Origin of the sequence: Acidovorax sp. SUPP1855 (genome assembly GCF_030158955.1) — a bacterium.
Taxonomy (GTDB): domain Bacteria; phylum Pseudomonadota; class Gammaproteobacteria; order Burkholderiales; family Burkholderiaceae_C; genus Paracidovorax.
In genome coordinates, this window is the sequence record NZ_BQXI01000018.1 from 57,130 (window position 1) to 106,297 (window position 49,168).

43 protein-coding genes and 1 pseudogene are annotated in these 49,168 nt (G+C 68.1%); 20 read left to right on the forward strand and 24 right to left on the reverse strand.

Going from position 1 to position 49,168, the window contains the following annotated elements; all coding sequences use genetic code 11:
• Window positions 1–41: 41 nt before the first annotated feature.
• From AVMA1855_RS16245 to AVMA1855_RS16275, 6 genes are all read right to left on the reverse strand, one after another.
• Window positions 42–875 (reverse strand): phosphodiesterase, encoded by an 834-nt coding sequence (locus AVMA1855_RS16245; protein ID WP_284426508.1) that lies wholly within the window; start codon window positions 873–875, stop codon window positions 42–44.
• Window positions 876–880: 5 nt separating this feature from the next.
• Window positions 881–1,945, reverse strand: coding sequence for an ABC transporter ATP-binding protein (locus AVMA1855_RS26640; protein WP_349817117.1), 1,065 nt, complete (start codon window positions 1,943–1,945; stop codon window positions 881–883).
• The gene (locus tag AVMA1855_RS16260; RefSeq protein ID WP_284426509.1) at window positions 1,935–2,732 is read right to left on the reverse strand and encodes an ABC transporter permease; all 798 of its coding nucleotides are present in this window, start codon (window positions 2,730–2,732) and stop codon (window positions 1,935–1,937) included. Before AVMA1855_RS16260 ends, AVMA1855_RS26640 begins: the two co-directional genes overlap by 11 nt.
• A 13-nt stretch (window positions 2,733–2,745) precedes the next feature.
• The gene (locus tag AVMA1855_RS16265) at window positions 2,746–3,564 is read right to left on the reverse strand and encodes an ABC transporter permease (RefSeq protein WP_284426510.1); all 819 of its coding nucleotides are present in this window, start codon (window positions 3,562–3,564) and stop codon (window positions 2,746–2,748) included.
• Window positions 3,565–3,568: 4 nt separating this feature from the next.
• The gene (locus tag AVMA1855_RS16270) at window positions 3,569–4,582 is read right to left on the reverse strand and encodes an ABC transporter substrate-binding protein (RefSeq protein ID WP_284426511.1); all 1,014 of its coding nucleotides are present in this window, start codon (window positions 4,580–4,582) and stop codon (window positions 3,569–3,571) included.
• A gap of 67 nt (window positions 4,583–4,649) precedes the next feature.
• Entirely contained in the window at window positions 4,650–5,642 is a 993-nt protein-coding gene (locus AVMA1855_RS16275) for a LacI family DNA-binding transcriptional regulator (protein ID WP_284426512.1), read from the reverse strand.
• A 479-nt stretch (window positions 5,643–6,121) separates the two neighbouring features.
• On the opposite strand from AVMA1855_RS16275, the gene AVMA1855_RS16280 reads away from it, so the two are divergent.
• The gene (locus tag AVMA1855_RS16280; protein WP_284426513.1) at window positions 6,122–7,066 is read left to right on the forward strand and encodes a hypothetical protein; all 945 of its coding nucleotides are present in this window, start codon (window positions 6,122–6,124) and stop codon (window positions 7,064–7,066) included.
• Between the two features lie 54 nt (window positions 7,067–7,120).
• Here AVMA1855_RS16280 and lspA read toward each other — a convergent pair whose 3' ends face one another.
• From lspA to AVMA1855_RS16295, 3 genes are all read right to left on the reverse strand, one after another.
• Window positions 7,121–7,630: a signal peptidase II gene (gene lspA / locus AVMA1855_RS16285; RefSeq protein WP_272564652.1), complete on the reverse strand. Its 510-nt coding sequence runs from the start codon at window positions 7,628–7,630 to the stop codon at window positions 7,121–7,123.
• Window positions 7,630–10,503, reverse strand: a complete 2,874-nt coding sequence (ileS, locus tag AVMA1855_RS16290; RefSeq protein WP_284426514.1) for an isoleucine--tRNA ligase — start codon at window positions 10,501–10,503, stop codon at window positions 7,630–7,632. Before ileS ends, lspA begins: the two co-directional genes overlap by 1 nt.
• Window positions 10,504–10,612: 109 nt before the next feature.
• Window positions 10,613–11,653 carry a bifunctional riboflavin kinase/FAD synthetase gene (locus tag AVMA1855_RS16295; RefSeq protein ID WP_284426515.1) on the reverse strand — a complete coding sequence of 347 codons (1,041 nt, stop codon included), beginning with the start codon at window positions 11,651–11,653 and terminating at the stop codon, window positions 10,613–10,615.
• Between the two features lie 166 nt (window positions 11,654–11,819).
• Here AVMA1855_RS16295 and AVMA1855_RS16300 point away from each other — a divergent pair, with 166 nt between their 5' ends.
• The 4 genes from AVMA1855_RS16300 to AVMA1855_RS16315 all read left to right on the forward strand — a co-directional run bounded on the left by AVMA1855_RS16300 (window position 11,820) and on the right by AVMA1855_RS16315 (window position 15,416).
• Window positions 11,820–12,377: an HNH endonuclease gene (locus tag AVMA1855_RS16300; RefSeq protein ID WP_284395223.1), complete on the forward strand. Its 558-nt coding sequence runs from the start codon at window positions 11,820–11,822 to the stop codon at window positions 12,375–12,377.
• 116 nt (window positions 12,378–12,493) lie between these two features.
• A complete protein-coding gene (locus AVMA1855_RS16305) occupies window positions 12,494–13,477 on the forward strand; it encodes a TRAP transporter substrate-binding protein (RefSeq protein ID WP_272564647.1) in 984 nt (327 codons plus the stop codon).
• A gap of 119 nt (window positions 13,478–13,596) precedes the next feature.
• On the forward strand, window positions 13,597–14,112 hold the full coding sequence (locus AVMA1855_RS16310) for a TRAP transporter small permease (RefSeq protein WP_284426516.1): 516 nt from the start codon (window positions 13,597–13,599) through the stop codon (window positions 14,110–14,112).
• Between the two features lie 20 nt (window positions 14,113–14,132).
• Window positions 14,133–15,416, forward strand: a complete 1,284-nt coding sequence (locus AVMA1855_RS16315; RefSeq protein WP_272564644.1) for a TRAP transporter large permease — start codon at window positions 14,133–14,135, stop codon at window positions 15,414–15,416.
• Window positions 15,417–15,493: 77 nt separating this feature from the next.
• Here AVMA1855_RS16315 and AVMA1855_RS16320 read toward each other — a convergent pair whose 3' ends face one another.
• Window positions 15,494–16,807 (reverse strand): tetratricopeptide repeat protein, encoded by a 1,314-nt coding sequence (locus AVMA1855_RS16320; protein WP_284426517.1) that lies wholly within the window; start codon window positions 16,805–16,807, stop codon window positions 15,494–15,496.
• 248 nt (window positions 16,808–17,055) lie between these two features.
• A complete protein-coding gene (locus tag AVMA1855_RS16325) occupies window positions 17,056–18,363 on the reverse strand; it encodes a glycoside hydrolase family 18 protein (RefSeq protein WP_284426518.1) in 1,308 nt (435 codons plus the stop codon).
• A gap of 178 nt (window positions 18,364–18,541) precedes the next feature.
• Between AVMA1855_RS16325 and AVMA1855_RS16330 the strand changes: the two genes are divergently transcribed.
• Window positions 18,542–19,669, forward strand: coding sequence for an esterase-like activity of phytase family protein (locus AVMA1855_RS16330; protein WP_284408381.1), 1,128 nt, complete (start codon window positions 18,542–18,544; stop codon window positions 19,667–19,669).
• 109 nt (window positions 19,670–19,778) lie between these two features.
• Here the strand turns inward: AVMA1855_RS16330 and AVMA1855_RS16335 are convergent, their stop codons facing one another.
• The 4 genes from AVMA1855_RS16335 to AVMA1855_RS16350 form a co-directional block, all read right to left on the reverse strand.
• Entirely contained in the window at window positions 19,779–21,383 is a 1,605-nt protein-coding gene (locus tag AVMA1855_RS16335; protein ID WP_284426519.1) for a hypothetical protein, read from the reverse strand.
• 202 nt (window positions 21,384–21,585) lie between these two features.
• The gene (locus AVMA1855_RS16340; RefSeq protein ID WP_284426520.1) at window positions 21,586–22,701 is read right to left on the reverse strand and encodes an acyl-CoA dehydrogenase family protein; all 1,116 of its coding nucleotides are present in this window, start codon (window positions 22,699–22,701) and stop codon (window positions 21,586–21,588) included.
• A gap of 48 nt (window positions 22,702–22,749) precedes the next feature.
• The gene (locus tag AVMA1855_RS16345; RefSeq protein WP_284426521.1) at window positions 22,750–23,955 is read right to left on the reverse strand and encodes an acyl-CoA dehydrogenase family protein; all 1,206 of its coding nucleotides are present in this window, start codon (window positions 23,953–23,955) and stop codon (window positions 22,750–22,752) included.
• 63 nt (window positions 23,956–24,018) lie between these two features.
• The gene (locus tag AVMA1855_RS16350) at window positions 24,019–24,732 is read right to left on the reverse strand and encodes a YceH family protein (RefSeq protein ID WP_284426522.1); all 714 of its coding nucleotides are present in this window, start codon (window positions 24,730–24,732) and stop codon (window positions 24,019–24,021) included.
• 21 nt (window positions 24,733–24,753) lie between these two features.
• Here AVMA1855_RS16350 and purN point away from each other — a divergent pair, with 21 nt between their 5' ends.
• Window positions 24,754–25,338 (forward strand): phosphoribosylglycinamide formyltransferase, encoded by a 585-nt coding sequence (gene purN / locus AVMA1855_RS16355; RefSeq protein WP_272564637.1) that lies wholly within the window; start codon window positions 24,754–24,756, stop codon window positions 25,336–25,338.
• A gap of 27 nt (window positions 25,339–25,365) precedes the next feature.
• On the opposite strand, the gene AVMA1855_RS16360 is transcribed toward purN, so the two are convergent.
• Entirely contained in the window at window positions 25,366–26,430 is a 1,065-nt protein-coding gene (locus AVMA1855_RS16360) for a sensor domain-containing diguanylate cyclase (RefSeq protein WP_284426523.1), read from the reverse strand.
• 314 nt (window positions 26,431–26,744) lie between these two features.
• Complete coding sequence (gene xopAW, locus AVMA1855_RS16365; protein ID WP_284426524.1) at window positions 26,745–27,815, reverse strand: EF-hand domain-containing protein; 1,071 nt, start codon at window positions 27,813–27,815, stop codon at window positions 26,745–26,747.
• 256 nt (window positions 27,816–28,071) lie between these two features.
• On the opposite strand from xopAW, the gene AVMA1855_RS16370 reads away from it, so the two are divergent.
• Both AVMA1855_RS16370 and AVMA1855_RS16375 read left to right on the forward strand, forming a co-directional pair.
• Complete coding sequence (locus AVMA1855_RS16370; RefSeq protein WP_284395201.1) at window positions 28,072–28,800, forward strand: response regulator; 729 nt, start codon at window positions 28,072–28,074, stop codon at window positions 28,798–28,800.
• Window positions 28,797–29,954, forward strand: coding sequence for an ATP-binding protein (locus AVMA1855_RS16375; protein ID WP_284426525.1), 1,158 nt, complete (start codon window positions 28,797–28,799; stop codon window positions 29,952–29,954). The genes AVMA1855_RS16370 and AVMA1855_RS16375 overlap by 4 nt, the downstream gene beginning before the upstream one ends.
• 106 nt (window positions 29,955–30,060) lie before the next feature.
• Here AVMA1855_RS16375 and AVMA1855_RS16380 read toward each other — a convergent pair whose 3' ends face one another.
• The gene (locus tag AVMA1855_RS16380) at window positions 30,061–30,738 is read right to left on the reverse strand and encodes a hypothetical protein (protein ID WP_284426526.1); all 678 of its coding nucleotides are present in this window, start codon (window positions 30,736–30,738) and stop codon (window positions 30,061–30,063) included.
• A 192-nt stretch (window positions 30,739–30,930) separates the two neighbouring features.
• Complete coding sequence (locus tag AVMA1855_RS16385; protein ID WP_284426527.1) at window positions 30,931–31,197, reverse strand: DUF1653 domain-containing protein; 267 nt, start codon at window positions 31,195–31,197, stop codon at window positions 30,931–30,933.
• Window positions 31,198–31,236: 39 nt separating this feature from the next.
• Here AVMA1855_RS16385 and AVMA1855_RS16390 point away from each other — a divergent pair, with 39 nt between their 5' ends.
• The 3 genes from AVMA1855_RS16390 to AVMA1855_RS16400 all read left to right on the forward strand — a co-directional run bounded on the left by AVMA1855_RS16390 (window position 31,237) and on the right by AVMA1855_RS16400 (window position 35,820).
• Entirely contained in the window at window positions 31,237–33,093 is a 1,857-nt protein-coding gene (locus tag AVMA1855_RS16390; RefSeq protein WP_284426528.1) for a M48 family metallopeptidase, read from the forward strand.
• 52 nt (window positions 33,094–33,145) lie between these two features.
• Complete coding sequence (locus AVMA1855_RS16395; protein WP_284405796.1) at window positions 33,146–34,468, forward strand: RsmB/NOP family class I SAM-dependent RNA methyltransferase; 1,323 nt, start codon at window positions 33,146–33,148, stop codon at window positions 34,466–34,468.
• A gap of 137 nt (window positions 34,469–34,605) precedes the next feature.
• Window positions 34,606–35,820 (forward strand): DesA family fatty acid desaturase, encoded by a 1,215-nt coding sequence (locus AVMA1855_RS16400; protein WP_284426529.1) that lies wholly within the window; start codon window positions 34,606–34,608, stop codon window positions 35,818–35,820.
• A gap of 64 nt (window positions 35,821–35,884) precedes the next feature.
• Here the strand turns inward: AVMA1855_RS16400 and AVMA1855_RS16405 are convergent, their stop codons facing one another.
• A complete protein-coding gene (locus tag AVMA1855_RS16405; RefSeq protein WP_284426530.1) occupies window positions 35,885–36,301 on the reverse strand; it encodes a hypothetical protein in 417 nt (138 codons plus the stop codon).
• A 221-nt stretch (window positions 36,302–36,522) separates the two neighbouring features.
• Between AVMA1855_RS16405 and AVMA1855_RS16410 the strand changes: the two are divergent.
• Window positions 36,523–38,027 (forward strand): annotated as a pseudogene (locus AVMA1855_RS16410) (aminotransferase-like domain-containing protein).
• Between the two features lie 123 nt (window positions 38,028–38,150).
• Here the strand turns inward: AVMA1855_RS16410 and rpmG are convergent.
• From rpmG to trxB, 3 genes are all read right to left on the reverse strand, one after another.
• Window positions 38,151–38,321: a 50S ribosomal protein L33 gene (rpmG, locus tag AVMA1855_RS16415; RefSeq protein ID WP_008904999.1), complete on the reverse strand. Its 171-nt coding sequence runs from the start codon at window positions 38,319–38,321 to the stop codon at window positions 38,151–38,153.
• Between the two features lie 11 nt (window positions 38,322–38,332).
• Window positions 38,333–38,566, reverse strand: coding sequence for a 50S ribosomal protein L28 (gene rpmB, locus AVMA1855_RS16420; RefSeq protein ID WP_087496789.1), 234 nt, complete (start codon window positions 38,564–38,566; stop codon window positions 38,333–38,335).
• 193 nt (window positions 38,567–38,759) lie between these two features.
• Complete coding sequence (gene trxB, locus AVMA1855_RS16425; RefSeq protein WP_272564625.1) at window positions 38,760–39,719, reverse strand: thioredoxin-disulfide reductase; 960 nt, start codon at window positions 39,717–39,719, stop codon at window positions 38,760–38,762.
• Window positions 39,720–39,944: 225 nt separating this feature from the next.
• Here trxB and AVMA1855_RS16430 point away from each other — a divergent pair, with 225 nt between their 5' ends.
• Together AVMA1855_RS16430 and lolA are read left to right on the forward strand one after the other, a co-directional pair.
• Window positions 39,945–42,287: a DNA translocase FtsK gene (locus AVMA1855_RS16430; RefSeq protein WP_284426531.1), complete on the forward strand. Its 2,343-nt coding sequence runs from the start codon at window positions 39,945–39,947 to the stop codon at window positions 42,285–42,287.
• Window positions 42,288–42,336: 49 nt separating this feature from the next.
• A complete protein-coding gene (gene lolA / locus AVMA1855_RS16435) occupies window positions 42,337–42,969 on the forward strand; it encodes an outer membrane lipoprotein periplasmic chaperone LolA (protein WP_272564623.1) in 633 nt (210 codons plus the stop codon).
• 110 nt (window positions 42,970–43,079) lie between these two features.
• Here the strand turns inward: lolA and AVMA1855_RS16440 are convergent, their stop codons facing one another.
• Window positions 43,080–43,436, reverse strand: a complete 357-nt coding sequence (locus tag AVMA1855_RS16440; RefSeq protein WP_272564622.1) for a DUF1304 domain-containing protein — start codon at window positions 43,434–43,436, stop codon at window positions 43,080–43,082.
• Between the two features lie 251 nt (window positions 43,437–43,687).
• Here AVMA1855_RS16440 and AVMA1855_RS16445 point away from each other — a divergent pair, with 251 nt between their 5' ends.
• From AVMA1855_RS16445 to AVMA1855_RS16465, 5 genes are all read left to right on the forward strand, one after another.
• Window positions 43,688–44,992: a replication-associated recombination protein A gene (locus AVMA1855_RS16445; RefSeq protein ID WP_284426532.1), complete on the forward strand. Its 1,305-nt coding sequence runs from the start codon at window positions 43,688–43,690 to the stop codon at window positions 44,990–44,992.
• 374 nt (window positions 44,993–45,366) lie between these two features.
• Window positions 45,367–46,296, forward strand: a complete 930-nt coding sequence (locus tag AVMA1855_RS16450; RefSeq protein ID WP_284426533.1) for a branched-chain amino acid ABC transporter permease — start codon at window positions 45,367–45,369, stop codon at window positions 46,294–46,296.
• Between the two features lie 13 nt (window positions 46,297–46,309).
• Window positions 46,310–47,389, forward strand: a complete 1,080-nt coding sequence (locus AVMA1855_RS16455; protein ID WP_272564620.1) for an ABC transporter permease subunit — start codon at window positions 46,310–46,312, stop codon at window positions 47,387–47,389.
• Between the two features lie 19 nt (window positions 47,390–47,408).
• Window positions 47,409–48,191 (forward strand): ABC transporter ATP-binding protein, encoded by a 783-nt coding sequence (locus AVMA1855_RS16460; RefSeq protein ID WP_272548690.1) that lies wholly within the window; start codon window positions 47,409–47,411, stop codon window positions 48,189–48,191.
• A 2-nt stretch (window positions 48,192–48,193) separates the two neighbouring features.
• On the forward strand, window positions 48,194–48,922 hold the full coding sequence (locus AVMA1855_RS16465; RefSeq protein ID WP_272564618.1) for an ABC transporter ATP-binding protein: 729 nt from the start codon (window positions 48,194–48,196) through the stop codon (window positions 48,920–48,922).
• Window positions 48,923–49,168 lie beyond the last annotated feature (246 nt).

The window sequence follows — 49,168 nt, forward strand, 5'->3', positions numbered from 1 at the left end:
CGGGCCCCATCGCGGCAAATGGGTTTGGATGGACGAGATCCTCAATCGATGAGTTGCCCCGCCTCATGGAACGGATACGGCCCGGGATATGTCCCGCTGGCCGCGATGTGGCTGACCAGCCGCCCGTCCTGCGGCAGCGCATGCACCGCAAAGCCCGGCGGCTCCAGCGTCCAGGCCGAGGCGGCGTCGGGCGCCAGGTCCAGGCACACCTGGTGCGCGGGCGATGGCACGGTCGCTGCCAGCGTGCCGCCGAAGCGCACCTGGATGGCGCGGTGCAGGTGGCCGCAGACCACCCGCTCCACGTTGGCGTGCCGCGCCACGATGTCCTCCAGCGCTTCGGCGCCTTCCAGCAGGCCGATGGCGTCCATGTGGCCGATGAGCGTGCGAAACGGCGGGTGGTGCATGGCGATCACCACGGGCCTGCCGCGGTGCGCTTCCAGTTGGCGCTCCAGCCAGGCGAGCCGTGCCTCGCACAGGCCGCCTTCGCTGGCGCCGGGCACCACGGTATCGAGCGCGATGAGCTGCAGCCCACCCACTGGCACGCTGTATTGCACGAAGCCTTCTTCGCCCAGGTAGGCGTGCTCGGGAAAGCTGGCGCGCAGTTGCTCGCGGTCGTCGTGGTTGCCGGGCAGCAGGTAGAGCGGCATGGCCCCGAGCGGCGCCAGCAGTTCGCGCAGGTGGTCGTATTCCGCCGGCCGGCCGAAGTCGGTCAGGTCGCCGGTGACCACGACGGCATCCGGGCGCTGCGGCATGCGCAGCACAGTGTCCACGGCCTGGCGCAGGTAGGGAGCGGTGTCCAGCCGGCCATAGGCCAGCCGGCCGGGCTCGCGGATGTGCAGGTCGGAGAGCTGCAGGAGCAGGGTGGTGGTGTTCATGCGGGTCATGCGCTGAGGCTTTCGGTGACGGACAGCAGGCGGTGCGTGGCGATCCGAAAGCCTACCCGCTCGCCCTCGCGCGCGGGATGGTCGCGGTGCACATCGGCCAGGAGGGGCGCATGCCCCGAAACGGCCAGCGTGAGCTGCACGCGGTCGCCCAGGAAACTGCGGCGCGTCACGGCGGCGCTGCCCCAGTCGGGCAGGGTCGGGCCCACCTCGACGTCCTCGGGGCGCACAAGCAGAGCGTCGGCCGAAGCCGAAAGGGCGTCGCAGACCTGCAGCGCCGTGAGGTGCGGCAGTCCCCGCGCTGCGCTGGGGTCCACGGCCGGCACGATGCGGTTCACCCGGCCCAGGAACGTGGCCACGAACGGGTGGCTGGGCGTGCGGTAGAGCGCCTCGCCGTCGCCCACTTGCACGATGCGGCCGGCATGCATCACGGCCAGGCGGTCGGCAATGGCCAGGGCTTCCTGCTGGTCGTGGGTGACGTGGATCGCCGTGATGTGCAGGCGGCGCAGCAGGTCGGCCAGTTCGTCGCGCAGCGATTCCTTGAGCTTGGCATCCAACGCGGTGAGCGGCTCGTCCAGCAGCAGCACGCGCGGGCGCGCGGCCACGGCGCGGGCCAGGGCCACCCGCTGGCGCTGGCCGCCCGAGAGTTCGGCCGGGCGTTTTTTCTCCAGGCCGCCCAGGCGCACCAGATCGACGAGTTCGCCCACGGTGCGGCGGCGCTCGCTTTCGGCCACGCCGCGGATCTTGAGGCCATAGCCGATGTTGGACTCCACCGTCATTTGCGGAAAGAGCGCGTAGTGCTGGAACACCATGCCCACGCCGCGCTGCTCGATCGGCATGTGGGTCACGTCGGTGTTTCCGAAAGCGATGCGGCTGCCCGCATCGGGGGCCTCCAGCCCGGCGATCAGGCGCAGCAGCGTGGTCTTGCCGCAGCCCGACGGTCCGAGCAGCGCCATCACCTCGCCGGGCTCCACGGTCAGGTCGGTGGGCTGCAGGCCGCGGGTGCCGTCGGCATAGGTTTTGGCGCACTGGACCACGTCCACGCGCGTGCGTTCAAGTTCCATGGTGTTTCTCGATGAAGGTGCCGATGGCCTGCAGGCCCCACAGCACGGGAAGAATGACGATCAGAAAGACCAGCGTGTAGGCCGAGCCGATCTCGATGCGCATCGATGCATAGCTGTCGGCCAGCCCCACGGGCAGCGTGCGGGTGAGCGGGGTGTGCAGCATCCAGGTGAGATTGAATTCGCCCACCGAGAGCGTGAACACCATCAGGCTGCCCGCCACGATGGCCGGCAGCACGGCCGGCACCAGCACGCCCAGAAAGCGCTGCGCGAAGCTGGCGCCCAGCGAGCGCGCGGCCTCTTCGAGCGAGCGCAATTCGTGCTTCTGGAATGCCGATCCCACGGTGCGCACCATGAAGGGCAGCGTGAACACCATGTGCCCCACCAGGATGAAGGCGAAGCTCTGGCGAAAGCCCGAAAGCTGCCCGTAGGCGAGGATGAGCGCCAGCGCGCTGGCCAGGCCCGGCACGGCGACGGGCAGGGTGAGCAGTTCTTCGAACAGCCGGGCCCAGCGGGAGCGGCTGCGCGCCAGGGCATAGGCGCAGGGCACGCCCAGCAACAGGTTGCCCAGCACGCACAGCAGCGCGAGCACCAGGGACCAGCCCACCGTGCCGCCGTAGTTCTCCCACACCTCGCCCAGCCAGCGCAGCGTGAGCCCGCTTTTCAGGCCCACGCTGTAGTTGTTGACCAGCCCGGCCACCACCGAGAGGGCGATGGGCGCGATCATGAACAGCGCGACCAGGGCGGTCAGCGCCATCAGCAGTGCCGGTGCCTGTCTTGCGTTTCGCATGGTTTCGGCTCCTTCAGAAAGCGGTGGTGCCGGACACGCGGCGCGACACCCACAGCGCCAGCCAGGTGATCAGCCCGAGCGTGATCGACAGGCTGGCGGCCAGCGCGAAGTTGGCATAGTTGGTGAACTCGTTGTAGATGGTGATGGGCAGCACCTCGAACTTGGCCGACAGCGTGAACGCCGTGCCGAACGCGCCCATGGCCGTGGCGAAGACGATCGCGCCGCAGGCCAGCGTCGTGGGCGCCAGTTCGGGCACCCACACATCGCGCGCCACGCGCCAGCGCGAGGCACCCAGGGAGCGGGCCGCTTCTTCCAACTGCGCATCCATGCTGCCGGCCGCCGCCGTGTAGGTGGCGATGGCCCGCGGCAGCGAGAAATACAGATACGCCAGGAACAGGCCGGTGAGCCCATAGGCGAACGTGGTGCGGCCGGCGCCCAGCGCCTCCGACAGGTCGGCCACCAGCCCCTGCCGCCCGCCCAGCAGGATCATGAAAAAGCCCACGATCACGCCGGGGAACGACAGCGGCAGCGTCAGCAGCGACAGCAGCAGCGCACGGCCATGAAAGCGCTGGCGCGCCAGCGTGATGCCTACCAGCGCACCCAGCATCAGCGTGGCCAGCGTGACGGCGAGCGACAGTCCCAGCGTCTGCAGCAGGCTCTGCAGATAGCGCGCATGGGTCAGCACCGCGAAGTAAGTGTCCCAGCCCTTGGCCGCCGGCAGGGCCAGCAGCAGGGCGACGGGCAGCAGCCAGAACGCCGCGAAGAACGCCACGGCAGGCGCGGCGCACGCTAGCAGCACCGGGCGCGACGGAGCGGAACCACCGTGGCCCATGGCGTTACTGCACTTCCTTCAGATAGCGATCGGAGAACGCCTTCTGCGCAGCCGCCATGCGGCCGTAGTCCACGGTCTTGGCGCGCGCGTAGTCGCTGGACGGCAGGAAGCGGGCCTGCACCTCCTTGGGCATGGCGTTGGCGCGCACCGGGCGCAGGTAGGCGTTGGCCCAGAGCGCCTGGCCTTCGTCGGACAGAACGAAGTCCAGCACCTTCCTGGCCTCTGCCGCATGCGGGGCATTGGCCACCAGGCTCATCACGTAAGGCACGACCACGGTGCCTTCCGCAGGGATGACGAACTGCACGTTGGCCTGGTCCTTGTACTTGGCGCGGTAGGCGTTGAAATCGTAGTCCAGCAAGATCGCGATTTCGCCCGACAGCACGCGGGCGTAGGCCGTCTGCTTGGGCACGATGGGCTCGTTCTTCTGCAGTGCCTTGAAGTAATCGATGCCGGGGGCGAAGTTGTCCATGGAGCCGCCGCGCGCCTGGTTGACCGCCACCGCGCCCACATAGCCCACGAAGGCCGAGGCCGGATCGAGGTAGCCGATCAGGCCCTTGTAGTCGGGCTTGAGCAGGTCGGCCCACGATTGCGGCACCGGCTTGCCCTTGAGCGCATCGACGTTCACCATGAAGCCGAGCGTGCCCGAGTGGATGGTGAACCAGTGGCCCGCCGGGTCCTTGAGGCCTTCCGGAATGTCCTTCCAGCCGGCGGGCTGGTAGGTGCCCACCACGCCGTCTTTCTGAGCCTGGATGGCGAACGTCACGCCGAGGTAGGTCACGTCGGCCACGGGGCTTGCGCGCTCGGCCACCATCTGGGCGAGGGCCTGGCCGGAGTTCTTGTTGTCCGGCGGCACGGTCACGCCCGTGCGGGCCTTGATGGCCTTGAGCTGGCTGCCCCAGTCGGCCCATTCGGGCGGGCAGTTGTAGCAAATGGCGGTTTGCGCCATCGCGGCGGCGCCGGAGGCCAGGCCGAAGGCCAGCACGGTGGTGCGGATCAGGGTTTGCAAGGTGTGTTTCATCGAGGGCTCCAGAAAAGCAGAACGAAGGAAGGGATGGGTTGGGGGAGTGGGTTGCGGGATCTGTCGGTCAGGCGCCTGCGCAGGATTCGCCGGCACGGAAGCGATGGGGCAGCGTCAGGCTGGCCTGTGGCGTCAGCGGCGCATCGGCGGCCATGGCCTGGATCAGCAGCTCCACGCTGCAGCGGCCGATGTCCGCATTGGGCTGGGCCACGGTGCTCAGCACGGGGGTCAGGTCCTGCCCCAGCGCGATGCCGTCGAAGCCCACCACGCTGAGATCGCGCGGCACGGCGAGGCCCGCCTGGTGGGCGGCCCGCAGGCAGCGGATCGCAATCAGGTCGTTGGAGCAGACCAGGGCGGTCGGGCGCTCGGCCCCGCGCAGCCACTGCGCCACGTCCTCCACCGCGGTTTCCACGAACGGCACTTCGACCACCGGCGCCTGCGTCAGCCCGGCAGCGGCCATGCCGCGTCGAAAGCCGCGGCAGCGCTGCTGTGCGCGGTCCGATGCGGCCAACTGGCCGCTCACCATGGCGATGCGCCGGTGCCCCAGGGCCACCAGCCGTGCCACCAGGTCGGCCACGGCGCCTTCGCTGTCCACCGAGACGCAGGGGTGGCCGGGGTGCCGGTTGTAGGCCAGCACGTAGGGCAGGGCGGATGCCGCCAGGCGTGCGAGCGCCGTGGAGGACTCGGGCTGCGAGACCACGAGGATCATGCCGTCCACGTCGCCTGCCAGCAGCAGATTCACGGCGCGCTCTTCCTGGGCGATCACGTAGTCGGTGGTGAATGGCAGGATGGCATAGCCCGCCAGCGCCGCGGCGCGCGCGATGCTTTCGAGGCATTCCGCGAACACGGGATTGAGCAGCGTGGGCAACACCACCCCGATGACGCGGCTGCGCTGCGTGCGCAGGGTGCGGGCACTGGCGTTGGGCGCGTAGCCCAGGCGCTCGGCCACGCCGAGCACGAGGTCGCGCGTGGCGGGGGTGACCTTGTCCGGCAGATTGAACGCGCGGGACACGGTGGCGACCGAAACCCCGGCTTCGCGGGCGACGTCCTGGATGGTCATGGGAATGGGATGGGGCTGCAAAAGGCCATGTAATCGATTTCATGGCATTGGAATGGGGCGGCGTGACGGCGTGATGACAGTCGCGCGCGGTGGGAGCAAAGTCCGAGGGTTCGTCCGCCAACGGGTGTCTTCGCGGCCCGCATGGACGCAGGGCGATGTCGTGCTTAACCTGTGTGTTCCAGTTCGGCATGAGGCGGACTCGGATGGTCGAAGGACGCATGCCCTTGTCCGGCGCCTGCGGCCTGTCCCTTTCAAACCGGGCGCCAGAATCGAGGAGCCGACTTATGGTGTCACCGCTTTCATCCCGGGGCCGTCCGCCTGCCGCGCTGGCCCCCAGTCCAGGTGTCGGACCCCCTTCCACTGGTCGAGACTCCGCCTGCGGGTGCGCGGTAGCTGTCCACGGACTGCATTCGCGTAAAGCCGCCGGTATCGCCGTAATAGAAGGCCTGCTTCGCCCCCGCCAAACCCTGTCCCCCGCAGTGGACCGGCAGTTGCGCGGCTATGTCATGGCACGGGCCATCGATGGCCGGCATGTGGAAGGGCCTGACCTTACGCGCCTGCGCAACGCCACCGCCACGGTCGAGCAGGTCCGAGCGCTGTTGCCGAGCGGTCGCGGCAACGTCAAAGACGACATTGCGCGATTCGGTCACGAAAGCTCCAGGAGGGTCGAAGCGGGCCGGCTTGTGAAGAACATGCTGGTGGAGCACGGCCTGCCGCGAGTTGTGGCCTACGCTGCCGGAGGAATTCTGGCCCAGGCCGGCAATTGTGCAGAGTTCGCTGCCTTGACCATCATGCTGCATGTCCCTCTGTTGAAAGAAGCCAGCTCAGGCACCGACAAGGGGGAGTTCATTTACCTCGTGAAGTCGCAGTGGATCGACCACGACTGGGCAGAGCTGAGGGACGGGCGGGGGCCGGATTACCACATGGTATTGGACCCTTGGCTTCGCGGACCCGCAGTCTTTTCTGCAGACAGCCAATGGGCAGGTGATGCCGGCGACTTCACCCTGAGCCTGGAGCACGGCCATGCCTCGGGCTTGAAAGACAGGGCTGAAATGGAGACGGCTTTGACCGGGAACTCGCCATCTCTGCTGGCCCGCTTCGACCAGGGCTTGCGCGAGGTTGGACCCACGATGCGCTACGCGCCACACACGGTCTTTCCTTCCATGGCGGTGGTGGGCCGGGGGTTCGAGCGGCGAGTGCAACTCAAGCTACAGGCCCCCGTCGATGTTGCCAAGGCCCGCGTTCCTTCTGAAGTGCGTGCCTTGAATCCCAACCTTCGGCGGACCCAGCGCGCTCTGCTCAATGAGGTGCTGGCCGTGGGCGTCGCGCGGCAGATGGACGTCGGCGCAGGCATACGAAGCGCAACGCAGGAAGTGCCCGGGTTGCTGGATGCCGCCAGACGGCTGCGTGACAAAGGCGCCTGACGCTTGCCGCAGCCAGCGTGTTGCCGGGCAGGGCGCGCTGTCGGCGCCCGGTCTTCAGGACGAGCGCTTCACCCGCAGCAGTTCATCCAGGATCAGGCAGGCCGCTCCCACCGTGATGGCCGAGTCCGCCAGGTTGAAGGCCGGAAAGTGCCAGCCCCGCGCGTGGAAGTCCAGAAAGTCCACCACGTAGCCGTGCATCATGCGGTCCACCACGTTGCCCACGGCGCCGCCCAGGATGCTGGACAGCGCGAAGCAAAACAGCTTTTGCCCGGGATGGGCGCGCAACTGCCACACGATGAACAGCGTGGCCGCCACGCCGATGCCCGTGAACACCCAGCGCTGCCAGCCGCCCGCATCCGCCAGGAAGGAGAACGCCGCGCCCGTGTTGTGCGCACGCACGATGTTGAAGAAGCCGGTGATGTAGGTGGCATCGCCCAGCCGGTAGTAGCCCAGGATCAACGTCTTGGTGAACTGGTCTGCGATCAGGATCAGCAGTGCCCAGACGAGCCAGGGCCACATCTTGCCGCCCGCGGAGGATGAAGACGAATAGCTGCTGCGGGCCATCACGCGTGCTCCCGCGCTTCGCCGGCGCCATACAGGTTGCTGGTGCAGCGGCCGCACAGCGTCGGGTGGGCCGGGTCCTGGCCCACATCGCTGCGGTAGTGCCAGCAACGCTCGCACTTGGTGTCGGTACTGGCCTGCACGCTGATCCGCAGCGCATCGCCCGCCACCAGTTCGATCGCGGACGTGATGAAGACGAACTTCAGGTCGTCGCCCAGGCTGGCGAGCAGCGCGTGGTCTTCGGGGGCGGCGGTCAGGGTGACGGTGGCCTGCAGCGACGAGCCCACCTGGCCGGCCGCGCGCAGCGCCTCGATTTCCTTGTTCACCGCATCGCGGATGGCGCGCAGGCGGGCCCACTTGGCCAGCAGCCCTTCGTCGGCGCCCGCGATGGCGCCATAGGTTTCCAGGAAGATCGATTCGGACGTGCCGAACACCTTCCACGCCTCTTCCGCCGTGAACGAAAGGAAGGGCGCCATCCAGCGCAGCATGGCGTGCGTGATCTGGTAGAGCGCGGTCTGGGCGCTGCGGCGTGCCAGGCTCTTGGGCGCCGTGGTGTACAGGCGGTCCTTGAGCACGTCGAGGTAGAAGCCGCCCAGGTCTTCCGAGCAGTACAGCTGCAGCTTGGCCACCACGGGATGGAACTCGTACACCTGGTAGTGGGCCAGCACTTCGGCCTGGAATTCGGCGGCCCGCGTGAGCGCATAGCGGTCGATCTCCAGCATCTGGTCGAACGGCACGGCGTCGGCCTTCGGATCGAAGTCGCTCACGTTGGCCAGCAGGAAGCGCAGCGTGTTGCGGATGCGGCGGTAGGCGTCCACCACGCGCGCCAGGATCTTGTCGTCGCCCGCGATGTCGCCCGAGTAGTCGCTGGCGGCCACCCACAGGCGGATGATCTCGGCGCCGAGTTTCTTGTTGATCTCCTGCGGATCGATGCCGTTGCCCAGCGACTTGCTCATCTTGCGGCCCTGGCTGTCCACGGTGAAGCCGTGGGTCAGCAGGCCCTTGTAGGGCGCGCGGCCCTCCAGCGCGCTCGCCAGCAGCAGCGAGCTGTGGAACCAGCCGCGGTGCTGGTCGTGGCCTTCGAGGTACAGGTCGGCCTCGGGGCCGGTGTCGTGGTGCACGTTCGGGTGCGTGCCGCGCAGCACGTGGAAGAAGGTGGAACCGGAGTCGAACCACACCTCCAGGATGTCGGTGCTCTTGGTGTAGCAGCCGGCGTCCTCGGCGCCCAGGATGTCTTCGGGCGTCACACGGCTCCAGGCCTCGATGCCGCCCTTCTCGACGATATCGGCCGCCTGGTCCATGATCTCCATGGTGCGCGGATGCAGCTCGCCCGAGTCCTTGTGCAGGAAGAACGGGATCGGCACGCCCCAGCTGCGCTGGCGCGAGATGCACCAGTCGGGCCGGTTGGCGATCATGTCGTGCAGGCGGGCCTTGCCGTTCTCGGGGTAGAAACTGGTGTGCTCGATGGCTTCCAGCGCCGTCTGGCGCAGGGTCTTGGGCGCCTTGTCCTTCGTGAACACGCCTTCGCCTTCGTCCATGCGGATGAACCATTGCGCGGCGGCTCGGTAGATCACCGGGGTCTTGTGGCGCCAGCAGTGCGGGTAGCTGTGGGTGATGTCCTTGGTGGCCATCAGGCGGCCAGCGTTGCGCAGCGCCTCGATGACGACCGGCACGGCCTTCCAGATGTGCTGGCCGCCGAACAGGGGGAAGTCGGCCGCGTAGGTGCCGTTGCCCTGCACGGGGTTCAGGATGTCGTCCAGCGCCAGACCGTGCGCGCGGCAGGAGTTGAAATCCTCCAGGCCGTAGGCGGGAGAGGAGTGCACGATGCCGGTGCCGTCGTCGGCCGTGGCGTAGTCGGCCAGGTACACGGGCGACAGGCGCCGGTAGCCATGGCTGCCGTCTTCGCTTTTCACGTCGTAGAGCGGGTGTTCGAACTCCAGCCCGCCGAGCTTTTCGCCCAGCGCCGTGGCGAGCACCTGGCCGGTGAGGCCGTAGCGGGCCATGCAGTCTTCCACCAGCGATTCGGCCAGCACCAGCAGGCCACGCTCGGTGTCCACCAGTGCATAGGTGATTTCGGGGTTCAGGTTCAGCGCCTGGTTGGCGGGGATGGTCCAGGCGGTGGTGGTCCAGATCACCACGAAGGCATCTTTCTGCAAAGCGCTCAATCCGAAGGCGGCGGCCAGCTTCGCGGGCTCGTGCGCCTTGAAGGCCACGTCCAGCGTGGTGCTCTTCTTGTCCTGGTACTCGATCTCGAACTCGGCCAGGGATGAGCCGCAGTCGAAGCACCAGTACACGGGCTTCAGGCCCCGGTACACGAAGCCGCGCTCCATCACGCGCTTGAACGCCCGGATTTCGCCCGCTTCGTTGGCGAAGTTCATCGTCTTGTAGGGGTTGTCCCATTCACCCAGTACGCCCAGGCGCTGGAAGTCGCCCATCTGCTGGGCGATCTGCTCGGTGGCATAGGCGCGGCTCTTGGCCTGCATGTCGTCGCGGCTCAGGTTGCGGCCGTGCTTTTTCTCGATGGCGTTCTCGATCGGCAGGCCGTGGCAATCCCAGCCAGGCACGTACAGCGCGTCGAAGCCTTCGAGCTGGCGCGCCTTGGTGATCATGTCCTTCAGGATCTTGTTCACCGCATGGCCCATGTGGATCTGGCCGTTGGCGTAGGGCGGGCCGTCGTGCAGGATGAACTTCGGTGCGCCGCAGCGGGCGTCGCGCAGCTTCTTGTAGATGCCTTTTTCGTCCCATTCCTTCACCCAGCCCGGCTCGCGCTTGGGCAGGTCGCCGCGCATCGGGAAGGCGGTGTCGGGCAGGTTGAGCGTGGCGCGGTAGTCCGTGCCGGTGGAAGGGGTGGGGGAGGCGTTCGTGTTCTCGGACATGGCAAGACCTAAGGAGCGGGCCGTTCCGGGCCATGGCCTGGAACGCAGGAAGAGAAAGAAGATCAGGGGGCGGACGGGGCCGCAGGGCTGCGCTGCGGCACGGGGACCGTCAAATTCGGTCGCGCGTGGTCTGGCGACGGGTCTCGGCGTGCGTGGAGGCGGAGAAATACGCCCGCGCGTCATCGCAGTCCCTGGCGATGCCGCGGGTGAGGGCGTCGAAGCTGTCGTATTTCAGCTCGTCGTGCAGTTTGTGCAGGAGTTCCACGCGGGCGATTTTACCGTACGCCCCTTCGGCCCCCAGATCGCGGGGCCAGTCCAGGCAGTGGGTCTCCAGCAGCACGCGGCCGCCGTTCACGTCCCGGGGATCGAGCGATGGGCGCACGCCCAGGTTGGCCACGCCCGGCAGGGGCTCGGCGGCCAGGCCGTGCACCCGCACCACGAAGATGCCGCCCGCAGCGGGCTTCCAGTGGGCAAAGCGCAGGTTGAGCGTGCGAAAGCCGTCGCCGGCGCCCTCGCGGCTGGCGCCCAGCTCACGGCCGAGCTTGCGCCCGTGCACCACGTGGCCCGAGATGGCATAGGGCCGGCCCAGCAGCCGCGCGGCGTCTTCCATGCGGCCGGCGGCCAGGGCCTCGCGCACGGCCGAGCTCGATACCCGCAGGCCATGCACCTCGTAGCTGTTCATGCGGGCCACCTCGAAGCCCTGGCGGCGTCCGGCGCCGTCCAGCATGGCGTAGTCGCCCGCGCGCTGCGCGCCGAAGCGGAAATCGTCGCCCACCAGCACGTAGCGCGCGCCCAGGCCGCGCACCAGCACGTCCTCGATGAACGCCTGCGGCGGCTGGCTGGCCAGCCGTTCGTTGAAGGGCAGCACCACGGTCTGCTGCACGCCGCAGCGGCGCAGTTCGTCCAGCTTGTCGCGCAGGGTGCCGATGCGGGCGGGGGCCAGTTCGGGGCGCTGGCGGGCGCCGGCGAAATAGTCGCGCGGGTGGGGCTCGAACGTCAGCACGCAGCTGGGCACGCCGCGGTGGGCCGCCTCGTTGTTCAGCAGCGCCAGCATGGCCTGGTGGCCACGGTGCACGCCGTCGAAATTGCCGATGGTGAGGGCGCAGGCCGATGCAATGTCGGGGTGATGGAAGCCTCGAAAGATCTTCATCGGAGTGCTTTACTTTTGATAGCGCCGTGCGCAGGTGTATCAAGCGCTGGACGCCAATTTGTCATGAACGGAGTATATTGTGAGCCACAGGCAGGCCTTGGCACGCCGCCCGTGAGACATCAGCGTTCCGAATCCTTGTGTGCATCGTTGTTCCAGGAGGCGAGTTGTGAAGGTCTTGAAGTTGTCGGCCCAGGGGCTGCCCCAATCGTGGATTTCGCTGGAACAGGCGGTCATTCACTATGCCGCGGGCGAGGTGCGCTGGGAATCTGGCGCGCAGATCGCCCGGTTCCGCGGCGGCCACAATGCCGTGACGGGCGAGCAGTCGGTCATCGGTGTCAACAGCATCATCGGCACCAAGGGCGTGCCGTCCATCAACCCGTTCAACCTCAAGCCCAGCCTGACCAACGGCAAGCTCTTCGCCCGCGACCGCAACGTCTGCGCGTATTGCGGCGGGCACTTCCACGAAGAAGACCTCACGCGCGAGCACATCGTGCCCTATGCGCGCCAGGGCGTGGACCACTGGATGAACGTGGTCACGGCCTGCCGCCCCTGCAACCACCGCAAGGGCCCGCGCACGCCCGAGCAGGCGCACATGCCGCTGCTCTATGCGCCCTACGTGCCCAGCCTGTGGGAGGACTTCATCCTGCGCAACCGCCGCATCCTGGCGGACCAGATGGAGTTTTTGATGGCGCACGTGCCCAAATCGTCCCGCCTGCTGGACTGATCGAAAAAAAAGCGCCTGCGCAGGTACTTTCCCCGAGGGCCGGGGGCCGGGGCTGCGGGAATAATCCTGCCTCCTTTGTCACAACGCCCCCTGGGGGCTCAGATCGGACCGTTTCCATGCGCATTGCTTCCCGCCGCCTGTTGCTGGCCGCCGCCGTTGCCGGCTTGCCCATCCTTCCCGTGTTCGCCCAGCAGGCCAAGGAAATCAAGGTCGGCTATGCGCTGGCGATCAACTCGCACTACGGCGCGGCCGCCCAGGCCTGGGCCGACACGGTCGAGAAAGGCACCAACGGCGCCTTCAAGTTCAAGCAGTTCCCCTCCAGCGCCCTGGGTGGCGAGCGCGAGCTGATCGAAGGCCTGCAGCTGGGCACCGTGGAGGCGGTGATCGTCTCCACCGGCGCACTGAGCAACTTCGTACCCGACGTGGGCGTGGTGGACATTCCATTTCTTTTCCGCGACACGGCCCATGCCCGCGCGGTGCTGGACGGCCCGTTCGGCCAGGACCTGCTGGGCAAGTTCAAGGGCCGGGGCCTGATCGCCCTGGCCTGGGGCGAGCAGGGCTTTCGCCACCTGACCAATAACAAGCATCCGGTGAGCACGCCGGCAGACCTCAAGGGCCTCAAGATCCGCGTGACCGAGAACCCCGTGCACATCACTGCCTTCCGCACGCTGGGCGCCTCGCCCACGCCCATGTCCTGGCCCGAAGTGATCGGTGCGCTGCAGCAGGGCACGATCGATGGGCAGGAGAACCCGATGTCGGTGATCGTTTCCGCCAAGCTGCCGCAGGTGCAGAAATACCTCTCGCTGACCGGCCACGTCTATGCGCCCATGGCGCTGATCGTGTCGCCCAACCTCTGGTCGAGCCTCAGCGATGCGCAGAAGGCCAGCTTCACCCAGGGTGCCAAGGCGGGTGCGGCGGCCTCGCGCAAGTTCGTGGACGACGTGGAGCAAAAGGGCCTGGCAGACGTCAAGGCGGCCGGCATGCAGGTCGTGGAGTCGGTCGACAAGTCGGCCTTCCAGAAGGCCCTGGAGCCCGCCTACAAGCAATACGCCACCAAGTTCGGCCAGAAGACGCTGGACCAGATCACCGGCACGAAGTGATGGTGGCCGGCGCGGCCGGAGCCTGTCCGGCGTGCGCTTTTTCTCTGCCCGGCCTGGCCGGGCTTTTCCGTTTTGATCGATCGACCGACAGATTGGCGCCGGCAGGTGCCCTCCCTCCCATGCTGAACCGATTCGAGCGCGCGCTGGTGGCCTGTAACCGCTGGCTGCTCATCATCCTGCTGCTGTCCATGGCCTGCATCGTCTTCGCCAACGTAGTGCTGCGCTACACCACGGGCGATTCCATCGTCTGGGCGGAGGAGGTGGCCCGGCACCTGATGATCTGGGGCACGTTCCTCGGGGCCGGACTGGTGCTGCGTTTCGGCGGGCACGTGGCCATCGACAACCTGCACCACACGCTGGGGCAGACTGGCGCGCGCTGGCTGCGCGGACTGATCGTGGCGGGGCTGGGCGTGTTCTTCCTGGTGATGGCGTGGTTCTCGGTGCAGTACGTGTGGGCCACGCGGTTCCAGACCACGCCGGCCACCGACATCGCGTTCGCCTGGATCTATTCGGCGATGCCGGTGGGCTTCCTGCTGCTGTTCGTGCACCTGCTGTTCATGGCCCGGGGCTATGTACGGGATGGGCGCTATGTTGAGTCCGACGAGATGGACGCCGAGTCCGCCGCGTCGCTGTGATGTTCCCAATGACCTGACCCATGGCCATCACCCTCTTCGTTTCCGCCATCGTCCTGATGGCACTGGGCTTTCCCGTCGCATTCGCGCTGGCCATGTCGGCCGCGATCGCGGTGTTCGTGGGCGGGCGCTATCCGCAGCTGATCGTGTTCAAGGAGATGTTCACCGGCATCGACAGCTTCCCGCTGATGGCGGTGCCGTTCTTCATCCTCGCGGCCGAGATCATGTCCGGCGGCGCGCTCACCGTGGTGCTGCTGCGCTTCGCGGCGCAGTTCGTGGGCCACCTGCGCGGCGGGCTGGGGCATGCCAACATCCTGTCACTCACGCTGTTCTCGGGCATCTCGGGCTCGGCCCTGGCCGATGCGGCGGGGCCCGGCTCCATGATGGTGAAGATGATGGACAAGGCCGGGTATTCGCGTGCCTACGCGGCGGCACTCACCGCCAGCACGGCCATCGTGGGCCCCATCATTCCGCCCTCGATCATCATGATCATCTATGCGCTGCAGGACGAGCAGGTGTCTGTGGGGGCGCTCTTCATCGCCGGCTTCGCGCCCGGGCTGCTGATCGCCGCGGCCATGGCGCTCGTCAACTGGCGCGTGTGCGTGCGCCGAGATTACCGATCGCGCGAGCCGCGGCCGAGCCGCGCGGAGATGCTGTCCAACAGCATTCGCGCCATCCCGGCGTTGATGCTGGTCGTGCTGATCCTGGTGGGCATCCGCTTCGGGATCTTCACGCCCACCGAGGCGTCGGTGGTGGCGGTGTTCTATGCGCTCATTTGCGGCAAATGGATCTACCGCACGCTGGAGTGGAAGGCGCTGCCCCACATCGCCGCGCGCTCGGCCTTGCTGACCGCATCGGTGCTGCTGGTGGTGGCGGCGTCGGCCGCGTTCGCCTGGGTGCTGACGATCGAAGGCATTCCCCAGCAACTGGCGGAGACCATCGTGGGGTGGAACCTGTCGCCCGTCACCTTCCTGATCGCGGTGAACATCCTGCTGCTGCTGTTCGGCATCTTCATGGAGCCACTGCCGGGCGTGATGATCCTCGTGCCGATCCTGGCGCCCATTTCGGCGGCGCTGGGCATCGATCCGATCCACTTCGCGATGGTGGTGATCGTCAACCTCACCCTGGGCATGATCACACCGCCCGTGGGCGGGCTGCTGTTCGTGACCTCGGTGGCCACCAAGGTGCCGCTGGCGGCCCTCACGCGGGAGCTGCCGCCCTTCCTGCTGGCGCACCTGGCGGTGCTGATCCTGCTGACTTTCGTGCCGGCCATCTCGACCTGGCTGCCTCACGCGCTGGGGTTCTGACCCCGCGCACGAGGGCATGAAAAAAGCGCGGCAACGGCCGCGCTTTTTCTTTGGGGGGCGCCGTGGGCGCCCCGCCGTCAGACCGCCTTGCGCGCCGTGACGATGAAGCCCTGCACGGGCGCGTTGTTCTCGTAGCGCAGCACGGTGTCTTCCACTTCCACGGTTTCGAAGCCCGCCGCCTTGCACAGCGCCACCACGTGGCTGCGCTTGTGGGCGTAGCGGCCGCTGGACTGCAGCACCATGTCCGGGCCCGCTTCGTCCGAGGTCTCGCACGAGAAGATCAGCTCGCCCTGGGGCACCAGGATGCGCAGGGCGTTGGGAACGGTCTCGGTCAGGTCGCCGGTGTAGATGAACACGTCCAGCGCGGCCAGCACGTCGTAGATGGCGTCGGGCGTTTCCTGCAGGGCGTCGAGCAGGTTGACGTGGTGGAAGCGGTCGTACACGTTGTGGCGGCCGGCCTGCTCGATCATCTTCATCGAGATGTCCACGCCGATCAAAAAGCCGTCCAGCCGGCCCAGGCACACGCCAAGCAGGCCCGTGCCGCAGCCCAGGTCCAGCAGGTTGAGCTTCTTGTCCGGAAAGCGTTCGAGGATCTTGTCCGCCACGCGCTTGGGCAGCTGGTAGCGCAGGCCGCGCACCATGTGCTGGTCGTACATATCGGCCAGGCTGTCAAAGAGGCCGCGGTTCAGCTCCGGTGGCTGGTGCTTTGGCGTCACGCCATGGGCCAGCGCGGCGTAGTAGGCATAGACCGAGTCGCCAGGGGCCAGTTCCAGCAGCGTGGTCGTGTCGGCAATCGCTCGACCAGGCGTGCCGGCGGCAATGTGGGCATTCACGCGGCCCAGCAGCGACTCGGTGTCAGCGGCGTTCTCGTCGATCAAGCCGCTCCACATTTCGATGGATTCGCCATGCGCACCCTGGCTGCTGAGATCGCGCGCTAGCAGGCGGCGCAGTTGCGGATCCCCCGGCACGAGTTGTAACCCCCGACGCAGGTGGCGGATCGCCATGTCCAAGTGACCCGCACGGTGTGCTATGTCAATCACGCCGGCCAGCGCTACCAAGTTCGTTGGTTCGAGCTGGGCTACCTTCTCCGCCGTACTCAGCGCTTCCTCGAACTGGTTCTGGCGAGCCAGCAGCATCGCCAGTTCCAGCAGGCCAGGCGCCCATTCCGGAGAGATGGCTACGGCGTGGCGCAGCGCCTCGAATGCCCTGGGCAGGTTGCCGGCTTTTTCCGCCATCAGGCCTGCCAGCATGAAAACGCGGGGGTCGTTGGGGGATTGCTTCTGAGCCTTGTTCAGCGTGAGCGCGGCTTTTTGCAACTCGCCCGCGAGAATTTGCGTCCTGGCTGTTTCAAGGTGTTTACGATTGGGATCTGCGAGAGGTGTTGCGCTCATGTCTGGAGGGGGGCAAATAGGGGGGCGCAGTGCTCGGCGCCTTCGGGATTGCGTGAATTATCCCGGATTCGCTATACGTCCTTCGGGGAATTTGCCGCGCTGCTGCGAGGGTGTCGTGACGTGGCTGGTGTCGCGCCGAGCAGGTGCCGCGTGCATATCTCCAACCTTCCTGACGCTGGCATGAAAAGACCGCTAATACCCGATGGGTGTCAGCGGCCTCTGAGCCCTGATGATCGATCAGTGATCGGTCAGCGCGAGAGTTCGTCGCCCACGGCGCGCACCAGCTCGCCGCCGTCGCCCGACAGCTCCCAGAACATCATGCCGCGCAGGCGGGCCAGCTTCACGAAACGCGCCTTCTCGCGCAGGGTCTGCGCATCGTCGAAGGTCCAGAATGTGGTGCCGTCGAACAGCCAGGCCGAGCGTGCGTGGGCATCCCAGTAGCGGGTGAAGCCCGGCTTGGCCTGGAGGGTCTGGTAGTCCTCGATGCCCGCCTCGTACGTGCCGGCGGGAATGCCCGTGGCCGGCTGGTACAGGCCGCGCTGGGCGTTGGTCACGCCCGTCCAGCCGCGCGAATACAGCGGCGCCCCGACGACGATCTTGTGCGCTGGCACGCCCGCCTGCAGGTATCGGCCCACGGTCTCGACCACCGAGAGTTTCTGCGTACGGGCCGGGTCGTTCGGGTTCGGCGCGAGCGCGGCCTGGTGGTTGGTGGTGCTTTCCCAGGCGCCGTGCAGGTCATACGCCATCACGTTGATGAAGTCGAGCGACCGGGCCACCTCGGCCAGTGCGATCTTGGCGGCGGTCTGCGGGCCGGCCGGCGCGGCGATGGTCAGGCGCAGCTGCGGATCGATCGCATCGAGCTGGCGGCGGAACTCCTGCAGCAGCAGCGTGAAGTTGCGGGTGTCTTCGGGCCGCACGGTGTTGCCCTCGGCGCCTTCTGCCGCCGGGTATTCCCAGTCGATGTCGATGCCGTCGAACACGCCGGCGGCCGGCCCGTTGCCCGCGGTGCTGCCGTCGGTCCGGCCCTTGATGAACAGGTCGATGCAGGAGGTGACCAGCGCGCTGCGGGATTCGGCGGTGAGCGCGGCGTCGGAGAACCATTTCGACCCGTTCCAGCCACCCAGCGCGATCAGGACCTTGGTTCCGGGGTAGGCGCGCTTGAGTGCGAGCAACTGCTGGAAGTTGCCGCGCAGCGGCTGGCTGGCATCGACCGCCTGGCCGTCCACGCTCTCTTCGGCGGCCCAGGCGCGCTCCACGTCGGCGTAGGCATCGCCCAGCTGGCAGACCACCGGGCCGGTGCCGCCGGCCTGCGCAGGCTGCGCGTTGCCGAACGCGTAGTTGATGGTGGTTACCGCCGGAACGCCGCCCTGGGCGACCAGGTCCTTGACCTTGAAGTTGCGCGCGTAGATGCCCCACGAGGTGAAGTAGCCGACGACTTCGCGCGGTGGGGCGCCGCTGCCCCCGCCAGGGCCGTGGCCCGGTCCGTGGCTCCAGGCGCTGGTGGCCACGAGGGCCATCAGGGGGATGGCGGCAATCTGTCGGATCAAGGTGCGCATGGCGGGAAAACCTCCGGAACTGTTGTTGGGGCGGCCACTATAGCGAAATTCCACCTTTTGGAATGTGTGAAATTTCCCTGCAAAATGCCGGGCCGCGAGCGCCATCAACTTGTCATGCGGGCCCGCTAAGGTCCGGCGCTGTCCATCCCTGCCATCCACCTTGTCCGAAGAGCCGTCCATGTTCAGACCCCTTGCCTGCGCTGCCATCCTCTCCGTGTGCCTTGCCGCCTGTGGGGGCAGCGACGGCGGTGCCCGCGACATCAGCGTGCGCCTGATCGGAGAGCAGACCGTGCCGAACACGCTGCAGGTGGGCGGCACCCTGGTGGGAGGGCTCTCGGGCATCGACTACGACGCCGCGCGCGACACCTGGGTGCTGGTCAGCGACGACCGCTCGGACAAGAACCCCGCGCGCTTCTATACCGCGCGCCTGCAGTTCGACCCATCCACATTCGCACCCGTGCAGTTCCTGGGCACCATGCCGTTGCGCCAGGCGGACGGCAGCGTGTACCCCGCGCGCACGGCCTCCACGGCGACCAGCCCCGTGCCCGATCCGGAGGCGATCCGCATCGATCCGCGCGACGGCAGCCTGTGGTGGACCAGCGAGGGCGATCGCAGCCTGGGCCTGGACCCGTTCGTGATGCATGCCGATGCCAGCGGCCGGGCCCTGGGCGCGCTGCCCTGGCCTGCGGCTTACCGCATGTCGCCCACGCAGGCAACCGGCGCGCGCAACAACCTCACGCTGGAGGGACTCAGCTTCTCGGCCGACGGCGCATCGCTGTGGGCCGCCATGGAGGCGCCGCTCTATCAGGACGGCCCGGTGCCCACGCCCACGGCGGGCGCGTATTCGCGCATGCTGCAGTACAACCGCAGCGGTGCGCTGCTGCGCCAGGTGGCCTATCCGGTCGATCCCATCCAGGCGGTTCCGGGCACGGGCAAGAACGCGGACAACGGCGTGTCGGAAATGCTGGCGGTGGACGACCACCGCTTCCTGGTGCTGGAGCGCTCGGGCGTGCAGGGCAGCGACGACCTGTACCGCATGTACATCCGCCTGTACGAGATCGACACCCGGGATGCGACCGACGTGAGCGGCATCGCCTCGCTGGCCTCGGGCGGCTTTACCGCAGTGCGCAAGCGCCTGGTGCTCAACCTGAACACGCTGGGCCTGCGCACGCTGGACAACATCGAGGGCATGGCCTGGGGGCCGCGTCTGGCCAACGGCCACCGCAGCCTGGTGATGGTGTCCGACAACAACTTCAACGACACGCAGATCAGCCAGTTCCTCGCCTTCGAGGTGCTGTCCGAATAGCGCGCTGCGCCGCCCCAGGTGGGCAGTCGCGGCAGGCGGGCGGTCGCGGCGGGCGAACCACGCCGCCTTGGTTTTCGGTTGCTGACCGCGGCGAGGCCCGGCAACCCTGTCAGGGGGCCGGCGTGTTCAGTTCCTCGTTGCTGCAGGAACGGATCCCTCCCGGTGCGCTCCGGACGCAGATGCCGACAGCCCACGGCAGGTTCAGCAATCGGTAGGCGGCGATATGGCCGCCGGTATCGACTTCGAAAACGAAGTTGGTGTAGTCGCCCGTCTCCATGCTCCCATCGCAGAGGTAGGTTCCGGAACTGACGAGGCTGCGGCCTGCGAGTTGGTAGCTGCCGGAATAGTTGCAGCCATCGGTGCCGTCTCCGCTGTCGTGGCGCATTTTGAACTGACCGTCGCGTGCCTGGAGCTGGAGCCGCAGGTCCCCCACTCTCACCGAGTTGCCTCTGAGGTAACGGGTGCGGTAGGTCTGATTGAACCGCGCCGTGAGGTCCTCGTATTGGAAACGCCGGATGCGCCGGGGCGTGTCGCCGGGCAGGGTCACGGTGCCCGTGGTGGCGGAGTCGAAGGTGATGTGCATGGCCCCGAGGTTGGATGCCTCTTCGCCATTGCTCAGGCCGCCTCCCAGCCGGGGGCCGTTGCGGTATTCGTGCAGGTCGCCGGTGAAGGCCGTTTCGTTCTCCGCGCGCTGGCCGCTGGCCTGCAGGAAGAGCGAAGAGCCGTCGGGCCGGTAGCCCACATAGGTCACCACCATCGCGCGGCCCTGCTGCGTATCGATCTGCAGGCTGCGCCCGGGCCGGCCGTCCACCTCGCCCTCGAAACCCCAGATGCCTGGATCGGGCTGGGGTGCCCTGGCGCGCGCGGCTTCGCAGATGGGAGGCCAGTCCATGAAGCCGGATCCCGCCATGCAGGCACCGAAGAGGTCAACGCGCTCGCTGCCTTGCCACAGGGTGCCCCGGAACAGACCATCGGCCTGCATCACGAAATGTTCGGCGCGGTAGGCCCCCGTTGTTTGCGTCCCATCTTTCTTGGTGCAGGTGTATGTACCTTCGGAGGACACCCCTGCGCCTGCCGGTTGGGCGGAGCCCGTGTAGGTGCATTTGGGCGACCCGAGGCGGGCGGGAAAGCTCTCGGTTCGCATTGAAAATTGACCATCCTGCAGCTTTTCCACGTCGATCCACAGCGGAATCGTCGAGCCTTCTGCCAAGGCCGCGAATGATTCGGCCCCGATGGAGTGGGACATGAGCCGCCCGGACGGGTCTTCGTACTGGTAGCGTGAAATGCGCCGCGGCGTGTCTCCGGGCAGGGTCACCGTCCCGGAGGTGGGGGTGTCGAAGACGATCTTCACGGGGCCGGCCGTGGCGGCGGTCTCGCCATGGCCCGCACCGCCGCCGATCACGGGGCCATTGCGGAATTCATTCAGCGTGCCTTCGAAGGTGGAAGACCGCTCGGGGCGCGTGCCCGCCGCCTGCAGAAAGAACGACGAGCCGTTCGCGCGGTACCCCAGGTAGGACACGGCCATGGCGCGGCCGGCCTGGGTATCGATGTGCAGGCTGCGGCCGGGACGCCCGTTCAGTTCGCCGTCGAAGCTCCACATGCCGGGCTCGGGCTCGGCCGTCTGAGCCCAGGAGGGAACCGCGCAGACGGCAAGGAGGAGGCCGCTCAGCAGTGCGGCCCGTGCAGAGGAAGGAGGCAAAGGGGAGTGGTGCATGGGCTTGCTCTTTTCAGCAAATGCGCTTGTCAGCCAAGGGATGCTTTGGCAAAAAGAGGACTGGACCACAGAGCGTGGCCTCCTGCCACCCCTCCCCGGTGGGGACCGTGTGTTCATCCCCTACAAGCCGCCCGGCACCGGGCTTTCGCGCGTTCCTGGCGGGCGATCCGCCGCTTACATGCCCTGCCCCGCAGAAAGTCTTTCAGGCGAAGACGCCAGCCGTGTCCTGCATGCGCGCCGATACCTCACCCAGGTGGTGCAGCGTGTCGCCGTACGTCATCTCCAACTGGGTGAGCGTCTTGAAGTAGTGGCTGCCGATGTATTCGTCGGTCACGCCGATGCCGCCGTGCAGCTGCACCGACTGCTGGCCCACGAAGCGCATCGACTGGCCCAGCTGCACCTTGGCGCGGGCGATGGCGCGGCGGCGCTCGTCCGCCGGTGCGTTGAGCTTGAGGCTGGCGTAGTAGCTCATCGAGCGCGCCAGCTCCAGCTGCATCTTCATGTCGGCCACGCGGTGGCGCAGGGCCTGGAAGCTCGCGATCACCACGCCGAACTGCTTGCGCTGGTTCATGTAGTCCACGGTGAGCGACACGGCCTGGTCCATCACGCCCACGGCCTCGGCGCACACGCCGGCGATGCCGGTGTCCACCGCCAGGGCCAGCGCGGCCAAGCCTTCGGTGGTGACGAGGGTGGCGGGTGCGTCGGCCAGCTGCACCTCGGCCGCGCGGCTGCCGTCCTGCGTGACGTAGCCGCGCGTGGTGACGCCCGGGGCGCTGCGTTCGACCAGGAAGAGGGCGATCGCGCCATCCAGTTGGGCAGGCACCAGGAAGGCATCGGCCTGGTCGCCGGCCGGGACGATGTTCTTGAGACCGGTCAGCGCATGGCCTGATGGCGCCGCTGTCGCCGTGGCTTCGCACACGTCGAGGCGGTAGCGGGCTTTGCGCTCCTGCTGCGCCAGCACGACCAGGGTCTCGCCGCTGGCGATGCGCGGCAGCCAGTCGGCCTGCACGGCTTCGGGTGCGTACTGGCCCAGCACGCTGCTGGCGATGAAGGCCTGGGCGAGCGGCTCCAGCACGATGCCCCGGCCCAGTTCCTCCAGGGCCACCATGGCGTCCACCGGGCCCTGGCCCAGGCCGCCGTGCGCCTCGGGCACGGTCAGGGCCGTGAGGCCCAGCTCGGCCAGTTCGTTGTAGGCCGCGCGGTCGAAGCCGCCGGCGGCCACGATGCCGCGGCGGCGCTCGAAGGTGTAGCCCTTGTCCACCCAGCGGCGCACCGCGTCGCGCAGCGATTGCTGGTCGTCCGAGAAATCAAAGTCCATTTTTTTCACTCCTGGCGAAGTTCTCGCCCTGGCGGGAGGGGGTGGGGTTCAGCCCAGAACGGTCTGGGCGACGATGTTGCGCTGCACCTCGTTGGAGCCGCCGTAGATGGTGGTCTTGCGCAGGTTGAAGTAGTTCGCGGCCAGCGGGGCGTTGGCCACCTCGCCCCCCGGGAATCCGCCCAGCGCGCCGGCGCCCGCATCACCCTGCCAGCCTGCCTCCATCGCCTCTTCGATGAAGGGCAGGCTAAAGGGGCCGGCGGCCAGCATCATCAGTTCGGCGTAGCGCTGCTGGATCTCGCTGCCGCGGATCTTGAGCAGGCCGGCGATGTCCAGCGAGTTCTTGCCGGATTTTTCAGCCGACAGCACCCGCAGCACCAGCATTTCCAGCGCCACGATGTCCACCTCCAGCAGGGCGATCTGGTCGCGAAAGCGCAGGTCGTCGTACAGGCCCTCGGCGCGGGCGATGCGCTTCAGGCGCTCCAGCTCGCGCTTGCTGCGGTTCACGTCGGCGATGTTGGTGCGCTCGTGGCTCAGCAGGTGCTTGGCGTAGGTCCAGCCCTTGTTCTCTTCGCCGATCAGGTTCTCGGCGGGCACCTTCACGTTGTCGAAGAAGACCTCGTTGACCTCGCATTCGCCGTCCAGCAGCTTGATGGGCCGCACCGTGACGCCGGGCGACTTCATGTCCAGCAGCAGGAACGAGATGCCGGTCTGCGGCTTGCCCTCGTTGCTGGTGCGCACGAGGTTGAACATCCAGTCGCCGTACTGGCCCAGCGTGGTCCAGGTCTTCTGGCCGTTGACCACGTAGTGGTCGCCCACGCGCTCGGCGCGCGTCTTGACCGAGGCCAGGTCCGAGCCCGCGCCGGGCTCGCTGTAGCCCTGGCTCCACCACACCTCGCCGCTGGCGATGCCGGGCAGGAAGCGCTTTTGCTGTTCGGCATTGCCGAAGGCCATGATGACGGGCGCCACCATCACCGGCCCGAAGGGGATGATGCGCGGCGCGCCGGCCAGGGCGCATTCCTCTTCGAACAGGTGCTTTTGCACAGCGGTCCAGCCCGGGCCGCCGAACTCCCTGGGCCAGCCGAAGCCCAGCCAGCCCTTCCTGCCCAAAATCTTGGCCCAGCCCTGCATGTCGCCCCGCGTCAGGCGCAGGGCGTTGTGCACCTTGTGGGAAATCTCTGGGGGGAGATGCTCTTTGACCCAGGCGCGAATCGTTTCGCGGAAGGCCTGTTCTTCGGGGGTGAATGCGAGATCCATGCGGTGTGTCTCCTGGGGCTGCCGGTTCGAGCCGATCCACCGGTTGTAGCACGGTCGTGCTTTTTACTCCTGTCCGGGCGGCGACACGGGCGCAGCGCCTTCCGGCTCCGCTGCCTCCAGCCCCAGTTCCTGGCACAGGCGCTGCACCGTGGCGCGCAACTGGGCCACTTCGGCCTCCAGGGCGGCCACGCGCGGGGCCAGTCCCTGGGCGGCGGGGGCCTCGGAGGCCGAGGCACCGGCGGCGTACTGGCTCGCATCGACCGGGCCGCACAGCAGGTGGGCCCAGCGCTGCTCGCGGGCGCCGGGCGCGCGCGGCAGCTGCACCACCAGCGGGCCGCCTTTTTCTTCGCTGCGCGACTGCAGCTCGTCCAGGAAGGCCTCCACCGAGGAGATGTCGGCGAACCGGTGCCAGCGTTCGGAGTTGATGCGCAACTCGCCCGCGGTTTGCGGCCCGCGCAGCATCAGCAGGGCCAGCAGCACCGCCGACTGGTCGGGCACGCCGATGCCGCGCGGGAAGTTGTGCTCGAACTTGGTCGCCCGGTTGCCGCCGATCTCGACCGCCAGCGTGCGCAGGCGCAGCGAATCGAGCGCCTCCTGGGCTTGGGGCTCGGTCAGCTGCATCACCGGATCGCGGCTGCTCTTTTGGTTGCAGCCGGTCAGCACGCCGTTGAGCGTGAGGGGGTAGCTGTCGGGCACGGTGCGGGCCTTTTCCATCAGCGTGGCGAGCACGCGGGCCTCGGTGGGCGACAGGGGGCGGGTGCGGGGATCGAAGGGCATGGCGGGGGATAATTTCCGGCAATGAAGAACATCGTGATTTTGATCTCCGGCAGCGGCTCCAACATGGCAGCCATCGTGAATGCTTCGCGCCAGCAGGATTGGGCCGGCCGCCACGGCGCCCGGGTGGTGGCTGTGCTGAGCAACAAGGCCGACGCCGCGGGCCTGGCCTGGGCCCGTGCCGAGGGGATCGCCACGGATTCGCTGGACCACCGGGCGTTCGATTCGCGCGAGGCCTTCGATGCGGCGCTGGCCGAGCGCATCGACGCCCATGCGCCGGCGCTGGTGGTGCTGGCGGGGTTCATGCGCATCCTGACGCCTGCGTTCGTGGCGCGCTACGCCGGGCGGCTGGTCAACATCCATCCCTCGCTGCTGCCCGCCTTTCCGGGGCTGCACACGCACCAGCGCGCCATCGATGCGGGCTGTGAGGTGGCCGGCGCCACCGTGCACGAGGTGACGGCCGAACTCGATTGCGGCCCCATCCTGGCCCAGGGCGTGGTGCCGGTGCTGCCCGGCGACACGGCGCCGGTGCTGGCCGCGCGCGTGCTGGCGCAGGAGCACGCCATCTACCCGCGCGCCGTGCTCAAACTGCTGCACCGGCTGGGCTGATCCGGACCGCCGGGCAGTGGCCCCCGCTCAGGACCAGCCGTCGAACACGCAGACCCGGTTGCGTCCCGAATCCTTGGCCACGTAGAGCGCCCGGTCGGCCCGCGCCAGCAGTGCGTGGGGATCGCTCACCTCCTCGAACCCCGCCGTGGCCACCCCGAAGCTGGCGGTGACCGGCCGGTGCGGCCAGGTGCTGGCATTCAATGCAGCATGCAGCTTCTCGGCCACGAGGCGGGCGCCGGTGGCGTGCGTCTGGGGCAGCACCACGCAGAACTCCTCGCCGCCGAAGCGGGCCACGAAATCGCCTGCCCGCACGTGGCTGCGGACCACCTCGGCCGCATGCCGCAGGATGGCGTCCCCGGCCGGATGGCCCAGGTCGTCGTTGACGCTTTTGAAGTGGTCCAGGTCCACCATCACCAGGCTCAGCGGCTGCCCGGCCCGCTTGCCTTCGTCCCAGCTGGTGCGCAACTGGCGGTCCAGGCAGCGCCGGTTCCACAGCCCGGTGAGCCCGTCGGTCATGCTCTCCAGTTCGAGGCCGGCCATGGCCTGGCGCAGCTCCAGCTGGGTCACCACCTGGCGGGCCAGCGATTCGAGGGCGCGGCGCTCGGCGTCCGTCAGGGTACGGGGCTCGCGGTCGATCACGCAGACGGTGCCGATGGGCATGCCGTCCGAGGTCACCAGCGGCGCCCCAGCGTAAAAGCGGATGCCCGGCTCGCCGGTCACCAGCGGGTTGCCGGCAAAACGCGGGTCCAGGTGCGCATCGGGCACCTCGAACACGTAGTCGGGCTGCAGGATGGCATGGGCGCAGAAGGCCAGCTCGCGCGGCGTCTCGGGCGTGTCGATGCCGGTGCGCGACTTGAACCACTGCCGCTCCGCATCGATGAGCGAAATCAGCGCGATCGGCGTCTGGCACACCGCCGACGCCAGCATGGTGAGGTCGTCGAAGGCCTGCTCGGGGTTGGTGTCGAGCACCCGCAGCTTGTCCAGGGCCTCCAGGCGTTGCGCCTCGTTGAAGGGCAGGGGGGCGCCCTGGGACGGGTTGGGGGCCGGGGGCGTGGCGTCGGCGGGAGCGTCGGGTTTCTGGTTGGGGGGCATCAATGGCTTCACTGAAGGAACGACAGTGAGTGTGTACGCAGCATCCGGCCATTCCGTTGTATCCATTTGATACGGCCAGGGTCTTTCCCTGGGTCACCGAACGGCAGCAGCGCGGGTGTGTCGATGCTTGTGCTATAAAAAATATAGCGATATGCCCTAGAAGATATTGTGCTGGAGCCGCTTTTGGCCCGAAGGCCAGCGGCGCAGGGCGCCGGTCCACGCAGCTCGTCCACTGACGGGCTGTGCAGCACTGCGTGGACCGGCAAAACCAGGGGCCGGGCGCCCGGTGCCTGCGGGCGCGGCCGGCGGCCCTCTCAGGCCAGGGCGCTCAAGGTGCTGGCGTTGCTGCTGGTGGTCCACGCGCTGGCGGCTGCCGCGTATTGCCGGCGTGCCTGTTCGGCCAGCTGGGTCAGGTCCAGCCGCTGGCCGGTACGGGAGGCGCTGGCGGTGCCTTCGTCCTGGCCGGTAACGCTGCTGCTGTTGCTGCTGCTGGCCGTGTTGGTGGCATTGGCCGTCGCCCACTGCGTCAACTGGTCGATGAACGACGACGACTCGCTGGCGCTGAGCTGCTTGTCGCCGTCGGTGTCGATGGCATTGAACAGCGCGGTGACCGCATCCGTCGTGCTGCCGGACGTGCCGTTGGTGCTGGCTGCCGCCAGTTCCGACGCCGACACGACACCGTCTTCGTTCGTGTCCAGCACGTCGTAGGTGGTGCTGCCGGACGATGCGCTCGCGCTGCTGGCACCCCCCGCTCCACCTGGCCCGCCCGGGCCACCCAGTCCGCCGGGCGGCGGGGGCGGCATGCCGCCCGCCTGCGGTCCGCCCGCGCCGCCCTGGCCCGAGGGCCGGCCGGCATCGAACTCCGCCTGCGACAGGCTGCCGTCGCCGTCCGAATCCAGCTGGCCGAACAGTTCGTCGCTGCTGGTGCCGGTGGCGCTGGCCGTGCCGCCGGAGACTTTCTCCAGCAGGAACTGCAGTTCGTCCTGGCTCACCTTGCCGTCACCGTCACTGTCCACCTTGCCGAACAGGTCGTCGCCGGCCTGGCCGGTGGCGCCGCTGCCGGCGTCGCTGCGCGACTGGGCGAAGTCCATGGTGGAGCGCTGCGGCAGCACGCTTTCCAGCGTCTTGGACAGCTCGTCGCTGCTCAGGCTGCCGTTGCCGTCGCTGTCGTACTTCTGGATCAGGTCCGAAGCGCTGGTGCTGCTGTCCACACCGCTTTTCTTCGCCACCTTGTCCAGCAGCCCCTGCAGCTCGGTGCCGTCCACGCCGCCGCTGCCATCGGCATCCAATTTTCCGAACAGGCGCTCCGGCGAAGGCCCGGGGCGCGAAGCCCGCTGGACGCTCGCACTGGACCACGCGCTGCCGACACTACTGATGGTCGTCATCATCGTTCCTTTCGTTCCAAGGGTTGGCGGCTGCCGCGCCGTCGTGCGTCCCGGGAGCGGGGCGCGCGCACCGGCAGCAGCCTGCAGCCCATTCTTGGAAGCGCCGGTAACGGCGGTTTGTCCCGTTTGTATCGGGCCTGGTACGAAAGGGTTCGCCAAGGCGCGAACAGCGGGGAAAAAGCCCGCCAGTTCCCGCGCAACGCCGTGCGGGCGCTGCGTACACTGGGGCGGCAACCCCGCTTTTCCGCCCGCTCCCATGCAACACATCCTGGTGGTCGATGACGACGACGACATCACCGCGCTGCTGACGCAGTACCTCGCCCGCTTCGGCTATGCCACCCATGCGGCGCGCGATGCGCAGACCCTGCGCGAGCGCATGGCCGCGCAGGCCATGGACCTCGTCGTGCTGGACATCATGCTGCCCGGCACCGACGGCATCACCCTGGCGCGCGAGCTGCGCGAGCGCTCGGCCGTGCCCATCATCATGCTCACCGCGCGCGCCAATCCGTACGACTGCGTGCTCGGGCTGGAAATGGGCGCCGACGACTACATGAGCAAGCCCTTCGAGCCGCGCGAGCTGGTCGCGCGCATCCAGAACGTGCTGCGGCGCGCGGCGGGCCGTCCCGCCGCCGCGCCCGCGGTGCCGGACGACGTGGTGCGCTTCGACGGCTGGGCGCTGCACAGCGTGGAGCGCCATCTCGTCTCGCCCTCCGGCGTCACTGTGCCGCTCACCAACGCCGAATACCGCCTGCTGTGCACCTTCCTGCGCATGCCGCGGCGCGTGTGCAGCCGCGACCAGCTCATGGAGCATGCGCGTGGCCGCACCATGGATTCGTTCGAGCGCAGCATCGACCTGCTGGTCTCGCGCCTGCGCCACAAGCTGTCGGACGACCCGCGCGCACCCGCCTTCATTCGCACGGTGCGCGGCGTGGGCTACCTGTTCCACACCCAGACCGTGCAGGGGCTGGCGGGCAGGGCGCAGTGACGCACGCCGCGGCCAAGGCGCCGACGGCGCCCGCGCGCACAGGGTGGCGGCGCTGGCTGCCGGACACCCTGTTCGGCCGGCTGGCGCTGCTGCTGTTCGTTGCCGTCACGGCCAGCCACGTGCTGGCCCTCACGCTGATGTTCGAGCTGCGCCCGGCCGGCATGGGCCCGCCACCACCACCGGAGGCCGCCATGGACGGCGATGCCGCGCAGCGCCCGCCACCTGCCCGGCCGCCCGAATCCGGCGGCCCCTCGCGCGAACGCCGCCCCGGCTTCCTGCACGCAGGCCTCGCGCTGGATATCGGGGTGCGGCTGCTGGCCCTCATGCTCGCTGCCTGGTGGGGCGCGCGCTGGCTGTCCCAGCCCATCCACCGGCTGGCCCGCGCCGCGCGCGACCTGGGTGGCGACCTCCACGGCCCGCCGCTGCCCGAAGACGGCCCCGCCGAATGCCGCGAGGCCAGCCGCGTCTTCAACCAGATGCAGGCGCGCATCCGCCAGCAACTGGCCGAGCGCGACGGCTTCGTGGCCGCCGTGTCGCACGACCTGCGCACGCCGCTCACCCGGCTGCGGCTGCGCGCCGAAACCCTGCACGACGACGGCGAGCGCGAACGCTTTTGCCGCGACATCGGCGAGATGGACGCCATGATCACCGCCACGCTCGACCACCTGCGCGGCGTGGCCCATGCCGAGCCGGTGGCGCCGCTGGACATCGGGGCGCTGCTGCAGAGCCTGGCGGACGACGAGCAGGACTGCGGCCACGCCGTCACGCTGCAGGGCAGCGCGCGGCCGCTGCCGGCGCGGGTGGGCGCGCTGCGCCGCTGCATCGGCAACCTGGTCGGCAACGCCGTGCGCTACGGCGGCGGCGCCGAGATCACGCTGAGCGACGATGGCGCCGCGGTGCGCATCGCCGTGCGCGACCACGGACCCGGCCTGCCCGAGCAGGAGCTGGACCGGGTGATGCAGCCCTTCTACCGCGTGGAAGGCTCGCGCAACCGGCACAGCGGCGGCGTGGGCCTGGGGCTGTCGATCGCGCACGACATCGCGCAGCGCCACGGCGGCAGCCTGCAGCTGTGCAATGTGCCGGGCGGCGGGCTGGTCGCCACCGTCACCCTGCCGCGCGGGGGCGGGGCCGGCCAGGCAATGCGTTTGATATAAAAACAATAGCTACGGAGGCAATCAAAACCCCGGCGCTGGCACGTCGGCGCATCGAATCGCCCTGGCAGGGGCCCGGCGGGGGTGGCCCGCGTCGCCCGCGTTCCGGTCAGGCCCGTTGGAAGAAATGGCGCAGCCGCTGCGCAATTCCCCCGGAGGGGGCATGCGCCGGCGCGGTGGAGGCCGCCGCAGCCGGCGAACTGGCCTGCGCCTTGGCATGGGCCTTTGCCTGCGCGTGGTCCTCGTCATCGAACAGATCCTGCAGCGTGATCCTCGCCGCTTGTGCCTCCAGTTCGGGCTCCTCGGCGATGGTGAACAGGGTCCGGCCTTGCAGTCGGGCCATCGCGGCTTGCACCTCGGGGCTGTCGTCGGCCTCGATCTCCTCGGCGTGTGCCGAATCCGGTACGGGCTGCGCGGCGGGCGGCGGCTCCTGCCGGATCTCCGGGTGCGTCCCGGAAGGGGCTTGCGCCGCCGGTGGCTCCGCTGCGGGGCGGGGGAGTGGGGCGGTAACAGCCGATCCGGCGCTCACGTTCATGTAGCGGATGGCGGAGGCCACATCGGACGCCCGCTGGCTGGCGGCGCTGTCCAGGGGCTGGCGCGGCCGGGGCGCCGCCTGTGGCTTGGAATGGCGCCCCACCAGGCCGGACAGCAGGCCGCCACCGCCGTGGCTGCTGCTGCTGCGGCTGCTGCTGGCCTTGGGCGCCGTACCCGCTGTTGTCCCGGACGCGGACGACGGGGGCGCGTTGGGGGTGGGACGGGAATGCGGCAGCAGTTTGGAAAATTTCACGGGCCAGGCCTTTGCTTCGACTGGCACAGGCCAGAAGATGAAGGAGGATGGTGCTCCCGCCGCAGCGGAATTTGCTTTGCCGCACGAACACGCCGTGCTCCGTCCGAAGCTGGCGTATCGCAACGCATCAGAACTAATTTGCTATAAAAATAATAGCTATCAAGGCAATCGGATCTAGGGCGTTCGGCACTTCTATGGCTTGGTCCCGGGTGCGGCTTCCGGCAATGCCTGCACCCGCTCGAAGCGCGGCTGCGCCCGCCCGTCGATCACCACGGTTTCCTCGAACATCGTGGCGGGCCGCACCCACAGCCCCCGCTCGCCGTAGAGCGCGCGGTGCAGCGTCATGGGCTCCAGCGTCTCGCTGTGGCGGGCGGTGTCGATCACCTCGTACAGAAGGCCCTTGTAGTGGCGATAGAGACCGGGCGGGGTGGGGCGCAGGGCGGGAAGGTCGTCGGTCATGGATACGATGGCGGATTGGCAAATGGGGGATGGCGGGACATGGACCAGGCGGATTTCGTTCACATGGTGCGCATGAGCGAGCACGCGAGCGCTGAAGACTCCAGCGCGTACCGGCGCAGTGTCGCCGCTTTCGCGGCCCTGGGGTACGCCTGGGTGGTGGGCTGCCTGCTGCTGTCGGCGGGGCTGCTGGCCTGGGTGTTGCCCCAGTTGTTGCATGGCCGCTTTCGCGTGGCCTACGTGTGGGTGGTGCTCGGGGCGGGCGGCCTGCTGTGGACCTGCCTGCGCGCGCTTTGGGTGCGCATCGATGCGCCCGATGGCCTGCCCATCACGGCGGCCGATGCGCCCGGCCTGTTCGAGGCGCTGGAGCGCATCCGCACCAAGGTCAAGGGCCCGGCGCTGCATGGCGTGTACCTGGACGGCGACTTCAACGCCAGCATCCGGCAGACGCCGCGCTGGGGCCTGTTCGGCGGCGCGGTCAACCACCTCACCATCGGCCTGCCGCTCGCCATGGCGCTGGACAAGCCGCGCCTGATGGCCGTGCTGGCGCACGAATATGGCCACCTGCGCGGTGGCCACGGCCAATTCACCGCCTGGATCTACCGCACGCGGCTGGGCTGGCTGCGCCTGCACGAGGGCCTGCGCGACGGCAGCGGGCCGGTGGCGGCGGCCACGCAGGCCTTCCTGCGTTGGTACTTCCCGCGCTTCGCCGCGCGGACGTTCGCCCTGGCGCGCCAGGACGAATACGAGGCGGACCGCATCGCCGGCCGGTTGCTGGGCCCCGAAGTGGCGGCCGCAGCGCTGGCCGAGATCGAAATCAAGGCCGCCTGGCTGGCGGACGAGTTCTGGCCCGGGCACTGGCGCACGGCCGTGGCCCACCCGCTGCCGGCGGGCCCCTACGGCGCCCTTCGACGCCTGCTGGCGATGCCGGTCGAGGCCGGCTTCGCCCAGGAGGCGCTGCGCCAGGCCGTGCGGCGCATCAGCGGCGTGGACGACACCCACCCGGTGCTGCGCGACCGGGTCGAGGCGCTCACCGGTGCGCGGCCCGCCCTGCCCGAAGGCTCGCGCCGCGGCGCCCTGTCGCTGCTGGGCCGCGATCCGCAGCGCTGGATCGACCATTTCGACCGCCTGTGGTGCCAGGAAAACGCCACGGGCTGGAAGGAACACCACGCCTGGCTGACCCGGGTGCGCGAACGGGCCGAGGCGCTGAAAGCCAGCGCGGCCCGCAACAACGCCGACGAAACCGTGGAATGGGCCACGCTGCTGCGCCACCTGGACCCCGCTGCCGATGTGCGCCCCCTGTACGAGGCGGCCCTTCAGCGCAGCAGCGAGCACGCCGGCGCGCTGCAGGGGCTGGCCCGTTGCCTGCCGGCCCCCGACCGGGAGGCCCGCCTGGCCGTTCTGGCGCGGCTGTGGGATGCGGCGCCGGCCCGGCGCTGGTGGGCGGCCAATGCCGCCGTCGCCGAACTGGAGACGACGCGCCCGGGCCTGGACTACGACGCCGAAGCCCTCAAGCACTGGCGCGAGCGGCAGCGCCAGGCGGGCGAGGCCGAGGAGCGGGCGTGGGAGGAGCTGTCCACCCCGCCGTACTTCAGCCGGGTGGCGCGGCACGATCTCTCGCCGTTCGAACTGAGCGAGGTGCAGTCCGAACTGGCCCGCTGCCGCCCGGTGGTGAAATGCTGGATCGTGTCCAAGGCCCTGCGGGAGTTTCCGCAGCGGCGGGCCTACCTCGTCTTCGTGCTCCTGCCGGCCATGGACGATGAGGACCGCTACGGGCTTTGCCGCTGGCTGGAGCGAAACCTCAGCCTGCCCGGGCCGGCGCTCTTGCTGTGGGCGGGGGAGTCGCCCACGCTGCAGGAGATCGAGCGCTCGGCCTTCGCGCCGGTGCTGTCGAGATAGCACCGGTGAGGGCCCCGGCGGGCCGGGGCGGCGCCAGTGGGACAATCGGGCGATGCACCCCAAAGCCCTTCTGGACGCCTGCGCTGAACTCGTCAGGCTGACCTTGACCCTCGAACACCCCGCCGACGCGGTGGTGTCCCGTTTTTTCCGTGACAACCGCTCCCTCGGCCCGCGCGAGCGCGCCACCCTCGCCGAGACCGCCTACACGGTGCTGCGCAAGAAGCTGCTGTTCGAGCAGCTCGCCCGTTCGGGCAGCGGTCCCAAGGAGCGGCGCCTGGCCATCCTGGGCTTCGCGCACAGCCAGGACGAGCAGGCCCGCCGCGCAGGCGCAGGCAATGCCTCCGGTGCGCGCGACTTCCTGCGCGGCGCCCTGAACGATCAGGAAAAGAACTGGCTCGACCAGTGCGATGCCGTGCCGGCGGACGACCTTATGGACCGCCACCGTCACAACCTGCCCGAGTGGCTGGTGGCGCCGCTCAAGAGCCAGCTGGGCGATGGCTTCTGGCCCCTGGTGGACAGCCTCTCGCAGAGCGCGCCGCTCGATCTGCGCGTGAATGCCCTGCAGGAAAAGCGGGCCGATGTGCAAAAGGAACTGGCCAAGGCCGGCATTCCGGCCCAGCCCACCCCGTACTCCCCCTGGGGCCTGCGCGTGGACGGCAAGCCCGCGCTCACCAAGCTCGATGCCTTCACGCGCGGCGCCGTCGAGGTGCAGGACGAAGGCTCGCAGTTGCTCGCGCTGCTGCTCGATGCCAAGCGCGGCGAGATGGTGGTCGACTTTTGCGCGGGCGCCGGCGGCAAGACGCTGGCCATCGGCGCGGCCATGCGCAACACCGGGCGCCTCTATGCCTTCGACGTGTCGGCCCACCGGCTCGACGCGCTCAAGCCCCGGCTGGCCCGCAGCGGCCTGTCGAACGTGCACCCCGCCGCCATCGCACACGAGCGCGACGACCGCATCAAGCGCCTGGCCGGCAAGATCGACCGCGTGCTGGTGGACGCGCCGTGCTCCGGCCTGGGCACCCTGCGCCGCAACCCCGACCTGAAGTGGCGCCAGAGCCCCCAGGCGGTGCAGGAACTGGTGGCCAAGCAGACGGCCATCCTCGCCAGCGCCGCGCGCCTGCTCAAGCCGGGTGGCCGGCTGGTGTACGCCACCTGCAGCGTGCTGCCCGAGGAGAACGAAGCCATCGCCGAAGCCTTCGGTGCCGCGCACCCCGACTTCGTGCCGGCCGATGCGGGCGAGCTGCTCACCCAGCTCAAGGTCGAGCAGGCCGGCGCGCTGTGCAGCGGAACGGAATCGGGCACTGGTTATCTGCGCCTTTGGCCCCATCTGCACCAGACCGACGGTTTTTTTGCCGCCGTGTGGACGCGCAAGCCCTGAAAGCCGTGCCGCGCACCTCCGTAAGACACCGGCGGTGTTGCGGGTATGCGCGGCATCGTGCCTGCATCGCCCCCTAAAATCATTCAGTTGCCCCCGAAAGGGGCGGCATTCACTTTGTTCGCTAGCGAAGGCTCCCTATGCTGTTACCCGACTGGGCTGTTCTGAACGCCGCCATCGACTGGCTGGGCTCCGGCCTGTGGAACCTGTCGTGGTGGCAGGTGGTGCTGTACACGCTGTTCACCACGCACATCACCATCGCGGCGGTGACCATCTTTCTGCATCGCGCGCAGGCCCATCGTTCGGTGGAGCTGGGCGCGATGCCCTCGCACTTCTTCCGCTTCTGGCTGTGGCTGGGCACCGGCATGGTGACCCGCGAGTGGGTGGCCATCCACCGCAAGCACCACGCCAAGTGCGAGACCGAGGAAGACCCCCACAGCCCGCAGACCCGGGGCCTGGACACCGTGATGTGGCGCGGCGCCGAGCTGTACCGCGCCGAGGCGAACAATGCCGAGACGGTGCGCAAGTTCGGCCACGGCACGCCCGACGACTGGGTGGAGCGCAACGTGTACAGCCGGTTCGCCTGGCAGGGCGTGGGCCTCATGCTCATCATCAACCTGGTGCTGTTCGGCGGCCTGGGCGCCACGGTGTGGGCCGTGCAGATGCTGTGGATTCCCTTCTGGGCGGCCGGCGTGGTCAATGGCATCGGCCACTTCTGGGGCTACCGCAACTTCGAGGCGCAGGACGCCAGCACCAACCTCGTGCCCTGGGGCGTGGTGATCGGTGGCGAAGAACTGCACAACAACCACCATACCTATCCGACCGCGGCCAAGTTCTCGGTCAAGCCCTATGAATTCGACATCGGCTGGATGTACATCTCCCTGATGCGCGCCGTCGGCTGGGCCACGGTCAAGAAGGTGCCGCCCAAGCTGCGCCTGGGCGCCGTGAAGCCGGTGGCCGATGAGCACACGCTGGAGGCGCTCATCGCCAACCGCTACGAAGTGATGGCCGGCTACGCCCGTGGCGTGCGCCAGGCCTGCCGCGAGGAGCTGGCGGCGCTCAAGGCCCGCAAGGGCGACGTCTCCGTGCTGCGCGCCGCCCGCCGCTGGGCCCACCGCGATGCCGAGAAGGTGCCCGCCCGCGCCAAGCCGCACCTGGCCCAGGCCCGCGCCGCCCATCCGGTGCTCGACAAGATGATGACCATGCGCGAAGAGCTGCGCCAGCTGTGGCTGAACACCTCGCAGTCGCGCGAGCAGCTCACGGCCGACCTGCAGGCCTGGTGCCACCGCGCCGAGGAAAGCGGCGTGGCGGCGCTGCGCGAGTTTTCGCTGCGGCTGCGCGCGGCGCAGGTCTGACCCTCAAGGGCCGCCGGGTCGACAACGCTTCGGTTTCCCAGGGCCGACCCGTGTCGGCTGCGGCTCAGTGCGCTGCGCCGACCTCGCCGGACGCCCGCGCTCCGCTGGCTGCGGCAGCATGCCACCGGGCCTTCATCCATCCCCAGGCCTGCGCCAGGGCGCCGGGCTGCGGCACCGCTTCGATCAAGACAGCGCGCACCGGCCGGCGGCCCGGGTTTCCCAGGCGTACCCAGGCGGTGGGCGCACCGCCGTCCTGGGTGAGTGCTTGCCCGGCCACCAGCGTCTGCTGGCCCACATGCAGCACCTGCCCGCAGACCAGCGGGCCGAAGCCCAGTGCGATGTCGCCTTCCAGCGCCCGGAGCGTGCTGGCCGGGGGCAGGCAGGCCAGCACATGCTGTCCTGGCGCGATGTCCAGAACAAGGCGCAGGGCAGGGGTGGCGGCGGTGGTGGCAGTGGCGGTCGGGCGGGGGGCTTGCGTCATGGCGGACTCCTTCGGATGAGGACTCCAGCGTAAGAAAAGCCGGCCTTTTGGGGCAGGTACAAGCGCCACCGGCGGCAGGTAGAACAGCCGCGATCGGCAGGGGGCTGTTATGGTTCGCCATGTTCCATCCTGTATCTGTTCCGGTGCACCGTGCCGGGGCATGATGGGATTCCCGCTTGCCGCGCGCGGGGCCTGGCGCGCGGGTTCTTCCGATGCCTGCCATGTCCCGCTCTGCCGATCCCCGAGAGACCACCCCCCTGTACCGCCAACTGGCGGCCCTGTACGAGCAGGCGATCGCCGCCGGCAGTTTGCAGCCGGGCATGCGCATGCCGTCGGTGCGCGAGCTGTGCCAGCGCCACCAGGTGAGCCTGACGACCGCGCTGCAGGTGCTGCGGCACCTCGAATCCCAGGGCAGCGTGGAGGCCCGCGAGCGCGTGGGCTACTTCGTGCGCGAGCCCGGCGGCATGTCGCTGCCCGGCGCGCGCGAGCCCGAGTTGCTGGAGCCGCTGCCGGACGACCCGAGCGTGTTCGCCGGCATCAACGAGCGCATCTCCATGTTCCTGGAAAAGGCGCGCCGCGCCGGCCCGGTGCCGCTGGACCTGGGCAGCGCCATGCCAGCGCCCAGCCTGTTCGATGCCCGGGCGCTGAACCGGCTGGCGCAAAGCCTGCTGCGCGAGCAGCCCGACATCCTCGTCTACGGGCCCTCGGCGCCCACCACCCACGTGGAGTTCCAGCAGGCGATGGCCCGACATGCGCTCACGTTCGGGGTGTGCCTGGCGCCCTCCGACATCGGTGCCACCCATGGCAATTCGGAGGCGGTCACGCTGGCGCTGGATGCCATCGCTGAGCCGGGCGACGTGATCGCGGTGGAGTCGCCGACGTTCTTCGGCATCCTGCAGGCCATCCAGGTGCGCGGCCTGAAGGCGCTGGAGATTCCCTGCAGCCCGCACACCGGCATTTCGCTGGAGGCGCTGGAACTGGCGGCGCGCAACGAGCCGCGCCTCAAGGGCGTGGTGGTGGTGCCCCACCTGCAGATGCCGCAGGGCAGCGTGATGCCCGATGCGCACAAGGAGCGCCTGGTGGCGCTGTGCGTGGAATACGGGCTGGCGCTCGTCGAGGACGACATCTACCGCGAGTTCGTCGAGTCGCCCCGCGCACTGCGGCCCGCCAAAGCCTGGGACAAGGTGGGCGATGCCGGCCAGGTGATCTACTGCGCCTCGCTCAGCAAGAGCTTTGCCCCCGGCCTGCGCCAGGGCTGGATGAGCGCCGGGCGCTGGCAGGCCCGGGTGCAGATGCTCAAGTTCGCCCGCACGCGCAACATGCAGACCTGGTCCCAGTTGCTGGCCGCGCGCAGTGTGGACTCGCCGGCCTACGAGCGCCACATGCGCCGCATGCGCACCCAGTTGCGCGTGCAGCGGGAGCATTCGGCGCGCGCGGTGGCACGGTATTTTCCAGTCGGCACGCGCCTGAGTTTGCCGCCGGGCGGGATCAGCCTGTGGCTGGAGCTGCCCCCGACATTTCCACTACGCGCCTGTACGACCAGGCCCTGCAGTGCGGCATCCGCATCGCGCCGGGTCCGATGTTCTCCAACACTGGGCGCTACGAGAACTTCCTGCGCCTGAGCTGCGGCATGCCGTTCACGCCCGAGGTGGAGGAGGCCTACCGCACGCTGGGCACGCTCATGGCCCAGCAGCGCGCCGAGCCGGCACTGCGCCGCGCGGCCTGACGCGCCCGCTGCCGGGGCAGGCGCCGATAGAGAACACACCGTCCAGCGAACATGCACGGCGCAAGCGGGCATAAAAAAACCGCCCGGGGTGCCGGGCGGTTCTTGAAGGGGCCTGAGGCTGGATTACTTCAGCTTCATTTCCTTGTATTCGACGTGCTTGCGAGCTTTTGGATCAAATTTCATGATCAGCATCTTCTCGGGCATCGTCTTCTTGTTCTTGGTGGTGGTGTAGAAGTGGCCGGTACCCGCAGTGGATTCCAGCTTGATCTTGTCGCGTCCGCCTTTGCTTGCCATGGTGCTTCTCCTTAAGCTTGGCCACGTGCACGCAGGTCTGCGAGCACGGAGTCAATACCGTTCTTGTCGATCAAACGCAGGCCGGCGTTGGAGATGCGCAGGCGCACCCAGCGGTTTTCGCTCTCGACCCAGAAACGGCGGTATTGCAGGTTCGGCAGGAACCGGCGCTTGGTTTTGTTGTTGGCGTGGGAAACATTGTTCCCGACCATCGGGCCCTTGCCCGTGACTTCACATACGCGTGCCATGAGGACACTCCAATGTTTTCAACGGCCTTCGAGCGGGTGCATTGCGGATCGCCAGCGAAGAACGCTTTGGATCGCAAGGCCTGCCGTCGGCCTCACCTCGCCAGTTCAGGGTGGCGGTAACCCGATTGCCGTGTCCAGGATGGCGCAAAGCCCGCCCAATTTCAGCAAAGCCGCGGATTATAGCCCGCTTTGTTCAGATGACGCCATCCTGCTCGAGAAAGCGCTGCGCATCCAGCGCGGCCATGCAGCCCGTACCCGCGCTGGTGATGGCTTGGCGGTACACATGGTCCTGCACGTCGCCTGCGGCGAAGATGCCCGGCACGCTCGTCTGCGTGGCAAAGCCCTTGAGGCCGCCCTGCGTGACGATGTAGCCGTTCTCCATGGTCAGCTGGCCTTCGAAGATGGCGGTGTTGGGCGAGTGGCCGATGGCGATGAAGCAGCCCTGCAGCGCGATGTCCTCGGTGCGGCCGTCCACCGTGCTCTTGACGCGGATGCCCGTCACGCCGCCGTCGTTGCCCAGCACCTCGTCCAGCGTGTGAAAGAGCTTGAGCTCGATCTTGCCGGCCGCCACCTTCTCGTTGAGCTTGTCCACCAGGATGGGCTCGGCCTTGAATCGGTCGCGGCGGTGCACCAGCGTGACCTTGCGCGCGATGTTGGACAGGTACAGCGCCTCTTCCACGGCGGTGTTGCCGCCGCCGACCACGCACACGTCCTGCTCGCGGTAGAAGAAGCCGTCGCAGGTGGCGCAGCCCGACACGCCGCGGCCCATGAAGGCCTCCTCGGACGGCAGGCCCAGGTACTTGGCCGAGGCGCCGGTCGCCAGGATGAGCGCGTCGCAGGTGTAGGTGCCGCTGTCGCCCTTGAGCGTGAACGGCCGCTGGCTGAAGTCCACCTGGTTGATGTGATCGAACACGATCTGTGTCTTGAAGCGCTCGGCATGCTCCAGGAAGCGCTGCATCAGGTCGGGGCCCTGCACGCCGTGCACGTCCGCCGGCCAGTTATCCACTTCCGTCGTGGTCATCAGCTGGCCGCCCTGGGCGATGCCCGTGATGAGCACGGGGCTCAGGTTGGCGCGCGCTGCGTACACGGCGGCGGTGTAGCCGGCGGGGCCGGAGCCGAGGATCAGGACTTTGGCGTGTTGCGTGTTGGACATGGAAGGAAGGTAAATGTTTGTGTGCGCCCGCGGCCGGGCTGGATGGGTAGATGGGACCGCAGCCGCGGAGTATCAACCCGCCGCCACGGGCGGCAGGCGCCGCTTTTTCAATCGCGCCCATTGTAAGAAGCGATGAAAAGCCGGGCGCTCCACCGGGGCGCTCGGTGCCGCGACCGGCGCAAAAACCGCGCAATGCGCATGGGGTAAGCTTGGCCGCGCACGTTTATGACCTACTCCCTCAATACCCTCAATGCCTCCGCAGGCAAGTCGCCGCCCCGCAGCGGGGCCGCACGTTTCGGCCACGAGATCAGCCTGGTGCTCGGTCTCGTGGCCCTGGTTTTCTGGCTGCTGGCGTTGGCGACCTATTCGGGGCAGGACGCCGCCTGGTCCACCTCGGGCGTGGGCGACGGCCGGCTGATGGCCAACTGGGCCGGCCGCTTCGGTGCCTGGCTGGCCGACAGCAGCTATTTCGCGCTGGGCTTTTCGGTCTGGTGGTGCGTGGCCGCGGCGGTGCGGGCCTGGCTGTCTTCCCTGGCGCGCTGGATGCGGGGTGGCGAAGACGCCGGCGCCAACGCGCACAGCCCGATGGTGCGGCGCGCGATGTTCTGGGGCGGCCTCATTGTGTTGATAGCGGCCAGCACTGGGCTGGAGTGGTCGCGCCTGTACCGGCTGGAGTCCCTGTTGCCCGGCCATGCGGGCGGTGCGATCGGCTATCTCACCGGGCCTGCGGGCGTGAAGTGGCTGGGGTTCACCGGCTCGGGCCTGGTGGGCGTGATCCTGGTGGTGCTGGGCGCGGCGCTGGTGTTTCGCTTCTCCTGGGGCCACGTGGCCGAGCGGCTGGGCGGGCGCATCGATGCGCTGGTGCAGCTGGGCCGGGCCAAGCGCGAGAAGGCCAAGGACGTGGCCGTGGGCAAGCGCGCCGCGCGCGAACGCGAAGAGGTGGTGCTGGAGGAACGCCACGAGGTCGAGCAGCACCATCCGCAGCCGGTGCAGATCATCGAGCCGGTGCTGTCCGACGTGCCCCAGAGCGCCCGCGTGGTGAAGGAACGCCAAAAGCCCCTGTTCACCGACATGCCCGACAGCCGCCTGCCGCAGGTCGATCTGCTGGACGGCCCGCCTGCGCAGCGCCAGGAGACGGTCTCGCCCGAGACCCTGGAGATGACCAGCCGCCTCATCGAGAAGAAGCTCAAGGACTTCGGCGTGGAAGTGCGCGTGGTCGCCGCCATGCCGGGTCCGGTCATCACCCGCTACGAGATCGAGCCCGCCACCGGCGTGAAAGGCTCGCAGATCGTGGGCCTGGCCAAGGACCTGGCGCGCTCGCTGTCGCTGGTCTCCATCCGCGTGATCGAGACGATCCCGGGCAAGAACTTCATGGCGCTGGAGCTGCCCAACGCCAAGCGGCAGTCGATCCGGCTGTCCGAGATCCTCGGCTCGCACGTCTACCACGAGGGCAAGAGCATGCTCACCATGGGCCTGGGCAAGGACATCGTGGGCAACCCCGTGGTGGCCGACCTGGCCAAGATGCCGCACGTGCTGGTGGCCGGCACCACCGGCTCGGGCAAGTCGGTGGGGATCAACGCCATGATCCTCTCGCTGCTCTACAAGGCCGAGGCGCGCGATGTGCGCCTGCTGATGATCGACCCCAAGATGCTGGAAATGTCGGTGTACGAAGGCATTCCGCACCTGCTGGCGCCCGTGGTCACCGACATGAAGCAGGCCGCCCACGGCCTGAACTGGTGCGTGGCCGAGATGGAGCGCCGCTACAAGCTCATGAGCAAGCTGGGCGTGCGCAACATGGCCGGCTACAACGTGAAGATTGACGAGGCCAAGGCGCGCGAGGAGTTCATCTACAACCCGTTCAGCCTCACGCCCGAAGAGCCCGAGCCGTTGCAGCGCCTGCCGCACATCGTGGTCGTGATCGACGAACTGGCCGACCTGATGATGGTGGTGGGCAAGAAGATCGAAGAGCTGATCGCCCGCCTGGCGCAAAAGGCGCGCGCGGCCGGCATCCACCTCATCCTGGCCACGCAGCGCCCCAGCGTGGACGTGATCACCGGGCTGATCAAGGCCAACATCCCGACGCGCATCGCCTTCCAGGTGAGCAGCAAGATCGACAGCCGCACCATCCTGGACCAGATGGGCGCCGAGGCCCTGCTGGGCATGGGCGACATGCTCTACATGGCCAGCGGCACCGGCCTGCCGGTGCGCGTGCACGGCGCCTTCGTGTCCGACGAAGAGGTGCACCGCGTGGTGAGCTACCTCAAGAGCCAGGGCGAGCCCGACTACATCGAGGGCGTGCTGGAGGGCGGCACGGTCGATGGCGACGACGGCCCGCTGGGCGACGGGGACGGAGGCAGCGGCGAGAAGGACCCCATGTACGACCAGGCCGTGGAAGTGGTGCTCAAGGACCGCAAGGCCAGCATTTCGTATGTGCAGCGCAAGCTGCGCATCGGCTACAACCGCTCCGCCCGTCTGCTCGAAGACATGGAGAAGGCCGGCCTCGTGAGCGGCCTCACCACCAGCGGCCAGCGCGAAGTGCTGGTGCCTGCCCGCGGCGGCGGTGAATGAGCCGGCGGCCCTGGAAAAGCCGGCACCCGGCCTCAGATACCGAGAACCCATGAAAAAAATCATCCTCACCGCACTGATCGCGGCCGCTGCCCAGTGCGCCAGCGCCGACGGCCTCAAAAGCCTCGAGTCCTTCATGAAGGGTGCGGCCGCCGGCCGTGCCGATTTCACGCAGACCGTCACCGCCCCCCCGAAGGACGGCGAGGCGGCGCGGACCAAGACGTCCAGCGGCACCTTCGAATTCCAGCGCCCCGGGCGTTTTCGCTTCACCTACCAAAAGCCCTTCGAGCAGACCATCGTGGCCGACGGCAAGACGCTGTGGCTCTACGACGCCGACCTGAACCAGGTCACCCAGCGCGCGCAGGCCCAGGCCCTGGGCACCACGCCGGCAGCGCTGCTGGCCTCGGCGCCCGACCTGCAGGCGTTGCGCGCCGACTTCGCTCTGGAGTCGCAGCCCGAGCAGGACGGACTGCAGTGGGTGCTGGCCACGCCGAAGGCCAAGGACGGGCAACTCAAGAGCGTGCGCGTGGGCTTCCAGGGCGAACGGCTCGCGGCGCTCGACATCCTGGACAGCTTCGGCCAGCGCTCGGCCATCCGCTTCACCAACGTGCAGTCGAGCGCCTCGCTGCCGGCCTCGACGTTCGACTTCAAGCCGCCAGCGGGCGCGGACGTGGTCAAGCAGTGACCAGCTAAAAGTCTTTTTGCTATCGTATTTGTAGCGTAATGCCCTAGTACTGATTGTGCTGGCGAGCATTTTGATGCATGATCTGCACCCTGGCGCCGCAGCGCGCCGGATCAGGCCAGCAGCACGAGGGCCAGGCCCACGGCGGCTGGAATGGCCTGGATGAACAGGATCTTGCGGGACGCCGTGGCGGCGCCGAACACTCCGGCCACCAGCACGCACAGCAGGAAGAACACCTTCACGCCCAGGCCGGCGCCGCCCAGCCACAGGCCCCAGAACAGGCCCGCCGCGAGAAAGCCGTTGTACAGCCCCTGGTTGGCGGCCAGCACCTTGGTGGCGGCGGCCCGTTCGGCGCTCTGCCCGAAGGCGCGCAGGCCGGCGGGCTTGTCCCACAGGAACATCTCCAGCACCAGGATGTAGACGTGGAGCAGGGCGATCAGGGCGACGACGGCATTGGCAGCGATGGACATGGGGGATCTCCTCCTTGGGTTTTCGAATCGAAACGGGCGCCGCGGCATTGTGCGGGAAATTCCCGCATGCTCATGGGGACGACGCGCCCGAAGAGGGGGCGGAGAATAATCGGGCGTCGCGGGGCCATGCCGCCTGCCTGCCGGGCCTCCTCTCGCGTAACCCGTCGCCCGGCCCGCCGCCGGTGGCCCTTGGTCTTTTGCCCCCATCGCGTTCACTTCTTCACTGAGCCTACCCATTGACCCCCAAGCCCATGGCCGATCTCTTTTCCTCCGCCCCCACCGCGCCGCTCGCCGAGGCCCTGCGCCCGGCCAGCCTGGACGAGGTCATCGGCCAGTCGCACCTGATCGGTGCAGGCCGGCCGCTGCGGCTGGCATTCGAGTCGGGCAAGCCGCATTCGATGATCCTCTGGGGCCCGCCCGGCGTGGGCAAGACCACGCTGGCGCGGCTCACGGCGAGCGCATTCGGCTATGAGTTCATCGCCCTGTCGGCGGTGTTCTCGGGCGTGAAGGAAATCCGCGCCTCGATGGAGCAGGCCGAACACAACCTGGCGCTGGGCAAGAAGACCATCCTGTTCGTGGACGAGATCCACCGCTTCAACAAGAGCCAGCAGGACGGCCTGCTGCCGTTCGTGGAGTCGGGCCTGGTGACCTTCGTGGGCGCGACCACCGAGAACCCGTCGTTCGAAGTCAATTCGGCGCTGCTCTCGCGTGCCCAGGTGTATGTGCTGCAGGTGCTGACCGACGACGAGCTGAAGCAGCTCGTGCGTCGGGCGCAGGACAAGGTGCTCACCCACCTGCAGCTGGACGACGCGGCGGTGGACACGCTCGTGGGCTATGCCGACGGCGACGCGCGGCGCCTGCTCAACCTGGTCGAGCAGACCGACACCGCCGCGCGCGCCGCCGGGGTGCATCAGGTGGACGCCGCTTTCCTGGAGAGCGCGCTCACACTCAACGCGCGCCGCTTCGACAAGGGCGGCGACAACTTCTACGACCAGATCTCGGCGCTGCACAAATCCGTGCGCGGATCGCACCCCGACGCGGCGCTGTACTGGCTCAGCCGCATGCTGGATGGGGGAGCGGATGCGAAATACCTCGCGCGCCGCATCGTGCGCATGGCCTGGGAGGACATCGGCCTGGCCGATCCGCGCGCCATGCAGATCGCCAACGACGCGGCGCTCACCTACGAGCGCCTGGGCTCGCCCGAGGGCGAACTGGCGCTGGCCCAGGCCGTGATCTACCTGGCCGTGGCACCCAAGAGCAACGCCGGCTACATGGCCTACAACCAAGCCAAGGCGTTTATCAAGAAGGACAAGTCGCGCGAGGTGCCCAACCACCTGCGCAACGCGCCCACCAAGCTGATGAAGGAGCTGGGCCACGGCAAGGCCTACCGCTACGCCCACGACGAGCCCGGCGGCTACGCGGCGGGCGAGACCTACCTGCCCGAGGACATGCCCGAGCCCGGCTGGTACCAGCCGGTGCCCCGCGGGCTGGAGGCCAAGATCGCCGACAAGCTGGCCCAGTTGCGCCAGCTGGACCAGGACGCGGCCAAGGATTGAGGGGGAAGGGGAGGGCGCTGCGAGGCTGCGCACCCCCGGTCCATCGCCGGGCAGCATCTCCGCCCGGCCCACCGGCCGCCCCCTCGGGCGAGGTGGTCAGCGGCTGCTGAACCGTATAAGCCACCCGGGCCAATCACTCGGCTGCATCACCCCGGCTAATGGTGACGTCGCCCCGCTGATGGCGCGCGAGTCCAAGGGAAAACCCCGCCAAACGTGCTAAAGACGCACGGTTTCGACTGGCTACAATCCCGTCCACCAAACCCGCACAGCTTTGCTCCTGGCGGGTTTTTTGCTAGGTGGCATTGGGGGCTCACAAGGCACTGCCGATCTTGGCTTGCGAAGTGCGCGCGTTACAAACACGAAGGACTTTTTTTATGGACATCTTGCTGCAGCAGATCATCAACGGTCTGGTTCTCGGCAGCATGTACGCCTTGATAGCCTTGGGCTACACGATGGTGTACGGCATTATTCAGCTGATTAATTTTGCCCATGGGGAAGTGCTGATGATCGGCGCTCTCACCAGTTGGAGTTGCATTGGCCTGATGCAAGAGGCCATGCCCGGGGCTCCGGGCTGGATCATCCTTCTCCTGGCCACCCTGATTGCCTGCGTCGTCGCCGCGGCGCTGAACTTCGTCATCGAGAAGGTCGCCTACAAGCCGCTGCGCAGCAGTCCGCGCCTGGCGCCCCTGATCACCGCCATCGGGATGTCGATCCTGCTGCAGACGCTGGCCATGATCATCTGGAAGCCCAACTACAAGCCGTATCCCACCCTGCTGCCCACGACCCCGTTCCAGGTCGGCGGTGCGGTGATCACCTCCACCCAGGTGCTGATCCTGAGCGTGACGGTGGTCGCACTGGCTTCGCTGGTGTATCTGGTGAACTACACCAAGCTCGGCCGCGCCATGCGCGCCACCGCGGAAAACCACCGCGTGGCCTCCCTGATGGGCGTGAAGCCCGACATGGTGATCTCGGCGACCTTCATCATCGGCGCCATCCTGGCGGCCATCGCCGGCATCATGTATGCCTCCAACTACGGCACCGCGCAGCACACCATGGGCTTCCTGCCGGGTCTGAAGGCCTTCACGGCCGCGGTGTTCGGCGGCATCGGCAACCTGGCCGGCGCGGTGGTGGGCGGCATCCTGCTCGGCCTGATCGAGGCCATCGGCTCGGGCTACATCGGCACCCTCACAGGCGGCCTGCTGGGCAGCCACTACACCGACATCTTTGCATTCATCGTGCTCATCATCATCCTCACGCTGCGCCCCTCGGGCCTGCTGGGCGAGCGTGTGGCCGATCGCGCCTGAGGAACCCATTGTCATGAAGCAAAACAAAACCGCACAGTGGATCGTCGGCGGCATCGCGCTGCTGCTGCTTCCTTTCATGCTGCAGTACTTCGGCAACGCCTGGGTGCGCATCGCCGACCTGGCGCTGCTCTATGTGCTGCTGGCTCTGGGCCTGAACATCGTGGTGGGCTACGCCGGCCTGCTGGACCTGGGTTACGTGGCGTTCTATGCCGTCGGGGCCTACCTGTTCGCGCTGATGGCTTCGCCCCACCTTTCGGAGACCTTCGCGTCGTTCGCGGCCATGTTCCCCAACGGGCTGCACACGTCGCTGTGGCTGGTCATACCGCTCGCGGCGCTGGTGGCCGCGATCTTCGGGGCGGTGCTCGGGGCCCCCACGCTCAAGCTGCGCGGGGACTACCTGGCCATCGTGACGCTGGGCTTCGGCGAGATCATCCGCATCTTCCTGAACAACCTGGACCACCCCGTCAATCTGACCAACGGCCCCAAGGGCATCGGGCAGATCGATTCGGTGAAGGTGTTCGGGCTCGACCTGGGCAAGCGCCTGGAGGTGTTCGGGTTCGACATCTCGTCGGTCACGCTGTATTACTACCTGTTCCTGGTGCTGGTGGTGCTGAGCGTCATCATCTGCTATCGCCTGCAGGACTCGCGCATCGGCCGTGCCTGGATGGCCATTCGCGAAGACGAGATCGCCGCCAAGGCCATGGGCATCAACACCCGCAACATGAAGCTGCTGGCCTTCGGCATGGGCGCTTCGTTCGGCGGCGTGTCCGGCGCCATGTTCGGTGCCTTCCAGGGCTTCGTGTCGCCCGAATCGTTCAGCCTGATGGAGTCGGTCATGATCGTCGCCATGGTGGTGCTGGGCGGCATCGGCCACATCCCCGGCGTGATCCTGGGCGCCGTGCTCCTGTCGGCCCTGCCGGAAGTGCTGCGCTACGTGGCCGGTCCGCTGCAGGCCATGACGGACGGCCGCCTCGACTCCGCCATCCTGCGCCAGCTGCTGATCGCGCTGGCCATGATCATCATCATGCTGCTGCGTCCCCGCGGCCTGTGGCCCGCGCCCGACCATGGCAAGAGCCTGACGCAAAAGACCTGAACAGCACTGAAAGTTAGAAATGGCAGAGAAATCCAACGATGTGGTGCTGAAGGTCGCCGGCATTTCCAAGCGCTTCGGCGGCTTGCAAGCCCTGTCCGACGTCGGCATCACCATTGAACGGGGTCAGGTCTACGGCCTGATCGGTCCCAACGGCGCCGGCAAGACCACGTTCTTCAACGTGATCACCGGTCTTTACACGCCCGACAGCGGCAGCTTCGAGCTGGCAGGCAAGCCCTACCAGCCCACGGCCGTGCACGAAGTGGCCAAGGCGGGCATCGCCCGCACGTTCCAGAACATCCGCCTCTTCGCCGAAATGACGGCACTGGAGAACGTGATGGTGGGGCGGCACATCCGCACCAAGTCGGGGCTGCTGGGCGCCGTGCTGCGCACCAAGGGCTTCAAGGAAGAAGAGGCCGCGATCGCCCGCCGGGCGCAGGAGCTGCTCGACTACGTGGGCATCGGCAAGTTCGCCGACTACAAGGCGCGCACCCTGAGCTACGGCGACCAGCGCCGCCTGGAGATCGCCCGCGCCCTGGCCACCGACCCGCAACTGATCGCGCTCGACGAGCCGGCCGCCGGCATGAACGCGACCGAGAAGGTGCAGCTGCGCGAGCTGATCGACCGCATCCGCAACGACAACCGCACCATCTTGCTCATCGAGCACGACGTCAAGCTGGTGATGGGCCTGTGCGACCGCGTCACGGTGCTCGACTACGGCAAGCAGATCGCCGAAGGCACGCCTGCCACCGTGCAGAAGAACGAAAAAGTGATTGAGGCCTACCTGGGCACCGGAGGACATTGAGAATGGCCGAAAAATCCAACAACGTGTTGCTCAAGGTCTCGGGCCTGAAGGTGGCATACGGCGGTATCCAGGCCGTGAAGGGTGTGGACTTCGAGGTGCGCGAGGGAGAGCTGGTGTCGCTGATCGGCTCCAACGGCGCCGGCAAGACGACCACCATGAAGGCCATCACGGGCACGCTGCCGTTCGCCGATGGCGACATCGAGTACCTGGGCAAGAGCATCCGGGGGCAGGGCGCCTGGGACCTGGTGAAGAAGGGCCTCGTGATGGTGCCGGAAGGCCGTGGCGTGTTCGCGCGCATGACCATCACCGAGAACCTGCAGATGGGCGCATACATCCGCAACGACAAGGCCGGCATCGCGGCCGACATCGAGAAGATGTTCACCATCTTCCCGCGCCTGCGTGAGCGCAAGGACCAACTGGCCGGCACCATGTCGGGCGGCGAACAGCAAATGCTGGCCATGGGCCGCGCGCTGATGAGCCAGCCCAAGGTGCTGCTGCTGGACGAGCCCTCCATGGGCCTGTCGCCCATCATGGTGGACAAGATCTTCGAGGTGGTGCGCGACGTGTACGCCCTGGGCGTGACCATCGTGCTGGTGGAGCAGAACGCCAGCCGCGCGCTGGCACTGGCCGACCGTGGCTACGTGATGGAGTCGGGCCTCATCACCATGACGGGCCCCGGCCAGCAACTGCTGAGCGACCCGCGCGTGCGCGCCGCCTACCTGGGCGAGTGAGCCCGTCTCCCGTTGCCTCCACGCGCCGCCAACCGGCGCATGAAGGCCGGCGTCTGGAATCGGGATGAAAGCGCGTGAAGCGCACGAAAAAAGGGCCCTGCGAAGGGCCCTTTTTGTTGGGGGTGACCCGTCCTGAATGAGGTTGACACCTTTCTGTTCATCAGAAAGGAAAGTCAAGTGGATCAATGGGTTAAGAGAACGCAGAAGGACTACACACTGGCCTTTAAGCTGGCGGTGGTGGATCAG

Excerpts from the sequence above, each read along its gene's own strand:
- AVMA1855_RS16245 (WP_284426508.1), bottom strand. The coding sequence starts at position 875 with ATGAACACCACCACCCTGCTCCTGCAGCTCTCCGACCTGCACATCCGC.
- AVMA1855_RS26640 (WP_349817117.1), bottom strand. The coding sequence starts at position 1,945 with ATGGAACTTGAACGCACGCGCGTGGACGTGGTCCAGTGCGCCAAAACC.
- AVMA1855_RS16260 (WP_284426509.1), bottom strand. The coding sequence starts at position 2,732 with ATGCGAAACGCAAGACAGGCACCGGCACTGCTGATGGCGCTGACCGCC.
- AVMA1855_RS16265 (WP_284426510.1), bottom strand. The coding sequence starts at position 3,564 with ATGGGCCACGGTGGTTCCGCTCCGTCGCGCCCGGTGCTGCTAGCGTGC.
- AVMA1855_RS16270 (WP_284426511.1), bottom strand. The coding sequence starts at position 4,582 with ATGAAACACACCTTGCAAACCCTGATCCGCACCACCGTGCTGGCCTTC.
- AVMA1855_RS16275 (WP_284426512.1), bottom strand. The coding sequence starts at position 5,642 with ATGACCATCCAGGACGTCGCCCGCGAAGCCGGGGTTTCGGTCGCCACC.
- lspA (WP_272564652.1), bottom strand. The coding sequence starts at position 7,630 with ATGGCCCGCAGCAGCTATTCGTCTTCATCCTCCGCGGGCGGCAAGATG.
- ileS (WP_284426514.1), bottom strand. The coding sequence starts at position 10,503 with ATGTCCGAGAACACGAACGCCTCCCCCACCCCTTCCACCGGCACGGAC.
- AVMA1855_RS16295 (WP_284426515.1), bottom strand. The coding sequence starts at position 11,653 with ATGAAGATCTTTCGAGGCTTCCATCACCCCGACATTGCATCGGCCTGC.
- AVMA1855_RS16305 (WP_272564647.1), top strand. The coding sequence starts at position 12,494 with ATGCGCATTGCTTCCCGCCGCCTGTTGCTGGCCGCCGCCGTTGCCGGC.
- AVMA1855_RS16310 (WP_284426516.1), top strand. The coding sequence starts at position 13,597 with ATGCTGAACCGATTCGAGCGCGCGCTGGTGGCCTGTAACCGCTGGCTG.
- AVMA1855_RS16315 (WP_272564644.1), top strand. The coding sequence starts at position 14,133 with ATGGCCATCACCCTCTTCGTTTCCGCCATCGTCCTGATGGCACTGGGC.
- AVMA1855_RS16320 (WP_284426517.1), bottom strand. The coding sequence starts at position 16,807 with ATGAGCGCAACACCTCTCGCAGATCCCAATCGTAAACACCTTGAAACA.
- AVMA1855_RS16325 (WP_284426518.1), bottom strand. The coding sequence starts at position 18,363 with ATGCGCACCTTGATCCGACAGATTGCCGCCATCCCCCTGATGGCCCTC.
- AVMA1855_RS16330 (WP_284408381.1), top strand. The coding sequence starts at position 18,542 with ATGTTCAGACCCCTTGCCTGCGCTGCCATCCTCTCCGTGTGCCTTGCC.
- AVMA1855_RS16335 (WP_284426519.1), bottom strand. The coding sequence starts at position 21,383 with ATGCACCACTCCCCTTTGCCTCCTTCCTCTGCACGGGCCGCACTGCTG.
- AVMA1855_RS16340 (WP_284426520.1), bottom strand. The coding sequence starts at position 22,701 with ATGGACTTTGATTTCTCGGACGACCAGCAATCGCTGCGCGACGCGGTG.
- AVMA1855_RS16345 (WP_284426521.1), bottom strand. The coding sequence starts at position 23,955 with ATGGATCTCGCATTCACCCCCGAAGAACAGGCCTTCCGCGAAACGATT.
- AVMA1855_RS16350 (WP_284426522.1), bottom strand. The coding sequence starts at position 24,732 with ATGCCCTTCGATCCCCGCACCCGCCCCCTGTCGCCCACCGAGGCCCGC.
- purN (WP_272564637.1), top strand. The coding sequence starts at position 24,754 with ATGAAGAACATCGTGATTTTGATCTCCGGCAGCGGCTCCAACATGGCA.
- AVMA1855_RS16360 (WP_284426523.1), bottom strand. The coding sequence starts at position 26,430 with ATGCCCCCCAACCAGAAACCCGACGCTCCCGCCGACGCCACGCCCCCG.
- xopAW (WP_284426524.1), bottom strand. The coding sequence starts at position 27,815 with ATGACGACCATCAGTAGTGTCGGCAGCGCGTGGTCCAGTGCGAGCGTC.
- AVMA1855_RS16370 (WP_284395201.1), top strand. The coding sequence starts at position 28,072 with ATGCAACACATCCTGGTGGTCGATGACGACGACGACATCACCGCGCTG.
- AVMA1855_RS16385 (WP_284426527.1), bottom strand. The coding sequence starts at position 31,197 with ATGACCGACGACCTTCCCGCCCTGCGCCCCACCCCGCCCGGTCTCTAT.
- AVMA1855_RS16390 (WP_284426528.1), top strand. The coding sequence starts at position 31,237 with ATGGACCAGGCGGATTTCGTTCACATGGTGCGCATGAGCGAGCACGCG.
- AVMA1855_RS16395 (WP_284405796.1), top strand. The coding sequence starts at position 33,146 with ATGCACCCCAAAGCCCTTCTGGACGCCTGCGCTGAACTCGTCAGGCTG.
- AVMA1855_RS16400 (WP_284426529.1), top strand. The coding sequence starts at position 34,606 with ATGCTGTTACCCGACTGGGCTGTTCTGAACGCCGCCATCGACTGGCTG.
- AVMA1855_RS16405 (WP_284426530.1), bottom strand. The coding sequence starts at position 36,301 with ATGACGCAAGCCCCCCGCCCGACCGCCACTGCCACCACCGCCGCCACC.
- rpmG (WP_008904999.1), bottom strand. The coding sequence starts at position 38,321 with ATGGCAAGCAAAGGCGGACGCGACAAGATCAAGCTGGAATCCACTGCG.
- rpmB (WP_087496789.1), bottom strand. The coding sequence starts at position 38,566 with ATGGCACGCGTATGTGAAGTCACGGGCAAGGGCCCGATGGTCGGGAAC.
- trxB (WP_272564625.1), bottom strand. The coding sequence starts at position 39,719 with ATGTCCAACACGCAACACGCCAAAGTCCTGATCCTCGGCTCCGGCCCC.
- AVMA1855_RS16430 (WP_284426531.1), top strand. The coding sequence starts at position 39,945 with ATGACCTACTCCCTCAATACCCTCAATGCCTCCGCAGGCAAGTCGCCG.
- lolA (WP_272564623.1), top strand. The coding sequence starts at position 42,337 with ATGAAAAAAATCATCCTCACCGCACTGATCGCGGCCGCTGCCCAGTGC.
- AVMA1855_RS16440 (WP_272564622.1), bottom strand. The coding sequence starts at position 43,436 with ATGTCCATCGCTGCCAATGCCGTCGTCGCCCTGATCGCCCTGCTCCAC.
- AVMA1855_RS16445 (WP_284426532.1), top strand. The coding sequence starts at position 43,688 with ATGGCCGATCTCTTTTCCTCCGCCCCCACCGCGCCGCTCGCCGAGGCC.
- AVMA1855_RS16450 (WP_284426533.1), top strand. The coding sequence starts at position 45,367 with ATGGACATCTTGCTGCAGCAGATCATCAACGGTCTGGTTCTCGGCAGC.
- AVMA1855_RS16455 (WP_272564620.1), top strand. The coding sequence starts at position 46,310 with ATGAAGCAAAACAAAACCGCACAGTGGATCGTCGGCGGCATCGCGCTG.
- AVMA1855_RS16460 (WP_272548690.1), top strand. The coding sequence starts at position 47,409 with ATGGCAGAGAAATCCAACGATGTGGTGCTGAAGGTCGCCGGCATTTCC.
- AVMA1855_RS16465 (WP_272564618.1), top strand. The coding sequence starts at position 48,194 with ATGGCCGAAAAATCCAACAACGTGTTGCTCAAGGTCTCGGGCCTGAAG.